The following is a 57,671-nucleotide window of genomic DNA, read 5'->3' on the forward strand; positions in this document are numbered from 1 at the left end:
TCCAGCAACTGCAGAGAAGGTTCTTTAGCACGCCTATTTTTAGTATACTGCCAACGCCAAATAAATTTAAGAGAAAAATGTTGACAAGATATTAGCTGGTTTTAGCTTAATCGATTATCTGATTATTTTTAAATAAGTACCTAATCCCTTTTCCAGCCATCTTCTCATTGGAATAACGAGGAATAACGTGTAGATGAGCATGAAAAATATGTTGACCACCGACATCTCCACAATTCCATCCGATATTGTACCCATCAGGTGAATAATTTTGGTCCACATACTGCTTTACCTTGATAAGCAAGTGATATGTAGCATTCCATTCTTCTTCCGATAAATCAAATACCGACTCCCTGTGTATATGCGGTACAATGATTCCGGCACCTCTTATTTCTTGATTTTCTAAAAGAGAGTAGGTACAGCTATCATTTTTAATTATTATTTCGTGTTTATCTCCATTGTTTGAGATATCGCAATATGGGCATTTTGTCATAATTAACACCTCATTTCTAAAACGATATTGTGCCATGTCGAATGTTCTTTTTCCCATTGATGCGGAGACCCTCCAGCTCCAGTAATCTTGTTTTCATCGCTATTCCACCACGATAGCCAGTAAGTGTCCCATTTTTGCCGATTACGCGATGGCACGGAACGGTAATGAGCACTGGATTTGCGCCAATGGCTGCACCAACTGCTCGAACCGCTGCAGGCTTCTGAATATGGTTGGCAATATCTGAATAGGACCAGGTATGCCCATATGGAATGCTGCAAAGAGCCTGCCATACGGCCTCTTGAAAAGGCGTTCCTTGAAATACGGTAGGAACCGTAAAGTTTTCAAGCGCTCCTTGCAAATATTGGGCTAGCTCAGCCTTATACGGAAGCAGCTTTTCATCATCATGGATCAAAGGGCTATGTGAAAACCGCGATGCAGCCCATTTCGCCAACTCTTCAAATGGCTGGTTTTGTGAACCGACAAAGCAAAGCCCTTCGTCGGTAGCAGCGACGTGCATATTCCAATCTTCATAACTAAACAGCGACCAGTATATGGCCCTGTTAATTGAATTCGTCATTTTGGAGGATCTCCTTTATTTTTGTTATGGCATCTTTGCTATGCTGCTGTCGATAGCTTTCGGGTGTATATCCGGTTTTCTGCTTGAACAGGGTAATAAAATATGGCGTATTGGACAAGCCGACACATTCGCCTGCTTCTGCAATGGATACAGGAGAAGATAGAAGCATCGCCTTAGCCTTTTCGATTCTTATTTGCTGGATATAGTCGACGGGAGTTTTGCCCGTTACTTTTTTGAAGGTTCGGTGCAAATGATACGGCGTGCCATGACAAATGGCTGCAAGCGCAGCCAGCGTTAGCTTTTCTTTGTAGTTTCGATCTATATATTCGGTCACCATCGCGATCCATTCTTCATCAGGCAATCGTTGCCCAGTCGGTTTACAGCGTTTGCAGGGACGAAATTGGGCAGCCAGCGCTTGCTCAGCGGTTCGGAAAAATCCAATATTCTCTCTATTGGGCGGTCTAGACTTGCAGGATGGACGGCAAAAGATGCCCGTCGTTTTGACCGCGTAATAAAATTGACCGTCATATGAAGGGTCATTGCCTACAATGGCTCGCCATTGTTCTTCAGATACAGGTGCGGGAAGGATTGGCTCGTCCTTATCGCGCAGACTGCGAGGAATCTGATCCAGATTCGCTTTCCATTCATTGGACATGCTCGTTCACCTCTAAGATTAGTATAACCGTGAGCGGGGGTATTTGTGTGTAATTTGGAATGGAATAGCAAGATAACGAAATGACAAGGAGATAGGGGGTCTTTTTTCGTTTGCACCCAGCCAAATCCATTGAGGTTTGCGGATAAATGAATTATAATTTTCGTTGTTGATAATAGTTCTCAATAATTAAAAATGCGGCATAAGATTCTACATAAAAAGGGGCTTATCACTTGACTGTCACGATCAATGAGGAAGAGCATATCCAGCTATGGAATGCTGCTGCTATCAAGGTTATTGACGTAAGGCACTTCACCATGATGCATGGCGAGGAATTGCGGTCGTACCTATTTCCGTCAAGTGTCTTCCTATATGCCATTCGCGGCGAGGCTCAGGTGCTGCTGGACGGGATCGAACATTCCGCGAAGCGATTCCATTTATGGCACGGTGGAAAAGGAACCTGTCTGGATATTTTTCCAACGGAAGCGGAGTTTGAATATTATTTGATCTTTTATAGAGCAACGATTCCATCGACTGGCAGGCGGGAAATCCTGCATCTCATGGAGCGGTATAATCCGTTTCAACTGCAATATAGTTTGGCTCCACTGCGTTCTGCTGTTTTATTTGACAAGGTGGATAATATGCTGAAAGAATGGCAGAGCTCGCGCACGTTAGAAAAATTTCATGTTAAAACGTTGTTTTATCAATTTGTTTATGAACTGCTATGGCAGCTGGAGCAGCAGCAAATTGGCATGAAAAGACCTAATCTCGCAGCCCAGGTCATTCGTTATATTCAGGAGCATTACAGGGAGCCTTTAACCCGGGAATCAATTGCGCAGATTTTTCACTACAGCGTCCCCTATGTATCCAGACAATTTAGACAGGAAACGGGCATAAGCATGATTGATTATGTGATAAAAGAGCGTATTAACAAAGCCATGGAATACCTGCGCAAAACAGATATGACCGTGCAAGAGGCTTCTGCCAGTGTAGGTTATGAAGATGTATCCTATTTCACGAGGATTTTCAAAAAATATACCGGAATGACTCCCAAGCAATTTAAGGATCAGGATAAAGCAAAGAAAGCAGGGTTCGATTATCCTATCATTAGGGTTGGATCGTCCCTATTCCCGCGCAGGCTGCAACGTTATATTGGTAGAGGATATGAGAATCATTATCGATATAAAAGAGAGGGAGATTTATCGATGTACAGAAACAAATCAGCTATGGGGGTCACTTTACTATTATGTCTTACGCTGCTACTTAGCGCTTGCTCAGGAGCAGGCAGCTCCAATAATGGATCAGTTGCGTCACCTGCACCAGCAGCAACGGCAGATGGAAACGCTCAAGTGCAGGCCTCAGCATCAAACGGTGGTGCAGCGAGCGCAGCGGAAATGGTGACTTATTCGGCAGTGAATGGCGAAGTTAAAATTCCCAAAAATCCGCAGCGTATCGTTATCATAGCTGGCGCCTTTGTTGGCCATTTGCTGGCACTCGGCATTAAGCCGGTTGGTGCGGGGGAAGAAGCTTTCAACAGCTATACGGAAGGAAAGCTGGATGGGGTCGAAAGTATAGGCGATGGCATCGCGTATGAAAAGATTTTGGAGCTGCAGCCGGACCTCATTATCGTATGGAATGACCCGGCTGTGCTCGAGAAGCTGAACCAGATTGCTCCGACTGTAGTTGTCGATTATGGCGTGCCTGTAAGGCAGCAGCTGCTGGAATTCGGGAAAATGACGGGCCGGGAGGATCAGGCTAATGCCTGGATTACGGCTTGGGATAAAAAGATAGCCGATTACAAACCGAAGGTGCAAGCGGCTGTGGGTGACAAAACCGTTGCTATCTTTGACTCTGGCAGTGCTAAAGAGTTTTATGCTTACGGCAATAAGCTGGGAAGAGGCGGCGAGATTATTTATGGGGAATTCCAGTTGAAGGCGCCGCCCATTATTCAGAAGGAAGCGATCGACAGCGGTACAGGCTGGGCGAAGCTGTCTTTGGAGCTGCTGCCCGAATATGCAGGAGATTATATTTTTATTAACGAGTGGACAGGCAAGGACAATCCAGAGGCTGTTTTTGAAGGCAGCATGTGGGAGCAACTGGACGCAGTCAAAAACAATCGCGTTTTCCGCGAAAAAGGCAGAGGCTTTATGTTCAGCGACCCTGTGTCTTTGGACGCGCAGTTGGAGTTTGTTGTGGAGAGTTTTATTGGGGAATAATGGGTGTTTGACGGGTAGAAACCAGAACCGTGCGTGTGCGGTTCTGGTTTTTTTAAAATATAGGAAAGTATATGATTTTTCCATCCTTTCTCTATATTTCTCGGAATGAAACGCGCCGCGCCGCCAGAGGACGGCGAAAGCCGTTTCACCTTGGCCCAGATTCTATATTATTTTTAAAATCGGTATGGAGTTGTGGCGCTATAACCTTTATAATTTGACGAGAATACTTTAATAAAGGAATAGGTGTTATTCATGAGCATATTAAATGTAGAGCGGCTGAGTCACGGTTTCGGAGACCGGGCAATTTTCAGCGATGTATCATTCCGCCTTCTAAAGGGCGAACATATCGGTCTAATAGGTGCCAACGGTGAAGGGAAGTCCACCTTCATGAACATCATCACAGGCAAGCTTCAGCCGGACGATGGTAAAGTGGAGTGGGCAAGACGCGTGCGGACGGGCTATCTGGATCAGCACGCTGTGCTGTCAAAGGGGCAGTCGATGCGCGATGTTTTGCGCGGTGCGTTCCAATATCTGTTTGATATGGAGCAGGAAATGAACGACATGTATGGCAGAATGGGTGACGTCTCTCCGGAGGAGCTGGAACAGCTGCTGGAGGATGTCGGAACCATTCAGGACACGCTAACGAATCAGGATTTTTATATGATCGACGCCAAAATCGATGAAACGGCTCGCGGGCTTGGACTTACGGACATCGGTTTGGACAAGGATGTTCATGATCTCAGCGGAGGTCAGCGTACCAAGGTGCTGCTTGCCAAATTGCTGCTAGAAAAACCGGATATCCTATTGCTTGACGAGCCTACCAACTATCTCGACGAGCAGCATATCGTATGGCTTACCCGATATTTACAGGAATACGAAAATGCCTTTATTTTAATCTCGCATGATATTCCGTTCTTGAACAGCGTAATCAACCTGATCTACCATATGGAAAATCAGTCGCTGTCGCGCTATGTTGGGGATTATGAGTATTTCCAGCAGGTGTACGAGGCGAAAAAGCAACAGCTTGAATCCGCCTTTAAGCGGCAGCAGCAGGAAATTTCGGAATTGAAGGACTTCGTTGCACGCAACAAGGCCAGCGTGGCTACGCGTAATATGGCGATGTCTCGCCAGAAGAAGCTGGATAAGATGGACGTTATCGAACTCGCTAGGGAAAAACCGAAGCCGCAGTTCAACTTCAAGCCGGCGCGCACTTCCGGCAAGGTGATTTTTGAAACGAAGGATCTCGTAATCGGCTACGATTCACCACTGTCGAAGCCTTTGAATTTAAGCATGGAGCGGGGACAAAAAATAGCGTTGGTCGGTTCAAACGGGATCGGTAAAACAACGCTGCTGCGCAGCATCCTCGGCCAAATACCGGCTATTACAGGTTCAGCAAGGCTGGGGGATCTGCTGGAAATCGGCTATTTCGAGCAGGAAATGAAGGAAACGAACAACAACACCTGTATTGAAGAGGTTTGGAGCGAGTTCCCATCCTTTACGCAGTTTGAAATTCGGGCGGCTCTTGCCAAATGCGGTCTGACAACGAAGCACATTGAGAGCAAAATCGTGGTGCTAAGCGGCGGAGAGAAAGCCAAAGTCCGCTTGTGCAAGCTGATCAACCATGAGACGAATTTGCTCGTGCTCGACGAGCCTACGAACCATCTCGACGTGGATGCCAAAGATGAGCTGCAGCGTGCGCTTAAAGCCTATAAGGGAAGCATTTTGCTGATTTCCCATGAACCCGAATTTTATCGCGATATTGTGACGGATACGTGGAACTGCGAAAATTGGACGACGAAAGTGTTTTAGATGGTAAAACAGAAAAACAGGAATACAGGGCTGCCTTCATAGAGGCGGCCTTTTTTGCGCTGTTTTGAAATTATACCTCAGGGAGCGTTATGATAGGATGGAATGGAAATAACAATCTAACCCATGTATCCGAGATTGAATTGAAGATATTGAAAGGAATGAGGGAGATGAAACATCCTTTTTATCTGAAAGCGGTATGGAATGGCGGGCGTAACAGTGAAGGACATATCGATGCCGGCGGATTAAAAACAATCATTTCGATCCCGCAGGAGATGGGTGGGCCAGGAACAGGTACGAATCCTGACGAAATGCTTCTGGGGGCAGCAGCGACCTGTTATTTGATTACACTGGCAGCGATGCTCGAGCGTTCGGCTATTACACCGCAGGAGCTGACTCTGGAGTCTGAAGCGATTGTAGATGTAACGAATAATGTGTTTACGTACGAACGGATAATACATAAACCGCGAATTGTGCTCAAAGCGGATGCATCAGAGGCTGAGCGGACGAAAGCCGAGCGTCTGGCACATCGGGCAGAAGAGTCCTGTATGATCTCCAGAGCTTTGGCAGGCAATGTCTCCATAGAGACGCAGCCTACTATTGTGATAACAGGGATTAATGAGGAGTAATGGGCTGAATATTAGACAGCCCTAGCTGTGGTCTGTGTAAGGATATTTTCTCGATAGCCCGCTGCTTCCGCATCTTTAACTTCAATTGCTTAAAAAGTTTTATTGAAAACTAAATATAAATGATATATAGTATGATCAGATCGCTGAATAGTTAGGATGAGTTAAAAATGTCATACTCAACAGCTCTATCACAAGGAATTGCCATATTGCTCTATATTCACAGCATTGCGGAGGAGAACTGCTCTAATTTTTTGTCCACTAAAGTGATTTCTGAGCAATTAAATATTCCGGTTCCGACAACGGTTAAGGTCATCAGGAATCTGAATAATGCTAGGCTGACGGTTGCAAAAGAAGGAGCGAAGGGAGGCATACTGCTGGCAAGGCCGCTAGCAGAAATTACGTTATTGGATGTTTTTCTAGCAGTCGAACCTGGCAAAGCGCTGTTCAAGCTCCATACCGATACCACACTTCAAGGAAAAGAAGTCGACGCAGTCAAACAAAAGATAGCCTTTAGTCTACAAACCGTTGAGATGTCTATGCACAATCATTTGAAAGAAGTGAGGTTAACCGACTTTTTGAACTAAACGACGGTTGCCTTCTCTTTTTTTGAGATAACTAGATATAATGAATATTTAATATATTACATTCCTCTCTTTTAATTTTAAACAACCGAAAGGGGCAATAACATGACTTTTGAAAATAGAGCAGTAAAAGCGAGCAATGGCGTTGAAATTCCGCAATTGGGGTTTGGGGTATACAAAATAACGAAAGAACGAGAATTTGAGATGGCGATCAGCGAGGCTATTCGAATCGGATATCGGCATTTTGATACCGCTAAAATTTATGGGAATGAGCAAGCTTTAGGAAGAGAGATTCAGAAAAGCGGGCTGCCTCGCGAGGCTTTTTTTATCACGTCTAAAGTGTGGAATACGGATCTTGGTTATGAAGCGACCATAAAGGCTTTTGAACAAACTTGCAAAAAGCTGAATGTAGCTTACCTGGATATGTATTTGATTCATTTTGCTGCACCAAATTATTTGGAAGCGTGGCGAGCAATGGAAGATCTGTACTCCGAAGGGAAAATCAAAGTGATTGGCGTTGCAAATTTTGAGATTCAGCATCTGGAGCATTTAATGAAGCATGCCACAATCCCGCCGATGATCAATCAGATTGAGACGCATCCCGAGTTTGCGCAAAATGACCTGCACCAATATCTTAATGAACATCAGATTTTGCATGAGGCATGGGGGCCGCTAGGGCAAGGGAATAAAGCGTTATTGGAGCATCCGGGGTTAAAAAAAATTGCGGCTTATCATCATAAAACAGTGGCGCAAGTCATTTTACGTTGGCACTTGGAGCGAGGCATTATCGTCATTCCAAAATCATCGAGCCCTAAAAGAATGAAAGAAAATAGCGAGATATTTGATTTTGAGCTTACTAGCGATGAATTGGAACAGATCAACCAGCTGAATAGAGGCAAAAGGTATTCGATTAATCCAACCGGTTATATGATTAATCCAATCTATAATAAATTAATGAAGATTTTAATTAAATAATGTAGTCGAATAACAGTATATGAGCGAAGTCTTTAAGAGACTTGCTGAAACTGCTATACTCAGGGCAGGTATGCAAGTCTCAGCCATCCAAGTTAATATAGAAGCCAGTGTCTATTTCTAAAGAGAACGTGCATCAATAAGCGATTACGGAAGGAGTATTTGTCATAGGATGAAGCAGCAAGAAGAGTACAAGCTTTGGAATCACCTACATATTGAACTGGCTGACATCCGTCTGCATGCTCTTTCTGAGGGAGAGTCCAGCATAGGTTACCGTTTGCCTGCAAGTGCTTTTATATTTCTATACAAAGGCAAAGCAACGATACGGATGGATGGAATTATTCATCCTGTTGAACATTTTCATTGTCTGCATGGCTGCAAGGGAATGCGGCTGGATATTGAAGCAGCGGAATATTTGGAATATTATATGGTGCTTTATCGTGGCGAGTTTCCGCTGCGCCGAAGGCATTTTCTGGACAAGGGAGGAATCCCGCCGTTTCAGCAAATATTTGCTTTTGCTCCCGCGCAGCCTATAGGGCTTTATCAGATTCTACAGCGGATGGAGGCTGCATGGAATCGATCGACGGAGAAAGAAAAATTTTTAGCGAAAACACTCTTCTTTCCATTTATTCTGGAAATGCTTCAGCAAAAGCAGCAGCTAGGAATGGACCTGCTTCCTACAGAGGTAGTTAAGCAAGTAGCTCAGTATATGCATGAGCATGTGGATGAGCCATTGACGCTGGAGCTGCTAGGGAAGAGGTTTGGCTACAATCCCCAATACCTGGCTCGTAGATTCAAGGAATTGACGATGCACAGTCCGATTGATTATCTAATAGGGCTTCGTATTGAAAAAGCGTGTCATATGCTGCAAAACACAGATGCTTCGATTGGTGACATAGCCCAAAGTGTAGGTTATGAGGATGTGTTTTATTTCAACCGCATTTTCAAAAAGATCGTTGGCCTTTCTCCCAGCCATTTCAAAAAAAAGCTGTCGGATAAGGAGGGTGTTCGGTTTAATCCATATAAAAAGTGGGGATTATCCATGTCAGAGTCCATCGCTCCATGCTATAGTGATAATGATAATTGTTATCACTATAAAGAAAAGGGAGAGTCTTATATGTACCGAACATCCAGAAAAAATATGATGGCAGCACTTCTTATCTGTATGGCCTTATTGATTACAGCTTGCGGAGGGGGAAATACGAATCTGCAGTCCCCATCGGAAACCGCCGCTGCTGGCTCTAATTCTTCAGCACTAACTCAGAAAGCGACGCCAATAACAGACACCAAGATCGTGAATACCGCCTTCGGCGAAGTGGAAGTTTCCAAAAAGCCTGAACGCATTGTGGCGATTCAATATTTGAGCAGTCTGCTAGCCGTGAAGGCTAATCCAATCGCCTCTACAACACGCATTATGGATAATCCGTATTTCAACGGTTTAACGGACAATATTGAGATTGTCGGTTCTTCCGGCAGTGATGTTTCCTTTGAAAAGCTGATTGAGCTTAATCCTGATCTGATTGTCGTCATGACCTCGGAGGAGGAAGAATATAAAAAGTACAGTAAAATTGCTCCAACGATTGCCATTCCCTATGGAAACTTCACATCCATTGAGGAGGAAGTTAAGTTCTTTGGAGATCTGCTTGGGCGGGACGAGGAGGCCTCTTCATGGATAGCCGATTATAATGCGCGAATCGCGGCTGCGAGTGCCAAGGTCCAAGCAGTGATACCCGCAGATGCAACCTTTAGTATCATGCAGGAGACAGACAAAACATTAAGTATTTATGGCAGTGAGTTTGGCCGTGGGGGAAAAGTTATTTATGAGAATCTAGGACGGGTATCGCCCCCAGCCTATGATGAAGCAGTTAAGGAAGATAAATACAAGGATATTTCAATGGAAGTATTGGAGCAATATGCCGGGGACTATATCATCCTGACTACGGAGAGGTCATTGGAGGAGCTTCGCGAGGATCCAATCTGGGGACGGCTGGAAGCAGTCAAAAATGGCAGACTTTATGCCTGGTCTAACATTCGCTCTTATTTTATTGACCCGCTGTCGATATTAATGCAGACAGAAGAATTGGCTGATTGGCTGACGAATGCACCACAGAACAAATGATCTAGAATATCGTATTAAAGCTTCTGCCCGTAGTCTGAGCAGGAGCTTTTTTATTTGAGCAGAAAATTAATATGATGTCCTCTAGGGAAGTGAACAGGTGTATAATAATGTAATTAAATAGTTTAGAGGAGTAATTATAATGAGGATTATTGCTGCAAATGATTCGCACTTCGAATATATTAGAAAACATGACCATCACATCTCAGAAAACTTAATCTTACCGAAAATTAGAGGGAATGAGATATACATTTTGCAGAATGAAGAATATCGTATCGTTGGGTGGATGCGGCACAGCTATTTTTGGGACAACACGCCTTTTTTGAATATGATTTGGATCGATGATACCTATCGAAGTAAAGGATTAGGGAAGAAAGCCGTTCTTTTTTGGGAGGATGAAATGAAGAAGCTCCGTTTTAACTTGGTTATGACCTCTACTTTAGCAAATGAAGAGGCTCAGCATTTTTATAGAAAATTAGGTTATCGAGATTCAGGGTGCTTAATACTTGAAGATGAGCCTCTGGAAATCATACTTACTAAGAGGCTTTCTAATTTATGAATCGGGTCTTAATACCTAGAAGGATAAACACGGGTATGATTATAAAGTCATGATCTAACTAATGATTAATTTTAGAAAAATAATCCTTAAAGATCATTTTCATTATTTTTCTAATGTATTCCAGATATATTTCCGAATATTTTTTTATCCTGTATTCAGGAATCCATATTAGAGAATAGGTAATCCACTTAGGGAGGAACTATCATTGTTAGTTAAAGATTATGAACAATTAATCGGTAAAATACTAACGAAAAGCATCCGCGATACAAAGGGAACGCTTTTAATCAGAAAGGGAACTATTCTTCTAAAAAGTCACACCGAGAGACTTGCTAAATTTAAGATCCAAATCGGGGAAGTCACAACTATCGATGCGAATGCTTCTGAGCTGAATCAGGAAATTTCTGATCATACACCGAAACAAAAGCCCTCCTTCCGAGATTCATATGAAAGGGCTAAGCAGCATTTTAACGATATGGATCAGTTCGTTCGTCAAAACGGAATTGTTCCTGTCGAGGAGCTTGAACGGGAAGTTCTTCCCTTTATAAAGGAAATAGCGAAGCGATATAATCTATTTCAGTTATTTTCCGAGCTTAAGGAACAGGACGATTACAGGTACAGGCAATGTATAGGAACGGCCGTTATTGCGACCTCCTTAGGTAAGCGGCTTGGTTTGAAAGAAAACGAATTGGATATGCTTACAACTGCGGCGAGTCTCTATGATATTGGACTGGTCAAGCTGCCAACTGCAATCGTTTCCAAACAGTCAAGGTTAGACACTCATGAATACGCGATTTTAAAGCAGCATACCATTCTCGGAAACGAGCTACTACTCCAATCGGGCGTTGAACCTCGGGTTGCTCTGGTCGCTCTTCAGCATCATGAACGAGAGGACGGCAGCGGTTATCCAAGTGCTCTGAAGGGGGATGAGCTGGATCGTTTTAGCAAAATTGTAGGTTTGACAGATTTTTATATGGCTATCATCTCAGAAAGACCTTATAGGGCTGCGCTGCAATTTTTTGAAGCCATCGAAGAAATTCATCAACAAATTATTTTAAATCGCTTTGATTCGGTAATTGGGCTCACGCTGCTGGATATGCTGCTCTCCACCCAAATCGGTTGTGAGGTTGTTTTATCGGACAACAGACGAGGAACTATTTTGCTGAACAACTATAACTACCCGACTCGACCATTTATAGCGCTTGAAAACCACGAGTTTATTGATCTTAGCAAGTTTGATGATATTAAAATCATTGAAATTGTCGGATAAGAGGATTGGCATATAAATTAAGTATTACGCGGGGGGCCAAGAAGGCTCCTTATTTTTTTATGGTTTGTATGTGTTAAAATAGATAGTATTTGAGCTCAATGAAAGGTTTGATTTAACTTGGAAATTAGAATCATAGAGAAGGAGCAAGCTTGGCAATTGCGTCATCAGGTCATGTGGCCGGATAAGGATTTTGATTTTATAAAGCTTAAAGAGGATGGCGAGGGCACTCACTATGGACTTTTTGAAGAGGAAGAACTGGTCTCAGTGGTGTCCATTTTTATTCATGGCGTTCAGGCTCAGTTTAGAAAATTTGCTACTCTATCCCGTCATCAAAATAAAGGCTATGGAAGCAAACTTCTGAATTACGCACTCAGTGAATCAGAGCGCCTAGGCGTTAAACGGATATATTGCAATGCAAGAATGGATAAAGCAACGTTTTATGAGAAATTCGGGCTTTCTAAAACGGACGCCACCTTCAGTAAAAGCGGCAAAGATTATATTGTGATGGAACGCCACATAAAAGGAGAAATGAATATGAGTCAAGACGAGCTTTTTATGAGAGAAGCAATTAAGCTTTCTAAGCTTGCGGTTGAGCACGGAAACGAACCTTTTGGAGCGATACTCGTTAAAGACGGGGAAATTGTATTTACAAATGAAAATCAAATTTATTCAGCAACCGACCCAACTTTCCATGCAGAGGCTGGGCTGCTGCGGCGATTTTGCGAAGAAACCCACATTACGGATTTGCATGAATACACCTTATATTCGAGCTGTGAGCCTTGTTATATGTGCAGCGGTGCGATGGTTTGGACAAATGTGGGGCGACTGGTTTATAGCGCGAGCAACATGGAGTTGTGCAGTATATTGGGCGAGCAGGGAAGTCCTTGCTCTCAAATTGTATTTGAAAATTCTCACCATAAGCCTGATATCACAGCTGGGATATTACGGGAGGAAAGTCTTAGTATATTGGATGCCTATTTTTCGCACAACACAAAGGGCTGAAACATTCCAGTAAGCTTCGATTGGAGAAACTAACTTCATCCATACGCCAACCCTGCCATTGCTGCCAAAAGAAATCCTACTCCCCCAAGGAGGCCTAACCTTGCAAACGATTATGATCGTCGAAGACGAGCCGGCTATTTCCCGCGTTTTGGCGGCGTATATACGAAAGGCAGGCTTTGCGAGCATTATTTTTGACCGAGGGAAAGAGGCGGTGGAGAAGCTGGCCGTGCTTCAGCCCGCGCTTATTTTGCTTGATGTCATGCTGCCGGAAATGGATGGCTGGGAGGTGCTGCAGGAAGTACGGCGGCGCAGCGTCTGTCCGGTCATTATGCTCACAGCTAAAGGGGAGATTGGTGACCGCCTGGCTGGGCTGAACAGCGGCGCAGATGATTACATCACCAAGCCGTTCGAGCCACAGGAGGTGGTAGCACGGATTCAAGCTGTATTGCGCAGAGGTACGCATGCATTAATTGCGGGAAATCAGATCCAGTACGGCAGTCTGAAAATCAATTTAAACGACAGAAGCGTTTATTTGAATGAAGTATGTCTATCGATAACGCCGAAAGACTTTGCACTGCTGCATTTTTTAATGGAGCATCCTAATCAAATTTTTAATCGGGAGCAAATGATCGAGCAGGTATGGGGAATTGGCTATGATGGGAGTGACCGGGCTGTGGATCATGCGATTAAACGCTTGCGACAGGCGCTGCTGCATTTGCCTCCAGAAGAAGGAGAAATTCGTACCTTGCGGAGAACGGGGTACCAGTTTTATACCAATCATGAAAATTAATCCCTTCTATTTTTTTGCCATACGCCTGACACATTCTACCTTTATTCTGTAGTAGCTAGATCCTCTAAGTGATCTACTCCAAGATGTAGCTAATGATAAGAAGTCAAAGAGCTGCGAGCATCCACGATTGCAAACGTTGAATAGATGACTATGGGGAAGCTTTATCAAATCGAGTGGAAGGTGGATGAAGGTTATGGCGGATGTAATTGAATATCAGGTAATTGTTTCTAAGGCGAGAACTTCGGATAATAAGCTGCTTGTTATTACAGCGGCTGAGAGTGGGGAAGGCATAACGATATTGCCACAGGTGTACGGAAATGAACATCAATTGTGGGAAAAAAGAAAGGTGCGCGCTGGAGATGACAATGCCTATGCGCTCGTTAACAAAGCGACGGGCAAGTGCATTGGAAGAAAGGACTCCACGCAGGGCTCAAAGATTTATCAGGCGCCCGTTACAGAAGCGGACGTCAATGGTCTCATGGTATGGCGTGACGACAATGTTGCGGGAACGCACAATGCGATTAACAGCTATGTGGATTGGGAGCAGAAGCTCAATATTCCTGGCAACGGCCCATTTAAAAGCGGCGACTCGCTTGTGACGTGGGAATGGTGCCACGGTCAGATCAATGAATTATGGGTTTTCGTACCCGATCGCAAGAAGATTACGGTCAAGAAAATGGAATTTCAAATGGACAGCTCAATTGTGATTAATAGTGTGCCGATCGTAGCAGCCAAACAGCTTGTGACCAACCATTCGAATATTCAGCAAACGCAGCAAGTTACATTGAAATTTTCCAAAAGCCATACGTATAATTTCAAATGGGAGAGAGGGCTCAAGGTATCGGAAACGCTTGAATTTAAAGCAGGGCTGCCGCTTGTAGGCGATACGGGTGTGAAAATCTCGGTAGAGGGCTCGCGCAGCTATTCGGAAACCAAGACACAAGACGAGTCCCAGGAGGTTTCGCTGCAGGTCCCAGTCGTTTTGCCAGCAGGTGCAACTATCGAGGTTTCCGCTATTTTATTGCAGGGCGTTATCGATGTGCCCTATACGGTGACGTTTGAAGTGGAGTACCCGAATGGGAAAACAACCGAAACGGCTTCAGGCAAATATACCGGCGTGAACACGTTTACCGTTAATACCGAGTATAAAACGATCGTATAGTTTATGTATTCCATGCCATCATAATATAAAGATGAACGATAGCAGGCAGAAGGAGGCGGTGGCCTCTTTTTGCCTGCTATCGTTTTTTTTGCTCCGTAAGGAAAGGGGTAGTTCCTGCATATAAATTAAGTTAAACTAACATTCAAAAGGAAATTGAGGTGAATGCTTATGTTCTATATAGTGGTGTTAACCTTAATTGGACTGCTCCTTTCAAGCTTGGTGCCCATGGGTGCGATTTTGATCTGGAGCATCACTTTTGCTATAGTGATTTTGAATTATCGCAAAACCCTTCACATCCACAAAAATTTGCAGGAAATTAGAAGCCATTTAGGTTTGATGGGCAAGGAAGAAGCAGAGGATTTTAAAATTGAGGCAGAACTGAATAAAGTCAATCAGTTAAGCGAGCAGCAAATCAAAGAAATTAATGAGGAAATTGAACAGCAATTTGCTGAGCAGCTTGAAAAACAGGATGAGAAGAAAGACGATACGCCAGACAAAAAGGATAAGTAATTTATTCATTGAGCGTCTTATGTTATAGTAAACTCCTATTCCATGTACATAGTTATAACTACAAAAATTTCTACTAACGAGGTGCACAATGGCAAGCTTAAAAATATTAAATCCGTCCGTTAACGACGACATATATGCTTTTCAAGCGGGTCCCGAGGACGAGGAGGCGGTACGTGAGCTGATTATGGAAACGGCTCGCTGGCTTAGCAGCATGGGCTCCACGCAGTGGGGCGGCCTGCTTCAAGGTGAGGATAGCCATAATCTTGCGGGAGCGATTGCGCGTGGCGAGGTTTTTGCGTTTCGCAAAGCAGGGGAAGAGGGGCTCGCGGGCTCGGTTATTTTACAGCAGCAGCCTAGCGAATGGGATCGTAAGCTTTGGGGTGATACGGAAGTGGGCAAGGGAAGCGCGATCTTTTTGCACCGGTTAGTCGTTAATCGTCAGTTTTCCGGCAAGGGACTTGGCAGCGAAATGATGGCTTGGGTTGAAGGGGGTATCCAGTATTCCGGCAAAGACCGGATCAAGCTGGATTGTATCGCAAACAATGAGAAGCTTAACCGCTTCTACAAGCAATGTGGTTATACGTACAAAGGCGAAGCGAGTGGCTGGAGCATTTATGAAAAGCTGCTTCCAGATGTAAAGGTTCATTGAACAACGGCTGTTTATTAATAGGTCAAAAGTAATTCTAATGGAGGCAGGCTAACGAGAAGGGATTCAGCAAAATCTGTCGAATATCTGTGAAATTATGCTAACTAAACGAAAAATAATTCTCGTCACCGGCCTGTTCCTCTGTCTGCTCATATCGATCCGTTTAATTTGGATTTATATGACCCTCCCTCCCGATCATCCTGCGATCGTGCAAGGGCAATTGGATTTGCGGGGGTATAACCTGGCAGACTCGGAGGCCATCAGGCTGGATGGCGAATGGGAATTTTATGCTCATCAATTACGAATACGCGGCCCAGAAAATGCGGAAGCAGCCAAAGGGCAGGCGTTCATTCAGGTGCCTGGAAACTGGAATACGGTGTTATCCCCGCAGGCGGATTCAGCGTATGGTTACGGAACGTATCGTCTGCGTATATTCATCGATTCAGTTAAAAGCCAAACGTACGGCATCCGCTTGAAGAACATTCCGTCGGCTTCCGCCGTGTATGTGGACGGAGAGCTTGTGGCTCAAGCAGGACAGCCAGCACCAGAGGAGGAAGGCTACATAGCACGCAACGTGCCTTATTCAGCGTCCTTCATATCCGACAAGCCAGTGATCGATATTGCTATTCAAGTCGCGAACTATGATTCATCGAGCTCGGGAGGCATTCTTGGCTTCATTTCATTTGGCACGGAGAAAGTGGTAAGCAAGGAAACGGCAGTTAGCCTCCATTTGCAAATAATAGTCGTTATTATTTATTTACTGCATACCGTGTATGCTTTTATTTTGTATTTTATTGGCTTGCGGCAGCGGGGCTTGCTGTTTTTCGCCGGCGCTATGTTCTTCTCTGCACTTTGGCTCCTAGTATCGGATGATATGCTGCTGATGGTCTGGCTGCCAATGAACAATGATTGGAGCTTAAAGATCCAGTTTCTTTCCTATATGGGTGCTGCAATATTTATGCTGGAATTTACGAAGCGCTTATTAACCGAATACCGGAATGTGCGAATTTTTCGCTGGTATACATCGCTCGGCATGTTGTTTGCGGTATATGTGCTGCTTGCGCCAGCCTCTTATGTATTAGCGGTAGCTGGCTTGCTCGGTATTTATATTTTGCTTCCCTTCCTCGTCAATCCGGTCATCACCTTGCGAACCGCGATGAGAAGCGATAAGGATGCGATTGCGCTGCTGCTCGGTGTGGCTGCGATGTCGAACAATATCATTTGGAGCGTTGCGAAGGATACAATTGGCGTAGAAAGCTCCTACTACCCAGTCGATCTGGTCGTCTCCTTTCTCGGGTTCGTAGCGTATTGGTTTAAGCAATACATTCATACCTTCGCCCAGTCGAAGCAGTTATCCGAGGAGCTGCAGCAGGCGGACAAGCAAAAGGATGATTTTCTGGCGAACACGTCCCATGAGCTGCGAAATCCGCTGCACGGCATGCTGAATATGACACAAATTGTGCTGGATAGAGACAAGCAGGCGCTCAGTGATCAAAGCGTGAAGCAATTGGAGCTTATTTTAACGGTCGGCCGCCGGATGTCATTTATGTTGAATGATCTGATAGACTTGACCCAACTGAAAGAACAGCGTATTCGGCTGAATCGAGGCAGCCAGCAGGTACAGAGCGTCGCTGCTGGCGTAATCGACATGCTCCATTATATGGTGGAAGGCAAGCCTATTCGCCTCGCGAGTACGATTCCAGATGTATTTCCCCATGTCCTTGCGGATGAAAATCGTCTCATTCAAATTTTGTTTAACCTGCTGCATAATGCGATTAAATTTACGAGCGAAGGACATATTGCGATTCATGCCGTTCAGCAGGGGGGAATGGCGTACATAAGCATTGCCGATACAGGCATGGGAATGGATGAGGAGACGCAGCGCACGATTTTTGAACCGTATGAGCAGGGAGATTCGGGCATGACCGCTGCACCTGGCGGCGGAATTGGGCTTGGACTTAGCATTTGCAAGCATTTGGTCGAGCTGCATGGCGGAACGCTTGAGGTCCGTTCGCAGCCGGGGCAGGGCTCGATGTTTACTTTTACGCTGCCGCTGGCAGAAATGGGTGCTGCCGTAGAAGTGAGTAGCGACCATGACCATGAGCTGCTGCCGTCTGTTCCAGCTGCAGAAATGCTCGTTGCCGCTGCCGATGTCACAAACACAGCCTATCTAGGGGAGCAATCGCTAGAGCACACTGGCGATAGGCATCTACCTCTACCACCCCAAGCGAAAGATCGTCCAGCTATATTAGTGGTAGATGACGATACGGTTAATTTGCAGGTGCTCGAAAATATGCTTGGCGTGCGAGATTTTGACATTGTGTCGCTCACAAGCGGCAAGGAAGCACTAGCTCTGCTGGATTCGAGAAAGTGGGATTTGGTTATTACCGATATTATGATGCCTCATATGTCGGGATATGAGCTCACGCGCCTCATTCGCGAGCGTTATGCGCTCTCGGAGCTGCCGATTCTTCAGCTAACCGCACGCAATCGGGCGGAGGATATTGCCGCAGGCTTCCAGTCGGGAGCGAATGATTATGTGACGAAGCCGTCCAATGCGCTAGAGCTGAAATCGCGGGTGCTGGCTTTGATCCATGTGAATCGATCGATGAATGAGCGGCTTCGTATGGAAGCGGCCTGGCTGCAGGCGCAAATCCAGCCCCATTTTTTACTGAATTCGTTGAATGCGATTGCGGCTCTGAGTGTAATTGATTTGGACAAAATGCATGTGCTGCTCTTGGAGTTCAGCAACTACTTGCGGTCGAGCTTTGATTTTAGAAATTCAGAGCAGCTGATTCCTCTGGAGCGGGAGCTGGATTTTGTCCGTTCCTATTTATATATTGAGCAGCAGCGCTTCGGCAATAAATTGCAGCTACATTGGCAGGTGGAGGCCAGTCTGAAAAGTATGCTTCCGCCGTTGACGATCCAGCCATTAGTCGAAAATGCGGTGAGGCATGGCGTGATGAAGCGTGCTGCGGGCGGAAGTATTTCAGTGCAAGTGTTCGAACGCGATGATCAGGTGGAGGTTGCGATAATAGACGACGGTGTCGGCATGGATGCGGAGGTATTGGATAAGCTATTGGATAGAAGTTCCAGCGAGCAGCAGGGAATTGGGCTGCTAAACGTGGATCGGCGATTGAAGCAAATGTATGGACAAGGCTTGTTTATTCAAAGTGTATCTGGCCAAGGTACAACTGTGTCATTTAAGGTGATGAAGTAAGCAGGAGGGTTACAGCGGAATGGAGAGGAGAGGTTTGCCATTGTCTTTATCCACTGAGTATTTGCACTATGAGCCGTTTATTAAATCGCTGCCGCTGAAGTCTCGATATGAGCCTGCTGATTTGCTCGTTCCGGATTTGTTGATCGACCGAGAAGGGGAGGTTGAAATGTTCTATGCTCCTCACAACGAATACCGGAACAGCTCGGCGAGCCTTTTAATTGTCGGCATCACGCCCGGCTGGACCCAGATGGAGCTGGCCTACCGGACGGCAAAGCTCGCTTTGGAGCAAAATAAACCGGCGGACGAGGTGTGCAAAGCTGCCAAAATCGCCGCCCGATTTTCCGGTGCGATGCGCCGCAACCTGATGCAAATGCTGGACAGCCTGAAGCTGCCGGAGTATTTTGGCCTTCCAGACAGCGAGGCTTTGTTTGCTGAAAATAATCCGCTCCTGCATACGACTTCGCTGCTCAAATATCCGGTATTTGTAGCTGGGAAAAACTACACGGGGCATAAGCCCCCGCTTGCTGGCAATGCTTTCCTGCATAATTATGCGCTGAAATTTATTAAGGCTGAGCTAAAGCTGTTGCATAAGCCGCTTATTATTCCTTTGGGCAAAACCGTGGAAACGATGCTTAAAGAGCTTGTTGGCAGCAAGGAACTGGGGAATACGCTAGAGGACAAGCACTGCTTGTGGGGATTTCCCCATCCTTCCGGAGCCAATGGCCACCGACACAAGCAGTTCGCTGATGCGAGAGAGCAGATGGAGGCGAAGGTCGCCGCTTTTGCTGCTGAACGAAGTGGGCTGGCTTAGGTGTATTCAAAACAAATGACGGCCTTGCGCAGCTCTTTATCATAGAACAAAAATACATTATCCGCGCCATAAGCCTGAAAATAATATCCGGTTAAGGAGCCGATATAATCAAAGACTTCCCCGTTTGCTTTTTTGGGGACATGAAATAGATTGGTGTTTTCAAACTTGCGGAGCTCTTTTATCGATTCATTATATTTTTGCATAAATTCTTGGGCTTCATCGGACATAAAGGCGATATCGTCCCATATGCCATTAATTTCGGGATAGCTTAGTCCCCACCCATCCGCTTGCTTCTTGTTAAAATCCGCTAACAGTTCCTCAGCAGAGGCGAATTGTTCGCTAAATCGGGAGTAAGGGTAAATCTTCTGATTGTTTTGGTAATATTGCTTGCGGATATGATAATCCAAATCATTTTGCGCATAGGCAGCCTTCAAATCCTCATCGATTTCACTGTCTGCTGAATGCTCCTGCTGATGCAAGGTGAAGTAATTCCAGTCTGCCTCAAATTTATATTTCCCATCTATTACATCAAAACCTAGCATATCTTCTTTCGTGAAAAGGGTATGGTAGTTTTTCGTGCTGTCACCCACACAGCCATCATAAATTTCCTTGGCTGATATAATATGCAGCCACTCATCAAGCTCGGGATCGATGCATTTTAAATGAATCGAGCAAAGGGGCAAAAAGTGCTGGCGATGCTTTTCAATATCGTCATAGAAAACATCCTCATAAGCGGGAAACGGCTTAATAAAGGCTTCAGGAATGTTCATCCGGCAGTGTACCTCCGACCTGTTGGTTAATTTGTGGTTATGAAATGGATTCTACTCTTATAGTAAACGATCAGAGCTGAAAGCAAAACAGGCCGCCTAAAAGATTCACATAAATGTCCTAGTCTGTTGACTTTGTGAATCTAATTAGGATATCATCTAATTAGATAATTATTAAATTAGATATGAGCTAAATAAGACGCGTCTGACATTCGGTCTGGAGGTGGAAGTAGATGCAATTGGACAAAGTAGTCGCTTACCATAAAGCGCTTGCAGATCCAACCAGGATCAAACTATTAATTTTGCTATCGGAAGGAGAGCTTAATGGCCAGGTTTTAGCCGAAAAGCTAGGTGTCTCTCCAGCTACGATAACCCATCATGCTGCAAAGCTGCGTGAAGCAAGCTTGATTAATGAGCGAAGAGATAAAAATACGATCTTCTTTTCTTTAAATCACTACTTCATCAAAAGTAGTGCCACTGCTGCTGCGGAGTTAATTTACAAAAACACAAAAGTAAAAGGAGGTGGGGATATTTTGGAGGATGACAAAAACAAGCGGCTTCAGCAGTCTGTCGTTAAAAACTTTTTCACATTAGACAATAAATTAAAGCACGTACCCGCGCAGCTTAAGAAAAAGCTGATCGTATTGGAGCACCTAGTGTCTCGACTTGAGACCGGGCGCAAATACAGCGAAAAGGAAATCAATGCATTCATTAAAAGTTATCATGAAGATTTCGCCACCATACGCAGGGAATTTATCATGCACCAATTCATGTTCAGAGAAAACGAAATTTACGAATTGAACCCGCCTGAGATGTGGGCGAAATGGGAAAATCTAGCGTGAGAATATGCTCTATTTTAAGCTAAAGAAGGTGTAGAAGCTGATTCACTTAAAGTTAGTATCTGATCCGCTCTCGACAGAAAGTATAAACATTCAAAAGGCGATTATGAATTCACAGCCTCTGTTTAATCTCTTAGTCCTTGGTAAACGACTCCAAACGGACGAAGAGATTAGGGAAGAAAACAAGAAAAATCTCGAACATGGCGAAAAAATGTTTCACTTGATTGAAAATAACGAATGCGTTGGAATTATGACGTATCTTCCGCAAAATCCTAATGATCATCATCCGTGGATTGGACTGCTTATTATTCATAAGGAGCATGAAAGGGCAGGAATCGGAACGCTTGCATTGAAATTGTTAGAAGAAGAATGGGTAGAACAGTGCATAGACAAAGTCAGACTTTGTGTTCAGCTTGGCAACCATAACGGGGCTTCATTTTGGAATAAGAATGGGTTTCATAAAATCAGCGATGGTTTGGACAATCACAATAATCAAATTGATATCTACGAAAAAATTTATAGAAATGAGGAGGAGTGTGTGATGCCACAAGTGGTTCGCTTAAAGGTACATCCGTTATCCGAAATCGCTCATCTTAAGGTTCATGGCCGGACGACTGGCCAACTTGATCCGTTAACGTTATTTTGGACGGGAAGCTCGGTGGAATTAAATGCGCAAGGATCTGAGCTTTGGGTTGAAGTCGAGGTGAATTACGACCAGTATGAGCCTTGGATCAGCATCCTGATTAACGGTGTGCCGGTCAGCAGACAAATGTTAACGGCGGGCAGGTACTGGATTTGTATTTTTAGAGGCATGACTAAGGCCGCCATTAAAAATGTTCGTATCGTAAAGGATGTACAGGCGATGAGCGCGGATTCGGGCTGCCTCCTGCAGATTCACGCTGTGAAGTTTGACGGTGAATTTACACCGATTGCAGCCAAACCCTATCGCATCGAATTTATAGGCGACAGCATTACTTCTGGAGAAGGGACCATTGGAGCGAAAGCGGAGACGGACTGGATTCCGATGTGGTTTAGCGCCATTGACAATTATACGGCGATGACAGCGGAAGCGCTGAATGCTGACTACCGTGTCCTTTCACAAAGCGGATGGGGCGTACTTACGAGCTGGGATAACAACCCGCATGCCAATCTTCCTGATTATTACGAACAGGTTTGCGGTCTTCTTACCGGGGAGAACAATAAAGCTTTAGGCGCGCACGAAAAAAATGATTTTGACTCGTGGCAGCCGGATGTCGTCGTCGTGAATTTGGGAACGAATGATGACGGCGCTTTTCATTCTCCGGAATGGGTAGATACAGCTACTGGCAAAGCTTACAAACAGCGGTTAAAGGCTGATGGCACGTATGTCGAGGAGGATTTAGCGGCAATTGAGGAGGCAGCGGTGAGCTTTCTAATCAAAATTAGAAAATATAACCCAAATGCCCCTATCATATGGGCCTACGGCATGCTGGGTCAACCGATGATGCCGGCTATCTACCGTGCTGTAAATGCTTATCGGATGCAAACAGGGGATAAGCAGGTATCCATTTTTCAGCTTCCCAATACGACGGATGACACATTAGGCGCAAGACAGCATCCCGGCAGATTAGCCCATGCGAAAGCAGCCAGTGAGCTGGCGGGTTATATCAAAGAAGTTTTGCGTTCCTCTAAGCCTTAGTCGGGCGAAACATTGCTACAACCATTACCACAAGCAGCGGAACGAACAGCACCAGCCCCGTCCATATCGGATGAATTTCTGTGACAATGCGAGCCCACTGGGTGTTGCTGTCATAAGTGACGAGCCCCATCAGAAAACCCGCCAGTGCCAGCGGCATAATGATGACATTGTTGTCCTTTATGCCGCAAAGCTTGGCCATAAAGAGGCTGAGCACATAGAGGGAAAGCGTAGCTTTCATATAAGAGCCGAGAATGAGCGACATGCCGATAACGGACTCAATGCGTTGGATTATTTCCTGAAATTCAATAAGCCGGGCTACGGAAAATAGCATATAGGGCCCCGCCCCTGCAACCGGACCGAATACCATTAATGCACACACCGTCACAGCGCAGAGTACTAGCAAGCTGGCTGCGAAGGAGATGGACATCGTCGTCATCAGCTTCTTGTTCAGCTTGTGCCCTGCGGCGAAGGGCAGCAGCATGCCGAATAAAAATACTTCGGAGAACGGGAAGCCAAACGTATAATAAGCTCCAGCCGCTACAGGCGTCAGTCCTTTAGGCAGCAGCGGAAGCAGCTGCTCAGGACGGTATTCAGGGATCGCAAACAGCAGTACGATGAAAATGAAAAAGGATGTTAATAGCATAATCAGAGTGAACATTCGTGCAATCACTTCTATTCCTGCGCGGGCCGTCACAGCAGAAATGATAAAAATAAGGGAAGTAAAGGCGTACATCGGTGTTTCCCTCATCATCGCCCCAATCATGAACTGGCCTACGCCTACAACAATAGCTGCCTGCATTTGCAATAAATACGAGATAGTCAGCAGCCCTAACAGCACCGTCAGTACGTTGCCAATCATCTTGCGGCTGTAATCAATGTAATCCTGGCCGGGAAATCGGCGATTTAAATACAGCAGCATCATTAGGATGCCAAACCCGATCGCTCCAGACAGCAGCAGGGAAAGCCAAGCGGCGGCACCTGCTTTTCCAATCAGCGGGCCAGGCACAAAAATAATCGAGGAGCCGGTCAAGAATACGAATAAAAGCACGCCCATTTGAAAAGCACTGACCTTTTGTTTATTCAAGCTGATTCTGCTCCTTTCCTCGCCCAACCTAGCCTTTCACCCCCAGCATGCTGCTAATCTGTTTGGCAGGCCCGCCCAATAGCTGCTCAACGACGTCGAAATAATCGAACCAGTCTTTGTTCAAGACATAATCTATACTCATATACAGGCATGCCGCTGTAATAAATGAATAGAGCCAAACTGCGGGGCCTTTCATCTTCCCGCGTAGAGTGAGGCTGTCATACAGCAGCATGCCCCCGAATAAAACTGTAGCAATCAGTGCCCGCTCCCACATCAACATCATCCTTCCCGCCTTGCTACGATGCAGGTTTGCTGTTCATCGTCCCGCCCGTAACGAGTTTAAACTCTACCTTCACATCAATCGGCAGCTCCGCAAAGCGCTCATCCCAGTCCGGCTGAAGCTTGTGCCACGCCCCCGGGCTCTGGCGGTAAATCTGGTTGCCGATGCCGATAACCTCCAGCTTATTTTTTTGCAAAAATTTTAACGTCGCTGAAGTTTGTCTCAATAGAGCAGCGCTAAATTTTTCGAGGAAGGCTTGCTCATCCTTTTTGGAAACAATAGCTGTGCATTTTAGCTCTGTAATGGCTAGCTCCCCTTTAATTCGGTAGCTGACTATGGGATTTCCATCCTTCATTGTTACTTTGCTTGCTGTACGCAGAGCCAGCACTTCCGCTGTTTCTTTCTCGCCCTTCATGCCTTCGCAAGGAATCTCCAGCACACCAGAATGGTATTCATTTCGTAAAGCGAGCAGCCCCTCTACTTTATCGGGAGGCATTACCTTTTTCAGTTTTCCGTTCTTGATTAAGGCAAGCCCCGCTGTGGACAACGTCTGCTCCGGATTAGAATTTCTGTAAACATAGGAGATTACCGTGTCTGGATGCGCGCTTTCCTGTTGAAGAAGCAAATCGAGCAGGGAGGTGTCCATTGTTTTCGCCGCATTGAGATAGGAGAACTCTTCTGTTCGAAGAATTTGCTGCGCTGTCGTCTGCTCAATGAGCGGCTGCTTCTCGAGCAGCTTGTGAGCGGGTCCTTTGGATATAAGCAGCTTGACGCTGCTGCGCGGTTCATGGTCACGATAAAAAATATCGAGTGTTTTTCCGAGATCCTGATTTCTCGCCAGCTTCTCACCGACGATAATGACTCGCGTATGGCTCCATTGGGCTTTACGGCCCAAATGGATCGGAATATCGCGTATCGCCTCCATTACGGTATCATCTTGCGTATGAATGCTTACGCTGGACGTTTGCGTGGTTGCGGATTTGCCGGTTTCTACGGAGGCGGGGCGATAAATTTGGGTGAGCATTTCGATTTTTCCGTCCTTCGTTTCGTCGAGGGCAACGCCCATCACAAAACCGCGCTCGGTCAGCTCGTATTTGCTCCAGCAGCCCGTTAGCAGCATGAAACTCATGAATAGAGAGGCAATCAGTAAAATGCCGGTTTGTTTTTTCATGCAGATCCCATCTCTTTGATTTTTTGAGCTTCTTAATGCTTATGCAAATTTTGCGGCTTGCGCAGCAGCTTTTTGAGCGAGATTCTCATAATGACATCTCGAAGCTCGACCAGCCGAAAAGGAGCGAGCGGAGCCATATAAGGCTGACCAAGCGACCTAAGCTTGCACAGATGCAGCAAAATGAACAAGAAGCAAATCATCATGCCGAAGCCCCCGAGCAGCGCAGCGCAAAGCATGAGCGGAAACCGCAAAATACGGAGCGCAATCGCGATGCCATATTGCGGAATAGAGAAGGAGGCGATACCCGTCAGCGCCACCACGATAACCATAATCGGTGATGCAATTCCTGCACTAATCGCGGCATCTCCAATGACAAGGGCTCCAACGATGCTCACAGCGGAGCCGACAGTCCGGGGCAAGCGAACGCCTGCCTCACGCATAAGCTCAAAAAAGAACTCCATCAGCAGCGCTTCGAAAAAGGCTGGCAGCGGCAGACCCTCGCGTGCATTCAATACTGCTAATAGAAGCACGGTAGGAATCAGCTCAGGATGAAAGGTAGATAGCGCAATATAAATGCTTGGCAGCGATAAGGCGATAATAAAAGCGAGAATGCGCAGCCAGCGAATCATCGTAGAGATGATCGTCCGTTGGTAATAATCCTCGCTCGATTGGAAAAACTCGGTGAACAACCCGGGACAAAGCAGCATGCCGCCTGTTCCCTGCACCAGCACGACGATTTTTCCCTTTAGCAAACCGGCTACAGCCATATCGGTTCTTTCTGTATAACGATGCTGAGGAAAGGGGGAGTAGCTGGAATCTTCAATAAGCTGCTCAATATAGGACGTTTCCAAAACATCTACCGTCTTAATGAGCTCCATTCGCTTCTTAAACTCGGCGAGCATCTCAGTATCCACTTTGCCTTCCAAATATCCGAAGGCGACGGTTGTGTTGGTATCGCCGCCACCGCTCATTAGCTCAATTTTGAATTTTGGCGTCTTCAGCCGCAGCCGCAGCAGTCCTAAATTTTTCTGCAAGTTTTCAACGGTGCTTTCCCGCGGCCCTTGCACGACCGATTCATTGACGGGCTCATTGACCTGTCTTGTCTCAACGGACTGGGCTTTAAAGCTGAGTGCCTGATTCCAGCCGTCGAATAAAATCAGCAGCTGTCCGCTGGAAATACCGTCTATAACAGCATCTAAATCGTTTACGAGCTGTACTTTTTTACCGGAAGGGCCATGATTCTCGAAAAAAAAGCGGACGTCCTCAATGCCAGCTTCCATTCCAGGTCCGACCTCATGCGTTACAAGATCCTGCAGCGATATTTTCATATAGTTAATGGTATCGTCTTGAATAAGCGAGCTGTAATAGATCGAGCATGCTTTATGCAACATATCGGGACCGTAATGCCAATGCATAAAGATGATATCGGAGCTGCGGTCAAAGACAGATTCCAGATAACGAAGATTATCCTCCAGTATGGAGGTGAGCGGATGCTTCCCATCGCCACTGCCTGATTGACCACTTTGTGGTACGGTTGGCATCGTTTCCTGGGTGCTTGTCCCCGTATGGCTATTCTCGGTTGTCATGTGCGTTCACCTAGTTTCCATGTCCTGGTTTCTTACATTTACCAGTATGGCTTGTCGCCTGGAAAACTATACGACATAAAAAGACAACGCCCGCAGGGGAGTTGTCTTGATTTTTAAATTATTGCTGCGCGAGCAGCGGGGCAATGTGATGACGGAAAACATCTGCGGGAGGCTTGCCTCTTTTTAGCCTGTCATTGGTGACGACTGCGACGATATTGAGGCTGGGGATGACGGTAATCGTCTGTCCGCCGAAGCCTAAAGCATAATAAAAATCGAAAGCAGAAGGCGAAGCGGATTCCGAACTTGCTGCAAAAGAATCGACCCACCAATGCCAGCCGTACTGGCCAGGGCGAGGAGATTCAGCGGCTATTGCAGGATAGACGGAGCGCTCTATTAAAGTTTGGGGGATAAGCTGCTGCCCATTCCATGTACCTTGCTGCAAATACAGCTGGCCCAGCTTCAGCATATCGGCTGGAAGCAGCCGCAGTCCAAAGCCGCCTGTATGAATGCCCTGCGGATCATGCTCCCATTCATATTGGGAAATGCCTAGCGGCTGGAACAGGTAGCGTTCGGCAAATGCAGCAGTGGTCATCTCGCTTGCTTGTACGAGAATGGCAGACAGCATTTGTGAGATGCCGGAGTTGTATTCCATGCGCGAGCCAGGCTCATCCGATAACGGCTGCTCCAAGGCAAATTGAATCCAGTTTGACGTTTGCGTCATGCGGGGGAAGGAGTTTTGTCCGCCGAACTCCGTCCAGTTGAAGCCGGCAGACATCGTCAATAGATGCTCCAGCGTAATCGTTTGTTTTCGCGGGTCAGAATCTTCGGCAAGCTGGGGGAAAAATAAAGCGGCTGGCGTCGATGCCTCTGGCAGCAGCTGCTTGTCCATCGCGATACAAATCAGGGCAGAAACGACGCTTTTTGTACAGGAATTAACTTTTGCAATTTCTTCTCTCGTACGATCATTTCGGTAATGCTCGATAATAAGCTTGCCATTATAAGACACCAGGCAGCTCCTTAAGTCCAGCGGCTCAATAGCCGGGAGCAGTGATGACAGGTTCATCTGTATTTCCCTACTTTCCTCATCCATCTCGTTCTTTCGATTATAGGGGGTTAGCGGAAAAGAAACAAATGGAAGGATGAGCGATTAGGTACGGGCTCTCTGATTCCCACTTTGTAATTTAAGGCTGACTGCTGAATGCATAACGAATTTAGCCATGAAGCTGCTTGACTACTGTTCATATTGTTCATCGATATATGATTAAAATTAATATGTTGAACTGATATATACTTTATGTTAATATAAACTTGCGTAAAGAGATTTGCAAAGAAGGTGGGGAATTTTTTGAACAGCCAAGATGTGATTTTAGGAATTTTAATGGATGAAAATTGTTCGGGCTACGAAATCAAGCACAAATTTGAAACGCTGTTTTCGTATTTTTACAATGCCAGCTATGGGACGATTTATCCGACGCTCGGCAAGATGGAGAAGCAGGGATTAATTACGAAGGAGAGCATATTGCAGGATGGCAAGCCAAATAAAAATGTGTATACGATTGCGGAAGCGGGCCGGGAACAGTTTATGCTGTATTTAAAAAGCGATATCCAGGCTGTGGAAACGAAATCCGATTTTATGGTGAGGCTCGTTTTTGGAAAATGGGCAGATCAGGAGCAAGTGATTCAATGGCTGGAGAAAACGATCGCCAAACAGGAGGAAGAGATTGCACAATTAACGGCTGATTATGCAAATTGGAAACCCAACATGAATGCCACCCAAGAGCTGTGTATCACAATCGGTATTGCCAATCAGGAGAGCTCCCATCGAATTTTAGTAGAAGGATTGCAAAAGCTGAAAGCTCAATTATAAGGAGAAGGGGGTTCAACATGAACAAGGAAAAAACAGGGCTGATCGTATTGGCAATGGCACTCGGCCTGCTAATGTCGTCTCTCGACAACACGATTACCTCTGCGGCACTGAGCCATATTATTAAAGACATTGGCGGATTTGAGCAGGTCAGCTGGGTATTTACCGCCTATATGCTCGCTTCAACGAGCATGATGCTCGTTTTTGGCAAAATGTCCGATTTATTTGGCCGCAAACTATTTTATCTCATTGGCATATCGATATTCCTCCTTGGTTCAGCCTTATGCGGCATGGCGCAGGATATTACCCAACTAATCGTGTTCCGTGCTATTCAAGGAATTGGTGCGGGAGCGCTGCTGCCGATCAGCTTTACGATCATTTACACGGTATTTGCCGATCCGAAGCAAGCTTCCAAAATGGCCGGCGTTTTTGCAGGTATCTTCGGCTTGTCTTCAGTTGCAGGACCGCAAATCGGGACGCTGTTATCAGAGGCGTGGGGCTGGAGATGGTGCTTTTACGTCAATGTTCCGATTGGGATCTTGTCCTTCCTTGTATTGCTCTTTGCCCTCAAGGAATCCCGTTCGGAGCGAAAGCCAAAAATCGATTATTTAGGTACGGCTTTCCTCATTATTTGCACCATCTCCTTGATGCTCGCTTTGGAGTGGGGTGGGAAGGACTACGCCTGGACGTCTTGGCAAATTTTATCGCTGTTTGCGGTGTCGATTATCGTGGGCATGCTGTTTATATCCGTTGAGCTGCGGGCAGAGGAGCCGATATTGCCATTAGTTTTGTTCAAAAATCGGATGGTCGTCGGGCTATGTCTCGCCTGTCTCTGTCAGGGAGCGATTATGTTTTCGGCCATTGCTTATTTGCCGATTTTCTCAACTGCCGTATTAGGGCAGGAAAACTCCAACGCTTTGTTGACTCCGATGATGGTTTCGTTAATATCCGGAGCGGTTTTGTTTGGCTTTTTGCAATCCAAATTTGCTTATCGAACGCTTATTGCTTTCACAATGACAGCGGGAGTTATCGTCAGCTACTTGCTCAGTACGGTTAGCCATGATGCTTCCAAGTGGTATATGATTGGTCTTATGATACTGCTTGGGCTCGGAGCTATCGGCCCTTTGATGAGCATGTCACAGACAGCTATGGCGGCAAGCGTGGAACGCAAATACATCGGTATTAGCTCGTCCATCGTTGGTTTCTGGCGCAGCATTGGCGGCGTTCTCGGCGCATCAATCATGGCGACCATAGTCAACAATAACTTGAAGACGCTGCTGTCGGATGGAGCGGCTGAGCACCATATTCCACAGGATCAGATTGCGACGCTGGCGAATCCAGAGCAACTTGTGCGAGGGGCCGGCAATGTTCCGCAAGATATTGTTGCTTTCGTGCGTGATTCTTTGGGAACCGCGATAAACCATGGATTTATGCTAAGTATTGTCTTCGCTGTTCTTGGCATTGTGGCGGCCTTCGTTGCAGGCCCAGGCAGGCAAAGCATTCCTAATGCACAATCCGCTGCCAAGCAGGCTTCATGAGCAGGTTAACTAAGCTGTATAGTTCCAGAGCCTGAAGGTAAGGTGGTCGCATGAGGTTTAAGGTCCAATATGATGGTTTGGGAACAACAAGAACGACGAGCGTTGGGCTCGCCGTTCACCTGGAGGTATTGAATTGCTGCCGGGGATTTTGAAGCAATAGCAGCTTAAAGGATTTATAGCGAGCTCAATAAATAAAACAAGCCTTTGCATTCCATTTGGAACGCGAAGGCTTGTTTTATTTCAAGAGAAGTACTGCCAAGTGTTATCTTAGTACATTGCGAATATCGCAGCAAAAATAAAGCCACCTACGCCAAGCACCGTCAGAAACAGTGGAGGAGCGGATAAAATAATGCCTGCAATCGCCATGCCTTTGCCGCTGGAGGAACGTTTGGAGGCCAAACCGAATATAAATCCGAGCAGGCTGAAAATGAAAATGAGAATAGCAGAAATTATGACGCTTGCCATTCCAGCTGTATCACTGGCATAGGGATTTAGTGCCGTTCCGATAAAACTAAACAAGCCTCCAACGCACAGCAATACGCTGATAATGCCAAAAATAAGCGATATAATCGCTAAGGCCAGCCTATTTTTTGGCTGATTCTTGTTCGCTGCTGGTGCAGCCTGTGGTGCGGGTTGCCCAGCAGCAGGAGGAGCGGCTTGACGTGCTGCTGCAGTTGCTTGTCCGGCAGCAACTCGCGGATTGGCAACTGGCCGCCCTGTTTGGGCACTGGTAGGTCGCGCAGCCGAGGGTTGCCCAGGTCTATAGGTCGTCGTTCCTGGTCTTCTAGGCGGTGTTTGCAAGAATAGGACTCCCATCTATAGTTATATAGTCTCTCTATACCTTTCAACATTCGTCAAAGTTTTCCAAAATCCTTTTTTGGGATAATTATTTTTTATTTATATTATTTTATATTAGCTTGCTACTAAACTAGACTGCCATTAAACAAGAATAGATTTAGTAAACGCCATGATTATGGGAGACAAAGAGCAAATGAATTAGCGTAATCTAACATAGAAGGTTAGAAGAAATTTCCAAAAATCTCAAAAAAAGCTTCACAAATGATAGACTCTCGTAGTAATATGAAATCAGCTCCAAGGGTTTGCAAATATTTCCTTATTAGGTGGGTGATAGGTTTAAACTTGACTGCCAGCAAAAAAAGGTAAACGGTCCGTCGCAATCGTCTCTCATCCCAGATAACAGCTTTGGCATCCGCCTGAATGAACAATCAACAGGAATTCGCTCGCGCTTATAACCTAGTATTCATATTGGAGGAGTGTATTTTTATGAAAAAGAAAGTAGCTTCTATTGTTGCAGGTATGCTCGTATTTGGTTCATTCGCTTCGATTGTCGCAGCGGAAGAAAATAACGATTCAAGTGATTTTTTCGCTGATTCCTCGCAAATTTTCATTACGGCGCCTGATTGGGTAGCTCCTTTAGCTGTATCGCCTGAGGAAAAGGTATGGGGCTATTTGGAAAGTGTAAGAGACCAATTAAATGTTGGCGAAGAGGGCAATATTCGTGATCATTTCCGTATTGTAGAACAGCAGACCAATAGTTCAACGGGAACGATCCATTTTAGGCTGAGCCAATATGCATCAGGCATTCCTGTATATGGTGCCGATCAAACGCTTCATGTTGACAGTGAGGGGCAAGTGACTTCACTGCTTGGAAGCGTTGTTGAAAATGTGCAGGACAAGCTTCCGCAAACGATCGCTCCGGTCATTCCGATTAGCGAAGCAGATGCGATTGCCGCTGCCGAGGCTGATGTATCGCAGGAGTATGGAACGCTTGGCGAGCCGCAAACGACTCCTAAAGCAGAATTATATTATTTTGTGCAGGATGGCGAACCGGTGCTGTCTTATATTACAGAAGTGAACGTGCTGGAGCCTGAGCCGCTGCGGGTTAGATATTTTATCGCGGCAGAGACAGGCAGCGTATTGTTTAAATATAATATTTTACATGAAATAACAGGTTCGGGAACAGGTGTGAACGGCGATAGCAAAACGTTTGAAACGAGGCTCGTGGGTTCCTCTTATCAGCTGTACGATGCAACGCGCGGGGGTGGCATTGCAACCTACAATGCAAATAATGGAATCTCGCTACCGGGGACGCTCTTCTCCCGATCAACGAACATTTGGACGGATGGGGCTGCTGTTGACGCTCATGCTTATGCAGCAAAAACCTATGATTATTATTGGCAGAAATTTGGCCGCAACAGCTTGAACAACAATGGTCTTCAGCTCCGTTCCACCGTACATTATTATACGAACTATAACAATGCCTTCTGGAATGGCGTACAAATGGTGTACGGCGATGGCGATGGCGTAACCTTTAAGCCGTTGTCTGGCGATTTGGATGTAGTTGGTCATGAGTTCACGCATGGCGTAACCGAATATACGGCTAATTTGGAGTATTACGGCGAGTCGGGAGCTATTAACGAATCGATCTCCGATATTATCGGCAATTCCATTGAAGGGGATAACTGGCTGATCGGGGATGATGTATACACGCCAAACATTTCAGGCGATGCGATTCGCTCGCTTGCTGATCCGACTTTGTATAATCAGCCCGCACATTACAGCAACCGCTATACGGGTTCCGCTGACAATGCCGGCGTGCATATCAATAGCGGCATTAACAATAAGGCGTTTTATTTGCTTGCACAAGGCGGAACGTTCAGTGGGGTGAGTGTTACGGGTATCGGCAGGGAGCAAGCGGTACAAATTTACTACAATGCGCTGGTGTACTATTTGTCGACCTTCTCTAATTTCTCCGCTACGCGTGCAGCAGTCATCCAATCGGCAACAGAGCTGTACGGCGCAACTTCTACGCAAGTAGCATCGGTTAAACAAGCTTATAATGCGGTAGGCGTATATTAATAGAATAGAAGTACAATGAAATAGAATAGGAAAGAAAGGCCAATCAGAAACTTCTGGTTGGTCCTTTTTATGGAAAAAATTTATAAGCTACATCATGAAAAGCTGCGCATTATCTTCTTGGCTGCTCTTGCCTATAACCAACTATCGCGCTATGCTTGTATTAGTATTTATTACATAAGTTAAGGATCGATAAAAATGAAAATCGGATTTTTGGATTCGGGCATTGGAGGTCTAACCGTCATGGCAACGGCGATTCAAATGCTTCCTGCCCAGGATTATCTTTTTATGGCTGATAATTTGCACGTCCCCTATGGAACGAAGTCGAAGGAAGAAGTCAGAGCCTATATTTTGGAGGCCGTTGAGACGATGGTTGGCGAGGGGATGGATGCGCTGGTTGTAGCTTGCAATACGGCCACTAGTATTGCTGTTGCCGAGCTGCGAACGATGTACTCTTTTCCTATTGTCGGTATGGAGCCGGCAGTCAAACCAGCCGTTGAGATGAACCGCAAGACAGGGAAGAGGGTGCTGGTGTTCGCGACACCGTTGACGCTTCAGCAGCCAAAATATTATGCCCTTGTCTCACGTGTGGACGATGAGGGGATAGTAGATTCCTTGCCCCTTCCAGAGCTCGTCCATTATTGTGAGGAGCTGCAGTTTGACAAAAGCATTATGAGCGACTATTTCCGCTCCAAGCTTGCTGACTATGATTTGGACCGTTATGGCATGATTGTGCTGGGTTGTACCCATTATCCTTTCTACAAAGGGCTGCTCCGCGAAATATTGCCGCCGCACATTCAAATTATAGATGGCAATGTGGGAACGGTAAAACGTCTTATGGCGCTGCTAAGCCGTGTTGGCATGGTAGGCGGCGTACGAAGCGGCAGCGTTCGCTTTATGTGTACCGGCAATGATGCTGCTTACATTGAGAAAATCCGTACCGCATTCGAATTGATTAGCGAGAGCAGCGTACAGAATGAAGAAATTATGAAAGAATAATGATGGAATAATAAATGAAACAGTCTAAAGCTGATGCCTTCTGCAAGGGGGCGGCTTTAGGCTGTTTGCTTTTTCCTCGTGTAATGCTTGGGAGAGAAAGTACTCATTTGAGCTTCGTAATCCAGAAGCCAAGCACGACGACGGCGAGCCCGGCGATCGTTTTCCAATTGGGCATTTCCCGCAAAAACATCATGCCAATGATGACACAGACCAAAATTTCAATGCCTTTCGACAAGGTGAGGGCGAAGGTCAAATTGCCAAACCCTTTATACATAAATTTGACGCCGAAGCCAATCATGACATTTGCAGCAAAAATGACGGGCAGCAGCTTGAACTGGTACCAAATCGTGGCCCAGAATACGGGATCAATATGCTTGCTTTGATAAGCGAATACGGCATTCACCGCGAATAATCCTCCAAGCAGTAGGGCGACAGCATAAACGAGCAGCATGCGTTTGCGGCTCCTTTCATTCATTAATTCCGTTGCGATTATATGTTGCCCAAGGGAAAGATTTTTAAAAGGAGGCAATTAAAAAAAGCACAAAAGCAGCCCTAAACGAATCAGCCCTGTCGTTTCCCAAGAGGAAAGAGACAGGGCTTCATCGAACGGATGACAGCTTAGCACATCCCGCTGAAATAATGCAAGGAATAGTTTGAAAATCGGGCATTGAAACATCCCACAGGATATGGTACCTTGGGCAGTATGAGAACGATGAGAGTACCAGAAGCCAATGAAATGAAGCTCACAACGGTGCTTCACGCGCTGAGCGACCCTGTGCGGCTTAAAATTGTTTTATGTTTGGCTCGGACAGGAGAGAAAAACTGTTCTTCTTTCGAGGTCGAGCATCTGTCCAAATCGACGTTGTCGCATCATGTCAAAATACTGCGCGAAGGAGGAATCATTCAGCCGCGAATTGAAGGCAAGCAGCATTATTATTCGATTCGTCGGGATAATCTGGACTTATGTTTTCCAGGGCTGCTGGATTCTATTCTGGCAACGGACGAGCAGTATATTTGAGAGAATTTGAGGGGGGAGCATACAAAAAAAGCGGCCGCTTGGCCGCTTTTTTGTATGTTCATTAACGTTTCTCGGATACCGGAACCGCATTGTAATATTCATCGAGCGTAATTTCGCGCTCGTTCAGCTCTTTAGCCAGCTCCTTGCCGACGTAGCGGATGTGCCAAGGCTCATATTTGTAGCCGGTCAAGCTGTCTTTCCCTTCGGGATAACGAATAATGTAGCCATACTCCCAGGCATGATCAGCGAGCCAGCCTGCTTCAGGCGTACCCGCAAAACAATCCTCCGCAGCACATTTGCCATCCGCTCCCGTAACATCAATTGCAAGGCCGGTCTGATGCTCACTCGTGCCTGGAACAGCGCTGTACATGCGAGCGGCTTCTTCGCCATCTTTTTTCACATAATTGTCGAACAGCGTTTTCTGGCGATCATAAGAACGGTAGCCGGAAACGCCAGCGAGTTGAATGCCATCACCAGATGCTCCGGCGAATAATTGCTCCAAAGCGTCAGCCGCTTCCTTGCGCAGCATGCGCTTGTCGATTTTCTCAGTGAAGGTGAACGCTACATCGGGATATACCAAATCCTGCGGCTCGTAGCCTTCTGGCAAGCTGTATTGCTTATTTACGAGCACGACGGCTGCCGTAGGGTTCGCTACGACAAGCAAATCGTCAACCGTACCTGACGTTTCCTGCACGGCGGTATCCCCCGCTTCCCCAGCAGCATCGGTATTCGTATTGCTTGCTGGCGATTGGCTCGCTATAGGCGATACGGTTTCCTGCGCGCCAGTGCAGCCAAAGGCAAACAGCAGCAGCAGAACCATCAAAGCTTGTCCTGTCCTTTTCATCCTCATGTTTAAAAACGCCTCCTCATGTGATCCCTATGACGAATTATAACGGGTACTTGTTTCGAAAAATGCAGAAAATGTATCGAAATTGTAACATTTTTATCCGTAAAAGCATGAGCGTGTTTCAGTCAAGCTGAAACACCGTTCGTACCCTATGGTAAAATGGAAGCATTAATGTACGCATTATGTGCAAGAGGGGTGCCGGATGAATATAAACAGGATAGCAGGGCTTCGCCTGCAAAATCAAGGGATCGCATCAACTGAAAGCAATTGGTCGCCTAAACAGGTAGTAGGGCAGCTCGGTGCAGTGCAGGCTCAGGATTATATGCAGGCCATGTGGGCGATTGGACTGCGCTCGCCTGGGGCGACATTGTCCAAGGTGGAGCAGAGCATTAAGGACCGCGAGATGGTACTGACCTGGACGCAGCGCGGAACGATTCATTTTGTGCCAACAGAGGATGTATTATGGCGGTTGTCCCTTGCTGCCCCGCGTTTGCTTCAGCAGTCGAGACGGCGGAGGGAGCAGCTGGAGTTAGATGATGCAACGCTTGCGCGCAGCGAAAGCTTGATTCGCAATAGGCTGCAAGGGGGAGTACAGGTTTCGCGCGGAGAACTGCTAGAGCAATTGGAGCGGGCGGGCATACGCACGGACAACCAGCGGGGTTATCACATTTTATGGCATAGCGCCTATAAAGGGCTGATTTGCTTTGGACCGATAAGCGGCAAGCAGCAAACGTTCGTTTTGCTTGATGAATGGGTACCAGATGCGCAGCAATTGACGCGTGAACATGCGCTTGCCAAGCTCGCTTTGCGCTATTTTACCGCTCATGGCCCTGCTACCGTTCATGATTTTGCCTGGTGGTCAGGGATGACGCTTGGCGATGCAAGGGAAGGACTGGAAGCCATAAAAGGCCAGCTGGATAGGGAGCGAATCGACGGCAGCGACTATTGGATGGTAAAGCAGACAGATGGTGCTTGGACAGAGCAGGGGGAAAAGAGGCCTTCGAAGGAGGAGAAGCAGGAAGACAAAGCTTCTGCCGTTTATTTGCTGCCGGGCTTTGATGAATATATTTTAGGTTACAAGGAACGCAGCGCCGTGTTGAAGCCTGAAATTGCTCAGCGGATTGTTCCTGGCAATAATGGCGTTTTTCTGCCGATGGTTGTGGTTAATGGACAAGTCGTAGGCACTTGGAAACGAACCGTTAAGAAGAAGGGAGTCGATGTCGTCATTCATCCCTTCGAGCCTCTTGATGAATTTAAGGAGGGCATTGAACAGCGTGCAGAAGCTTATGCGAAATTCATGGAGCTGCCGCTGGGGAGGCTGGCGTTTGAGCAGGTGGTTAAGTAAGGTGCAAAAAAATTACGTCTTCAAAGCGAGCGAGAGCTTTCAATAATTCGCGGCAAATCATAGCTTGATGCACATCATCCCTACATTTTTTCTAAAATGGAATTATCCAATCCAATTGTGTGTAGTTCCATTGTGCTTTTTGATGAAAACGGATGGATTAAAAAAATAAAAGAATTCACTTTATTCCACTTTGCATAAAAGTGAAAATCTGATACGATATATATTATAGTCTATAGATTTAGTAAGGATTAAAGGGAGGCACTTTTTTCATGGACAAATTGATGCTTGATTCCATAGATGCAATGACACATCTGGATCAACTCGAGGCTGAGGCGATTTATATTATTCGAGAAGTAGCGGCGGAAAGTGAAAATCCCGTGATGCTGTACTCGATCGGTAAGGATAGCTCCGTGATGCTGCATTTGGCGCTGAAAGCATTTTATCCGGAGAAGCCGCCGTTTCCTTTCATGCATATTGATACAACGTGGAAATTCAAAGAGATGATTGAATTCCGCGACCGCAAGGCGAAAGAATTCGGAATCAACATGCTTGTTCACTCCAATCAGGAAGGGATTGAGCAAGGGATCAACCCCTTCGATCATGGCTCCGCCTATACTGATATTATGAAAACCCAAGCCCTGAAGCAGGGCCTAGACAAATACGGATTTACAGCTGCTTTTGGCGGTGGAAGACGTGATGAGGAAAAGTCACGTGCGAAGGAGCGGATTTTCTCATTCCGTAATAAAAATCATGCCTGGGATCCGAAAAACCAGCGGCCGGAAATGTGGAAGCTTTTCAACACAAGAATTAATAAGGGTGAAAGCATCCGCGTATTCCCGATTTCCAACTGGACAGAAAAAGATATTTGGCAATACATTCGCAGAGAGAACATTGATATTGTTCCGCTCTATTTAGCGAAAGAAAGGCCTGTCGTTAATCGCGATGGACAGATCATCATGGCGGATGATGAGCGGATGAAGCTCGAGCCGGGTGAGAAGATTGAAATGATGAAGATGAGATTTCGCACATTAGGCTGCTATCCGCTGACTGGCGGCGCCCAGTCAGATGCGGACACGCTGGATGCTATTATTGAAGAAACACTTGGTGCGGTATCATCCGAACGGACAACAAGGGTGATCGACCAGGAAGAAGCGGGAAGCATGGAAAGACGTAAACGGGAGGGCTATTTCTAAGATGAAGAGTCTGCTTAAATTTATTACTTGTGGCAGTGTGGATGACGGCAAATCCACATTGATTGGACATATGCTTTATGAGGCTAAGCTTTTGTTCGCCGACCAGGAGAGAGCATTGGAGCTGGACAGCAGGCTGGGCAGCCGCGGCGGCAAAATTGACTACTCCTTGCTTCTTGACGGGCTGATAGCCGAACGTGAGCAAGGGATTACGATTGATGTCGCTTATCGGTATTTTACGACGGATCACCGTTCGTTCATAGTAGCGGACACGCCGGGGCACGAAGAATATACACGCAACATGGCCGTAGGCGCATCTTTTGCGGATCTTGCCATTATTCTGGTGGACGCAACGAAAGGGATTATTACTCAAACGAAGCGCCATACCCGGATTTGCGCCCTCATGGGGATTAAGCATCTGGTGTTGGCGGTAAACAAAATGGATTTGGTGGATTTTGATACGAAGATTTTTGATGAAATCAAAGAAGACTTCTCTCGCATCTCCGCTGAATTCCAGTTTGAAAGCATTCAGGTGATCCCTGTTTCTGCAACAGAAGGGGATAACATTACGAAGAAATCGCCGAATACGCCTTGGTACAAGGGTCTTCCTTTGCTACCCTATTTGGAGGGTGTTGATGTTCATTCGAATGATGACGTGAAGCCGTTTATGATGCCCATTCAGCGGGTATGCAGGCCAGACCACACATTCCGCGGATTCCAAGGTCAGATTGAAGCCGGCAGCATCGCAGTTGGCGATGAACTGACAACTCTGCCTAGCCGTGAGAAGGCGAAGGTTAAACGAATCTTTGTAACAGACCAAGACAGAAATTCGGCTCATGCCGGACAACCTGTCACAATTCAATTAGATCGGGAAGTCGACGTTTCACGAGGTTGTGTATTTACGAAGGACAATCAGCTCCAAGAGGCCGACAGCTTTAGCGCCACGATTCTTTGGATGGATGATTCTGTCCTGACGCCGGGAAAAAATGCTCTGGTGAAGGTAGGTACAAAGGTTCTTCCTGGTACTGTGACGGCGATTAATTACAAAATTGATATTAATACAGGCAATACAGTTACAGCCGATCATGTGGTTAAGAATGAAGTGGCTAAATGTGAAATTTCATTATCGGATGGTATTGTTTTTGATGCGTTTGAAAAAAATAAAAGCATCGGTGGATTTATTCTCATCGATCGTGTAACGAATATGACATCCGCTTGCGGCGTCATTGACGAAGCTCTTCAAAGCTCTGATAGTGCGGGCCAGATCGATACGGAAATCACAAGAGATGTTCGTGCCCAGCAAAAAGGACAGCAGCCATTAACGCTTTGGCTTCCTGGATCAGTTTCGGGCAACTTGGCTCTTGCGAAGGGAATCGAGAAACGGTTGGTAGCGAGAGGCTATCATACGATGCTAATCGATAACAGCTTAGGAGAATCTGTGCGGCAAATCGCGGGTTATGCGACATTGCTAAATGATGCGGGACTTATTGCATTGGTACTGGCCGGTTCTGCGAACGACAACGATCAAGCCATTGCGCAAGAAATAATCGGCCAAGCCTTTTTGCCAATCGATGTTGCTGTAAACAGCTCTTCGATCGAGGAAGCGGCCAATGATGCCGTAAAACGTGTTGTGAAGGCTCTCATTCAAGTATAGTTTCTTGTTGAATTCGGTCAGGATATCAAGAGAAGCCTAGAACGGTTAATATAAAACCGTACTCGAGAAGCCGCCCTCCAACTAATTGGAGGGCGGCTTCTCCTGCTTATGTATATAAGATGTTATAGGATTCTCATGTAGAGGTAGTATGTGATGAGTAGTATAGTATGATAGGCCAGCAGCTTCAAGGATTTAAGTGTAGCCAAACTAATACAGTTTTCATAAAAAAAGGTCAAGCCAAGGGACTATTAGCCCGTAGCTTGACCTTTCTCAATAATTAAGTAAAAAAACAAATTATTTCAAACGCAGCATCATCGTCCACAAATCGGCGCTTTCGTAGCCAAGGCGCCACGCTGCAACACCTGCGAGATCATATTTTTTCGCCATATTGATGCGGGCTTGCACGGTTGAAGCGGTCTCTGCCCAGAATACGTAGGTGAAACCATCTTTTACATACGTGTATTTCGTTTGACCGGATGCTACATCCGGCGTAGCTACAGCGTTCGTATCTTTAATGAGCTGCGGCACTTCCTTCATATAAATCGCACGATTACTGATGAGGGCACCCGAGTTGTCCAGCTTCCACTCGCGAACGTAGAAAGGAATGCCGAGCATCAGCTTTTTGCGGGGAATGCCGTAATCCAGAAACTGTTTAACTCCCTCTTCAGCCCAAGCCAAGCTGGATACGGAGCCCGCTTCCGGGCCTGTGCTCCAGTGCTCGTCATAAGCCATAATAATAATCGTATCGACAATGCCTGACAGTGCAGTGTGGTCATACGCCGTTGCCTGATTCCAGCTGGCGCTGCCGCGCGGCAGGTCGATCGATACTTTCATGCCTTTGGCATGAACAGCTTTCGTGAGTGCTTTAACAAAAGCGGTATAGCTTGCCCGGTCTGCTCCAGCTACCTCTTCAAAATCAATATTGAGTCCATAGACGCGAAGGGCCGCAAGCTTGGTGACAAGGCTGTTAATGAAAGCAGACTGAGCTGCCGAATTGGCAAGAAAGGCACTCGTCATCTTTTTATCAAACTGGTTGTGCAGGAGCGGCATGACGAGAATGCCCTGCGCCTTCAAGGTACTGGCCGTCGCCGCATCGGACATATCGTTCAGCTTGCCACTCGCATCGCCTAGCTCGAACCAAGTCGGTGAATCAATATCGAGCCCTTGTGTCCCCGCAACATGCCCCAAAATCGTCTGGCTGTTCGAAGAGCCATTCCAGCCCATATAAATCAGCTTTGTGACATTGCTCCATAATACTCGTCCATCCGCGTTACGAACGGTGGCGTTCGCGTAGCTTTTGGCGAGTGTGACGGCGGATTCTTTGGTGTGTACGCTTTTAATGATTTTATCGTTTTGATAAACGGATAAATAAGGCTTGTTGGTCCACCAGACGACGTTATTGTATACGACATCGGCGCCTGCATATTTTTTGGCAAAGGGTATCGCGGCTTCCATACTAATAAAAGCTTTTACGGTTTTGCCGCTTTGCTGTACTTCATAGCTGCGTACATTTGAGAAAACGACCTTGCCTTTCGCAGTATTGGTTACTTCACTGCCCTCTTGCTTAGCTGCTGCTTGAACAGCGTCATAGAGGTAAGCGTATGTTTTGGTGCCGGAAATTTGCCCGCCATCCTTCGTGATCGTGTACACGGCTTTGCCTGCACGCTGCTCTTTCTTTTGCGCCGCCGTCACATTGTCCCATACCCACTCATTCGTGGAACGTTTAATAATATGGGCATTGCCCCAATTGGCAGCTTCCTTCTTAGCGGCTGCAAGAGTAGCAAAGCCCCAGCTGTTTTTCGTATTTTCGCCCTGATAGAGCTGGAATTTGGCATAAGATTCGTACACCCAGCCCGGCTGCTGCAAATCTCGAATATGTACTTGACCTAGCTGCTTCGCTGCGGCCTGTGCTTGCTCGTAGGTGCGATATTCCCATTTGGGATTGGAGGCGCCGCCTTGATATACCTTATACCTCGGGAAATTGTCCCATACCCACACCCGGCCCGCTATTTGCTCGACATGGCTGTAGGCAAAGCTCTGGGCATAGGCAATCGCCTGCTTCTCGGTTGCAAACTCCTTGAGCGACGCATCGTTCTGATACACCCGGTACTTCGTCGCGGAGCTCGCGGCCATGCTGCTTCCCGCAGCAAAAGCCTGGCTCAGCATAAGCAGCACCAGCAAAGCGGTCAGCTTTCTCATTTTGAATTTCATAATCGTTCTATCACTCTCCTCTAGTTTCTCTACTCTATTAGACGCAACGGGAGGCTGGAGGTTGCGAAGACAGCTGCCTTATTCCATCAGGTAAAAAAATGAAATAAATATGGGTGGATAAAAAAGGTGGAAAACAATAACAATAAGGACAGCAAAGCAGGAGGTGGCAGTTATGAAGCGGCTGTATGCGAAGGAAAAGCTCGACGAGGAAGAGGTGGAGCTGGAGGAGCTGGAGAGGAGTCTCTCCGAGGTATGGCAGGTCAATCGTTATTTGGGCGGCAATCCGGTGCTGTTCAAGCATCTGGAGCGGCTGCTCAGACAGACGGCTATCGCGCGGCGGGCACAGGAGCTGGAGCTGAAATTTGGGCAAGGGGCGGGGCTAGAGCAAAGAGCAGTACTGGAGCAAAGAAAAGGACTAGAGCAAGGAGCAGCGCAGAATTCGCAAGGAAAACAGAGGGGATGGACCGGGTCAGGGCCTGGTTCTGTGCAAGGCGATAGGGTGAAAATCAAGCTGCTCGATGTGGCGACAGGGCTGGCGGATATTCCGATGGCTTTAGAGAAATGGTGCAGCAAGCGCGGTATGGCAGTCGAAATTGTCGGCGTCGATATCCATCCTAAAATGGTGGAGCTTGCGGCGAAACGCACCGCTCATCAAAAGGCCATTCAGGTACTGCAAGCGGATGGTACGGCTTTGCCATTCGAGGATAACAGCTTTGACATCGTGTTTAGCAATTTGGCGCTGCATCATTTGGATGACGGGGAAGCGAGCCGCATGCTGGGGGAAATCGACCGGGTAGCACGGGTCGGCTGGGTCGTAACCGATTTGGAGCGGCACCAGCTGGCGCTGCTGTCCGCACGGATGCTCGCGAAGTTCATCTGGCGCAGCCCGGTGACGAAGCATGATGGGCCAATGTCCGTCCAGCGCTCCTATACCGCGAAAGAAGCGAAGGAACTGCTGGCACAGGCCGGTGTTCCCGCTGTTGTGCATCGGCATTTTCCATTTCGCTTGGCGCTTGTATGCCATGCATGACGTTATCATTGTCGGTGCGGGGCCAGCCGGCAGCGTACTGGCAGCCCTGCTAGCTGCCTCGGGTGTAAAGGTGCTGCTGCTGGAGCGAGAATCGCTCCCGCGGCGCAAACCCTGCGGCGAGTCGCTGAATCCAGGCGCAGTCGCCGCGCTTATGCGCGTGCTGCCCGCTGGCAAATTTGCAGCGATCCGCAGCAGCATGGAGCATTCGCTCATTCATGGCTGGCGGCTGACAAGCGGGAAGGCGGAGCTGCTGGCAGCTTTTCCCGCAGGCCAATTCGGAATGGCCTGCGCCCGCGAAAAGCTGGATTATGCGCTTGCGCTGCATGCTTGCGAGGCCGGTGCGCAGGTCATTGAACAAATGCGGGTGCAGCGCCTTATTTGGGAGAAGGGCCGAGTGGCTGGCGTCGTCGCATATTCCTCAGCGGGGACCGCAGCGGAATTTCGGGCGCGCCTCGTCATTGGCGCGGATGGTATTCGCTCGGCAGTGGCTCGCTGCGCGGGGCTGAGCAGCTTCGGCCCGCTGCGCAAAACAGCGTTCACAGCGCGGGTAAGCGGTGTGCGGGAGTTGCAGCCGCGCGTCGAGCTGTTCACCGGGCGCGGCATCGTTGTTGGGCTGGCGCCGATTGGCGGCGGCGAAGCCAATTTGACGCTGGCGCAGCTGTCAGGGAGCGGGAGTGCGGGAGCTTTAGCCGCAGATTTGAAAGAAAGCGGAGCAGTTAAGGAAGTAGCTGGTCATATGGATACGGATAGAGATACAGATACGGAAATTGCGATGCTTGAAGCCGCATCGTTCAAAGTCAATGCAAGGGGAAAAGCTCCTGATTCTGCTGAAGCGGGTAACAGGGCTGCTTCTGTTGCGAGCAAGGAGAGGCGCAGCGCTTGGCTTCTGGGAAAAGCAGGAGAGCTGCCTGAGCTTGCCGAGCGCTTGCAGGGGGCGGCTTGCACAGGCGAGGTGCTCGCTTGTGGGCCGTTTGACCGCCGGGTGCGGGCAACGCAGCAAGGAGGGCTGCTGCTCATAGGCGATGCCGCAGGTTATTACGATCCGCTGACAGGCCAAGGCATTTACCGCGCGCTTAGCAGTGCTGAGCTTGCTGCGCCGCTGCTGCTGCAAGCGCTGGAGAGCGGCAGCGATGCGCCGCTCGTTCATTATGCAGCGATTCAGCAAAGCCGCTTCGCTCCAGCTATTCGGCTGCAGAAGCTGATCGAATGGACGAGCAGGCATGAGCTGCTGTGGCACTCCGCTTTGCGCGGACTTGGCTCGCTGCCAGCCGCCCGCAGCCGCCTTGTAGCAGTGATTGGCGATTGCTTGTAAAGATAGGGTTGCTTGTAAATTGATGTACATACAAGGAGGACTGAAATACATGCATACCTACAACGAGGTAACGATGCGCTGTGAGCCGTTGACCGCGTTCCACTATGCACGGAAAATCGAAAATTGGCCGCAACTGCTTCCACATTATCGCCAGATCCAGTTCCGCTATGGCGGCAGCGAGCGGGGTGGGCTCGTCAAAATGGCTGCCGTTCGGCCGTTCAAACGGTTTCAGTGGCCGGTATGGTGGGAAAGTGAAATGGTTATCAGCGAGGAGGAACTGATGGTTGGCTACCGCCATGTGCGCGGTGTGACAAAAGGCATGGAGGTGGAATGGCGCATTGTACCGGCTGGCGAGAAGGTTTCCGTATCGATCGTGCATCGCTGGAATGCTCCTCCATGGAGCCGCAGGCTTTTCGCCAGTTTTATCGGCAATTGGTTCGTTTATGCCATTGCGGAGAGAACGCTGCAAGGCTTGAAGCAGCAGGCCGAGCTCGAAGCCGCGCTGGATGCCAAGAAACAAGCCATACAAGAAGAACACCCTGATTCCCAGCAATGGACAGATCTGCAATGGGAGGCACTAAGAGAGCAGGTAGCTGAGCAGTTTGCAAACGAAGCAGCAGAGCAAGCCATTTTTCAACAAAGAGAGGCAGGTGGGCGCAATGGCTAATGCGATTAAAGCGGTCATAACGGGAATAGGCTGTGTAACGCCGATTGGCGCAGGCGTGGAGCAGCTATGGGAAGGTCTAGTACGGGGGAAAAGCGCAGTGAGGGAAATTGAGCGTTTTGTACCGGAAGGGCTGCGCAGCCGAATAGCTGCACAAATTCCAGATTTTCAGGCGGAGCATTATATGGATAAAAAGCGTGCGCATCGCATGGACCGCTATTCGCAGCTTGCCGTTGCCAGCGGCGCTCTGGCGCTGCGCGACGCTGGTCTGAATCCCGCCGATCTCGATGCGGATCGGGCGGGCGTATTTATGGGCAGCGCGCTGGGCGGTATTGCCTACGCGGAAGAGCAGTGCAGCCGCTACCATAATGGCGGCTTCCGGGCCGTATCGCCGACGCTCGGATTTTCCGTCTTCGGCGGCGCAGCCTCGTGCAATCTTGCCATGGAATTTGGCATGACAGGCTTAAATGAGACGAACGCGATGTCCTGCGCGTCCGGTGCCGTCGCCATTGGCCGGGCGCTGCAAGCGATCCGGCGCGGCGAAGCGGACGTCATTATGGCGGGCGGTTCGGAAGCCCCGCTTGCACCGCTCTCCTTCGGCGCCTTCGACATGCTGCGGGCGATGTCTACTCGCAATGAATCTCCGGATATGGCAAGCCGGCCATTCGACCGCAATCGCGACGGCTTCGTCATGGGCGAGGGCAGCGCCGTGCTCGTCATTGAAGCCGAGCATCATGCAAGGGCGCGAGGCGCGAAAATATATGGCGAGCTAGCAGGCTTCGGGCTGACTAACGATGCGCATCATATGAGCGCACCGCTGCCTTGCGGCACGCAGGCAGCACGGGCCTTGCGCCAGGCGCTGACGAGCGCGGATATGGCGCCGGAGGACATTAACTATGTCAATGCCCACGGCTCTTCGACGCTGCTCAATGATGTGACGGAATCGCGGGTCATACGCCAAGTGTTTGGCAATCATCCGGTAGCCGTCAGCGGCACGAAAGGCTTGTACGGTCATCCGCTTGGAGCGTCAGGCGCTATTGAGGCGGCCATTACGCTGCTAGCACTGCGCAATGGCTGGCTGCCGCCAACTACGAATTTGGACGAGCCCGACCCAGAGGCGCAGCTAGATTTGGTCGTCAAAAATCCGCGTGCGGTGAAGTCCGCTGCTGCGGTGTCCAACTCCTACGGCTTTGGCGGAGTCAACGCCGTGCTTGCTTTTCGCCAGTATTAAAATGTACCGGGCATTGACTTATGGCTAGGGCATACCTATTATTGAAAATAGAGTTGACCGTACAAGCGGAAACATCCTTTTACAAGGGATGTTTCCGCTTTTTTGCGTATGTCGATCTAGGATAAAAAAAGATTTCTATATAAGGAGGCCATTATTATGAATGCACAAGCTGCTCTTGCCTATGTAGACACGTTGCGGGAGGAATTGATCGCACTGCGCAGAGATTTTCACAAGCATCCCGAGGTATTATTCGAGGTGGACCGAACAGCAGAAAAGGTAGCGGATTATTTATCGGAATGGGGCTTGCAGGTTCAACGGCATGTCGGAAAGCATTTTGGCAAAGGCGTTGTAGGTATTCTCACCAGCGATAAGCCGGGACCGACGATCGTACTGCGAGCAGATATGGACGCCTTGGCGATCACGGAGGAAAATACGTTTGCCTATCGTTCAACAAGCGAAGGGGCTATGCATGCCTGTGGGCATGATGCCCATATGACGATGCTGCTCGGAGCAGCTAAAACGCTCAGTCGGCACAGAGACATATGGTCCGGAACGATTAAGTTTGTGTTTCAGCCTGCGGAGGAAAGTGCGCTTCCTAGCCCAATAGATGGGCGGATGATAAGCGGAGGCCGAGATATGATCGAGGCTGGGGTGCTGGACGGCGTTGACCTTTGCTTTGCGCTGCATGTGTGGCCCGAGCTGCCTACAGGCGTTGTTGGCATACATCGCAAGGAGGCGATGGCGGCATCCTCGCATTTCCATATCGCTTTTCAAGGATTGAACGGTCATCATAGTACGCCGCATTTGGCTGTAGATGCGCTGTCGATGGCGGTGCAATTCGTTTCTGATGTTAAATTTGCGCTTGCAGTGGAAACGGACCCATGGGAGACGAAGGTGTTCGCATTCGGTACGTTGCACGCTGGTACTGCGATTAATGCCATTGCGGGGGAAAGCAAGCTGAGCGGGACGTATCGCGTTTTTCACCCAGATCTGACTGCACAAATACATCAGTTGCTGGAAAAGAGAGCAGATGCCGTAGCCAGTACATATGGCGGCACCTATACGTCGCAATATCGGCTAGGAACGCCGCTGCTTAATGATGCAGAAGCCGTTCAACTGACTGTTCGGGCTGGGCGAATCGCCTTGGGTGACGATAAGGTTGTTATTTTGGACAAGCCTAGCCTTGCTGGGGAGGATTTTGCGCTGTATGTACACGAGGTGCCGGGAGCATTCGCGTTTATTGGCATAGCCAACCCGACAGCCAAAACGGTGTATCCGGTGCATCATCCCTTATTCGATATAGATGAAGAGGTGCTGACGGAAGGGGCAAAGCTGTTCGTGCAATGGGTGCAGCAGGCGGGGGAGGAGTATGTGAGCCAATAAGGCTTTCATACCCCCTTTCCAAAACCTAGCCCATGCGTTATAATAAATCGTAAAGTTTACGAATAAACAAAAGGAGACGACAAGAATGGCTAAAAAATCAAAAGTAGTTAGGGAAAGAAAAAGACAGGAGACGGTTGCGCGTTATGCCGAGCTTCGCAGGCAGCTCAAGGACAACAAGGATTATATCGGACTGAGCAAGCTTCCGCGCGACGCATCGCCAACCCGGCTGCATCACCGCTGCGAGCTGACGGGCAGGCCGCATGGCTACTTGCGTAAATTTAAAGTGTCGCGTATCGCATTTCGCGAGCTTGCCTACAAAGGGCAAATTCCCGGCATCAAGAAAGCAAGCTGGTAACGTAGGTAAGCCAATATAAAAGGAAATGAAAATTTGTTCGAAAGGGGGGAGGGCATGGACCCATTTACGACCCGCAGGCTGGAAAAAATACTGGACGGCTACATTAGCCGTAAAATCCCCCCGAATGTGCGTTCAGCTGTTCGTTTAACCTATGAGTGGGAGGGTAATCGGCTTACTTTGACCGAGGAGCTTCCGGATTTTGAAAATCGGATATGGACAGGAGCACCTATCGTCCAGTTCCAATGGAAGCAAAGCCAGTGGCATGTGTATGCCACTGACGGCAATGACGGCTGGAGGCCAGCATCCGCGATTGCACCGCATCCTCATTTCGAGCAGCAGCTGGAGCAGGTTGAAATCGATCAGGAGGGCATCTTCTGGATTTCTTAAACGTAAGGCCACCATTTAGCGCAATGGCCCCGACCGCTATGTCGGGCTTTTCGCGTGTAACATGAAACGAAGGAGCTTCCCAATTTGAGCAAAAATCAGGGCAATCACCGCCTGCCAAGAGCCAAGGGAACGGATATGGCTAGCTTTTACAGCCCGAAGGATTGTGCGAAAAAGGTGAAACGCATCGTGCTGCCGCCGATGAATCGGCAAATCGTAGAAGAGTTCTTCACGATTATGGGCATGAAGGAGAAGTTTGAGGAGCATGATGTGCCGATTCCGAACAAAGTTGTCATGTACGGGCCGCCAGGCACGGGCAAAACTTTGACTGCTTTCTACATCGCGCAGCGGCTGGATGTTCCGCTTATTTTGGTCAGGCTCGATGCGATTATCCACAGCCATCTAGGAGAGACGGCGAGCAATGTCCGCAAAATATTCGATTACGCCAAAGCGACGCCCTGCGTCTTATTTCTCGATGAGTTCGATGCGATAGCGAGGACGCGTGAAAACAATGATGAAGTGAAGGAAATGGCTCGCGTCGTTAATACGCTGCTGCAATGCTTGGACGAGTTTGATTGCGAAAGTGTTTTTATTGCGGCAACCAATTTGGAGGAGGAGCTGGACAATGCGATATGGCGGCGCTTCGATACGAAAATGCATTACGGCATGCCGGATGATCGCAGCAGGTACGAATATATATCGTTGTTAATTGGAGACTTTGAACAGCAGGAGCCTATTTATGATACGGCCGCCAGTCTGCTTGCTGGGTGCAGCTTTGCGGATATGGAGCAAATCGTGCTTAAGGCAAAGCGTAAAGCGATTATTGAGGGCAGCTCGCTGCTCCAGTCTCATATACAAGAGGCCTTGACCGAATATAAGCCGAAAATCATCGCGGTGTAACGTAAGCTTTTTTGAGTAATGATAAGGGCAGACTCGGCGTATGCCAAATGTATCGAGGAAGGTGAGAAAGCATGTCGCAGAAGACAATTCTAGACTGCGAAGCGGAAAAGGTAATAAGCATGCATACCGCACAGCGCTGGCAGCAGCGTGAGCGGGAGCTGCACAGCTGGCTGGAGCGTGAAAAAATAACGAAGCGGTCAAAGCAAACGCTGCTGCTGGGGCATGTCGCGATCGATGCGGAGCTGCTTCCTGCGCTCACGCTGCTCAAAGAGCAGGGCATACCGACGGAGTTTTCATGCGCTGGCGTTAGTGCGCTGGATGAGCCGGAGGATCATTCTTTGTACGCATATATTACATTTCCGGCTTGTGAGCAGACGGAGTGTTTCATTCAGCTGGCGATGCAGCGGATGAAGCATCGTCTGCTCGTAACGTTCGAGCCGGCTCGGAACCGCTATGACCTGTCCTCTTTTTATATTGGACATAACCGGTCTTTTTGCCTGCTGATGCTGCGCTGTGCCCAAGCTGTCGCTGTAGCTAATAAGCAGCAGCGGGCAAATGGCTAGCAAGGAGAGAACTCCATTGCAGTCTAACGTATGGTCTACGAAAGCAAGCCTGTAAATCCAAACACCCCGCCAGCAATTTCCTGACGAGGTGTTTGATGTTCATGCCACTATTACAAGCTTTATTTCCACTTTTGCTCAATAAACTCGTCGCGGCCTGATTGTGCGCGATCCTCTTTGTAATGCTTCGGATTTTTCTTGTGGAAATTTTGATGATACTCCTCCGCCACATAAAACGTATCCGCCGCCCGAATTTCCGTTACGATCGGTTTGTCGAAGCGTCCGCTGCTCTCCAGTTCCTGCTTGGAAGCGAGCGCCAAAGCCTGCTGCTCTTCATTATGATAAAAAATCGCCGTGCGATACTGGCTGCCGCGATCTTGAAATTGTCCGCCTTCATCTGTCGGATCAATTTGCGGCCAATATAACTCAAGCAGACGCTCATAAGGAAACAGCTGCGGATCGAAGGCAATTTGCACAACCTCGGCATGTCCTGTTTCGCCTGTTTTCACCTGCTCATAAGTCGGATTCTCCTGATGACCGCCCATATAGCCAGAAATAATACTATGAATGCCTGGCAGCTCCTCGAAAGGGGTAACCATACACCAAAAACAGCCGCCCGCGAATGTTGCATATTGCATAACATACTCCTCCTTAACGCTTATAAAAACTTGATAGGCTAAACTTTAGCCTGTCTGCATTAAAAATTCAATTGTGATCAGCCTTTGCAAAAGGCAATGGCGTTCATGTTCAAGGGAGCGTCAGAGCCTGCAGCCCATCTCCAGAAACGACCTTGATGCCATGCTGGCGGAGCAGCGCTGATGTCACGCCATTTCCAGCTTTCTTTTCACCCGAAAATTGTCCATTGTAAATCATTGTACTGCCGCAGGAGGGACTGTTCTCTTTAAGCACAACTACTGTGGCTTCTAATTCAAGCGCTTGGTGAAGCGTTTCATATGCACCTTTTATATAGAGGTCCGTCACGTCCGTACCTGATTTGTCGATGACAGAGGCTGTGCCAGCTAACACATTCTCCCCATTTCCGCCTACAATTTCTGCTGATTCCCGAGGGGTGGAGAAGCCCCCAAGCAGCTCTGGACATACCGCTATCGCTTGCTTATCATCCAGCAGCTTGCGAACGGTTTCGTCTAAACAATCCGTCCCGTTATATCTCACCTTCATGCCTCCGAGGCAGGAGCTTACGAGGATCATGGGAACGCCGCCTTTCTGTTTTGCATAGTTTAAAATCTCTAAATTTGAGCATAGCACAGCATGTATGTGCTGTAAATGAACGATGGCTTGGCTTATTATTGTCACATTTTCCGGGCTTCAATAGCTCGATCGGGCTATTACCATTCATAGCTTCTTAAGGTACGATGAGGCAGGTAATCTTGTATCATTTGAAAATATGGAGGTAAGCTTACATTGCCTATGCGAAAAATCATCCCCTTATTTCTTCTCATTAGCTTGCTGCTGCTCGCGGCAGCCTGTTCGAACGGGTCAAGCACGAACGGAGAACAAGCCAAGCCGCCCGAGAAGGAGCTGACCTTCCTTTTTAACTTTGCGAGCCAAACGATAGACCCCCATCTGGATTATACCCCGCTCCGAGCAGGTGTCGTGGAAACGCTGGTCAAGCTGGGCGAAGACCTCCAAATCCAGCCTTGGCTGGCGGAGGAGTGGAGCACCTCGGATGGGCAGCGTTGGACGTTTAAAATCCGGGAGCAGGTTACGTTCCAAAATGGCAAGGCGCTCGATGCGGATGCCGTTAAGCTATCGCTAGAACGGGCGATAGAGCAAAATCCGGGCGTGAAGCAGGTTTTGAAAATCAAGCAAATGGAAGCGAGCGGACAAAGCCTGCACATTACGACGGAGCAGCCGTTTCCCCAGTTTCCGTCAGAGCTAGTACATCCGAATACAGCGATTATTGACGTATCTGCACCAGATCCGGATAAAAAGCCAATCGGAACCGGTCCGTTTCAAGTGGCCGCGTTCACTTCGGGCAGCTCGCTAAATCTGGATCGCTACGAGGAATATTGGGACGGTGCAGCAAAGCTCAGCCATGCGACCTTCAGCTTTAATGAAGATGCCAATGCCCGCTTGTCAGCGCTTATGGCTGGGGATGCAGATATTGTGTACCGGCCGCCAGTAGAAAGCATCGAAACGATGAAAAGCGACGCCAGCCTGCATTTGGATTCAGTCGTCAGTTTGCGGACGCATGAGCTTATTTTCAATACGAACCATGCGGATTTTCAAAACAGCTACGTTCGCAAAGCTTTCGATGCGCTCGTCAATCGCGATGAACTCAAGGACGCCATTATGGGCGGCCAAGCGACGGTCGCCAGCGGTCCTTTTTTGCCACAATTTCCGTTCGTGCCCGCCTATGACCCGAAGGAAAGCGGAGTGGACGCTGCTCGCAAATGGTTTAAGCAAGCAGGCTATGAGGTCGAGCAGGGCAAGGTGACCAAGCGGGGCCAGCCGCTTTCCCTCAAGCTGGTAACGTACGCTTCCCGTGCGGAATTTCCTTTGTTGGCCCAAGTGCTGCAATCGCAAGCGAGAGAGCTTGGCATTACCATTACGATCGCACAAGTCGATAAATATGAGGATTATTTGCTCGAGAAGGACGATTGGGATTTGGGCACCTACAGTCCGTTAATTGCGCCGCGCGGGGATGCGAGTTATTTTCTAAATGTAGCCTTTAAGCCGGAGGGCTCGCTGAATTTCGGTAAAATCAACGACCAAGATCTGAGCGCTTGGATTGAGGAACTGGATCAAACGGTGGGCGTGAATGAGCGCAATGCTTTAATCAAACAGGCGCTTACCCGTATTGATGAAGAAACGTACTATTCCTACCTTGTACATCCGAATACGCTCGTTGTGTACCGGGATAAGGTGAAAAACTGGGTAACGAGTAAAAGCGAATATTATATGCTGACGAACCAATTGGATGTGGAAGGGAAATGAGCATCGTTTGGAAAAGGGGTGTAGAGCTTGTCCTGTTTATTTTGCTGCTCTCCTTCGTCAGCTTCTTGTTCGTCAAGCTTGCTCCGGGAGATGCCGTTAAGCAAATGCTTCGCTCAGATGACGTTGCCATCACAAGCTCAGAAATCAAGCAACAGAGGGAAGAGCTGGGACTAAACGAGCCAGTATTGGTTCAGTATGGCAACTGGCTTGCCGGGCTGGCACAACTCGATTTGGGAAAGTCGTACATGACGAATCGGCCCGTAAGCGAGGAACTGCTTCGTAAAATGCCAGTAACGCTGCTGCTTGCCGGGAGCTCGCTGCTCATTTTATTGCTCATTGCGGTGCCGCTGGGCGCTTTGTCGGCCCTTTATCCCAACCGATTCATTGACCGCGCAAGCCGTCTCCTTGCTGTAATGGGTACTTCTATCCCTAGCTTTTGGCTAGGGCTTCTTTTAATAGAAGGGCTATCCGTAAGGTCGGGCTTATTGCCGTCAATGGGAACGGGGACGCCCTGGCATCTTGTGCTGCCTTCGCTGACGCTCGGTCTGACGATGTCAGCCGTTTATGTCCGCTTGATTCGTTCCAGTCTTATGGACAGCTTAACGCAGGATTTTATAAGGGGAGCACGGTCGCGCGGCATTGGCAGCAGAAAAATTTTGCTCCGCCATGCTTTTCGCCATGCGCTTACGCCTGTTGTGACGATGTTCGGTGTCAGCATAGGCAGCTTGCTTGGCGGCACGGTTGTCATTGAGGTGCTGTTTGCTTATCCGGGCATGGGCAAATTCATTGTGGATGCCATTCAGAGCAGAGATTATCCGGTCATTCAAGGTTATATGGTCGTGATGGGAATTGCCGTAACGCTTATTCATTTGCTGGTAGATTTGGCGAATCATGCTCTAAACCCGGAAATGCGTTTGAAAGGGGAGAGCCGATGAAAAAGGTAAGCCTTGCAGGATATATGGCCCTGCTGTTCTTTACTGTGCTTGTTTTCTCGGTGTTCCTCGTTCCGCATGATCCGTATGCAGTGAATCTTCATGACCGCTTGCTGCCGCCGAGCGCACAGTATTGGCTCGGAACAGATGGACTGGGCAGAGATCTGTTTTCGCGCCTGCTCATTGGAGGGCGGAATACGATAGGCGCGAGTCTGATCGTGCTTGTGGCAGCGCTGAGTATCGGTATTCCTGTTGGTCTGCTGTCGGGATATGCGGGCGGCTTCGTGGATCGCCTATTTATGCGGGTGTCGGATTCCTTCCTCGCCTTCCCGGATTTCATGATTGCCATTGTGTTAAGCGGCCTGCTAGGGCCGGATATATTCAATCTAATCATTGCCATTGCGGCGGTCAAATGGATCGCTTACTCGCGCATCGTGCGCAATAGTGTTAGGTCTGAAAAACATAAGGATTATATAGCGATTGCCCGCTTGAACGGACTAAGCCCGCTCCATATCGTGATCAAGCATTTGCTGCCACAAACGTTCAGTAACGTCTTCGTGATCGCTTCGCTGGATGTGGGCAAAGTCATTTTGATGATTGCGTCTTTTTCCTACATTGGACTTGGCGTTCAGCCGCCATCACCAGAATGGGGAGCGATGCTGAATGAAGGCCGCGCCTATTTTCACCAGGCCCCTTATTTAATGCTAGCACCGGGACTTGCCATTATGCTCGTTGTCCTATTGTCCAATGCGTGGGGTGACCGGATACGTGATCGGCTGGATGTGAAACGTAGCAGAGAGTAAAGGAGAACAAGCAATGAGCATATTGAAAATAACAGGACTTAGCTTATACGCAGGGCAGCAGCAGCTAGTTCATGACCTTCATCTATCTATTGAAAAGCAGCAATGGCTTGCTTTAATTGGTGAAAGCGGCAGCGGAAAAACGCTGACCGGCCTCGCGATTGGCGGCTTGCTGCCTCATGCTGTGCGCGTGACGAAAGGGCAGATTTTGTTCGAGGGGCAATCTCTTTCAGAGCTTCCAGCCCAACAACTAAGCAGCTTGCGGGGCAAGGAGATTGCTTATATTTTTCAAGACTATGCGGGCATGTTCAGTCCCTTTATTCGACTCGGGAAGCAGCTGGATGAGACGCTGCAAGCGCATAGCCGCTTAGGCCGCAAGGAGCGGAAAGTGCAAATATTGTCCAGCTTAGGCGAGGTGCGTCTGCCGGCAGAGCGCGTATATAACAGCTATCCCTTTGAGCTGAGTGGCGGACAATTGCAGCGGGTCTCCATCGCAGCCGCGCTGCTGCTTAAGCCAAAGCTGCTTATTGCCGATGAACCAACGACTGCGCTGGATTATGCAACGGGAGAGGAAATACTCCGTTTGCTCATGGAGATGAAGGAACGAATCGGCTGCGCTATTCTGTTTATTACACATGACTTAAAGCATGTCAGGCGTTATGCGGATGAAGTGGCTGTTATGCGCGAGGGCTGTATGCTGGAATCGGGTAATGTGCGGGCAGTGCTGGAAGCGCCAACCCATCCCTATACGAAGCAGCTTCTTGCGGCTGAGCCCAGCTCATGGTCATCACCAACCGTAAAGTCTGAACGAGAACTGATGCTACAGTTACAGCCAGTAGACGCCCAGCAAACGATGCGGGAGCAGGGGGGGAGTCTAGAGGCCAGCAGAGCGAATAGCTTGCTCGTCGCCCAAAATCTAGTCAAAACATACCCGAAAGGCAAAGGCATGAAGGTGCTGGATCAAGTATCTTTTACGCTGAAAGCAGGGGAATGTTTAGGGCTGGTCGGTGAGAGCGGCAGTGGTAAAAGCACATTGGCTAGATGCTTGATGCTTATGGAGCCGCTTGACCAAGGCCTGCTCCTATTCCAGCAAATGCCGCTGCATAACCGGAAAGCTGCTGCGAGGTCGTTCATAAGCGGACGTATTCAAGCGGTATTTCAAAATCCGGCAGCCAGTTTAAATCCGAGGCAGATGATTGTGGATTCGTTAATGGAGCCGCTCGATATATTCAAGGACAAAGCACCTGCATTTTTAGGTGATAGCCGATATAAACGGGATGAAGCGGCTGCTCTGTTGCTTGATAGGGTTGGACTTCCAGCTAGCGTCATGCGGCAATATCCCCATGAGCTGAGCGGAGGCCAGAAGCAGCGGGTATGCATAGCCAGGGCGATCAGCATTGCGCCTGACTTTATTATTTTGGATGAGCCGACCGCCAGCCTGGATATGATTATCCAAGCCCAGATTTTAAAGCTACTGCAGAGGTTGCAGCAGCAGCTTGGTTTTGCCTGCTTGTTTATTTCGCATGATTTGGCAGCCGTACAGCTTATGTGCAGCCGTATTATGGTGCTGGAGCATGGGAAAATCACAATCGAAGATGAACGATTTCCTGCTTCATTAATTCGATAAAGCGTTGTGCTGCTTTGGTCAAATAACGGTCTTTTAGCCAGATGAGCCCAGTGGCAAAATGCAGTTCACTGTCTGAAATGGCAAACGATTGAATGTCATAGCCTTGATGCAGCTCAAGAACGGACTGCGGCACAATGGTTGCTCCATCCCCGTAGGCTACCCACTTCAACAATAGGGAAATATCGGAGCATTCTCCGATCACATTGGCTTGCAAGCCGCGTTCGGTAAATTGCTGAATAATGCTTTTATATAGTCCAAGCCCTTCCGCACTAGGTAAAATAAGTGGATAACGCTGAATATCATGGTAGGAGCATTTGTCTGCGGGATGCAGGACATTGCTCGCGGTCAGGAAATAAAAGGGCTCCGAAGGAAGCTCCAGCACTTCGAATTCAACTAGCTCCAGCGGAAGCCGCACGATTCCAAGCTCAATGGAACGTTCCTTGAGCAGCCGGACAATTTGGGCCGATTCATTTTGCTGGATTTTATAAGTGATGAGCGGATAGGCTTCCTTAAACATGTGCAGCAGCTGTGGTAAAACGACGGATGACAGCGTATTAATACCCAGCATTAATTTGCCCCGC

Annotated in this window: 54 protein-coding genes and 1 pseudogene (1 of these 55 running past the window's edge); 39 read left to right on the forward strand and 16 right to left on the reverse strand. The window is 47.9% G+C overall.

Features of this window, described 5'->3' with window-relative positions; all coding sequences use genetic code 11:
- Positions 1-106: 106 nt before the first annotated feature.
- Genes AC6B99_RS29510 through AC6B99_RS29520 form a run of 3 tightly spaced genes read right to left on the reverse strand, consistent with a single transcriptional unit; the run spans position 107 to position 1,722 of the window.
- A complete protein-coding gene (locus AC6B99_RS29510; protein WP_327204885.1) occupies positions 107-547 on the reverse strand; it encodes an HIT family protein in 441 nt (146 codons plus the stop codon).
- Complete coding sequence (locus AC6B99_RS29515) at positions 507-1,067, reverse strand: methylated-DNA--[protein]-cysteine S-methyltransferase (RefSeq protein WP_494859770.1); 561 nt, start codon at positions 1,065-1,067, stop codon at positions 507-509. Before AC6B99_RS29515 ends, AC6B99_RS29510 begins: the two co-directional genes overlap by 41 nt.
- Complete coding sequence (locus AC6B99_RS29520) at positions 1,051-1,722, reverse strand: bifunctional transcriptional activator/DNA repair enzyme AdaA (RefSeq protein ID WP_496664871.1); 672 nt, start codon at positions 1,720-1,722, stop codon at positions 1,051-1,053. Before AC6B99_RS29520 ends, AC6B99_RS29515 begins: the two co-directional genes overlap by 17 nt.
- A gap of 230 nt (positions 1,723-1,952) precedes the next feature.
- On the opposite strand from AC6B99_RS29520, the gene AC6B99_RS29525 reads away from it, so the two are divergent.
- From AC6B99_RS29525 to AC6B99_RS29595, 15 genes are all read left to right on the forward strand, one after another.
- Positions 1,953-3,935 (forward strand): ABC transporter substrate-binding protein, encoded by a 1,983-nt coding sequence (locus AC6B99_RS29525; protein ID WP_496664872.1) that lies wholly within the window; start codon positions 1,953-1,955, stop codon positions 3,933-3,935.
- Positions 3,936-4,187: 252 nt separating this feature from the next.
- Positions 4,188-5,744 carry an ABC-F family ATP-binding cassette domain-containing protein gene (locus AC6B99_RS29530; RefSeq protein WP_496664873.1) on the forward strand — a complete coding sequence of 519 codons (1,557 nt, stop codon included), beginning with the start codon at positions 4,188-4,190 and terminating at the stop codon, positions 5,742-5,744.
- 167 nt (positions 5,745-5,911) lie between these two features.
- Entirely contained in the window at positions 5,912-6,370 is a 459-nt protein-coding gene (locus tag AC6B99_RS29535) for an OsmC family protein (RefSeq protein WP_496664874.1), read from the forward strand.
- Between the two features lie 167 nt (positions 6,371-6,537).
- The gene (locus tag AC6B99_RS29540; protein WP_056028266.1) at positions 6,538-6,954 is read left to right on the forward strand and encodes an RrF2 family transcriptional regulator; all 417 of its coding nucleotides are present in this window, start codon (positions 6,538-6,540) and stop codon (positions 6,952-6,954) included.
- A gap of 102 nt (positions 6,955-7,056) precedes the next feature.
- Positions 7,057-7,926 carry an aldo/keto reductase gene (locus tag AC6B99_RS29545; protein ID WP_496664875.1) on the forward strand — a complete coding sequence of 290 codons (870 nt, stop codon included), beginning with the start codon at positions 7,057-7,059 and terminating at the stop codon, positions 7,924-7,926.
- A 169-nt stretch (positions 7,927-8,095) separates the two neighbouring features.
- Positions 8,096-10,042, forward strand: a complete 1,947-nt coding sequence (locus tag AC6B99_RS29550; RefSeq protein ID WP_496664876.1) for an AraC family transcriptional regulator — start codon at positions 8,096-8,098, stop codon at positions 10,040-10,042.
- Positions 10,043-10,181: 139 nt separating this feature from the next.
- The gene (locus tag AC6B99_RS29555; RefSeq protein WP_056028259.1) at positions 10,182-10,598 is read left to right on the forward strand and encodes a GNAT family N-acetyltransferase; all 417 of its coding nucleotides are present in this window, start codon (positions 10,182-10,184) and stop codon (positions 10,596-10,598) included.
- Positions 10,599-10,803: 205 nt separating this feature from the next.
- Positions 10,804-11,865, forward strand: a complete 1,062-nt coding sequence (locus AC6B99_RS29560; RefSeq protein WP_494859780.1) for an HD domain-containing phosphohydrolase — start codon at positions 10,804-10,806, stop codon at positions 11,863-11,865.
- A gap of 117 nt (positions 11,866-11,982) precedes the next feature.
- Entirely contained in the window at positions 11,983-12,867 is an 885-nt protein-coding gene (locus AC6B99_RS29565) for a GNAT family N-acetyltransferase (RefSeq protein WP_496664877.1), read from the forward strand.
- Positions 12,868-12,967: 100 nt separating this feature from the next.
- Positions 12,968-13,657 carry a response regulator transcription factor gene (locus AC6B99_RS29570; RefSeq protein ID WP_056028255.1) on the forward strand — a complete coding sequence of 230 codons (690 nt, stop codon included), beginning with the start codon at positions 12,968-12,970 and terminating at the stop codon, positions 13,655-13,657.
- 193 nt (positions 13,658-13,850) lie between these two features.
- The gene (locus AC6B99_RS29575) at positions 13,851-14,819 is read left to right on the forward strand and encodes an ETX/MTX2 family pore-forming toxin (RefSeq protein WP_494859782.1); all 969 of its coding nucleotides are present in this window, start codon (positions 13,851-13,853) and stop codon (positions 14,817-14,819) included.
- A 168-nt stretch (positions 14,820-14,987) separates the two neighbouring features.
- Positions 14,988-15,329 (forward strand): hypothetical protein, encoded by a 342-nt coding sequence (locus AC6B99_RS29580; RefSeq protein WP_155972687.1) that lies wholly within the window; start codon positions 14,988-14,990, stop codon positions 15,327-15,329.
- Positions 15,330-15,417: 88 nt separating this feature from the next.
- Entirely contained in the window at positions 15,418-15,978 is a 561-nt protein-coding gene (locus tag AC6B99_RS29585) for a GNAT family N-acetyltransferase (protein WP_056028247.1), read from the forward strand.
- 94 nt (positions 15,979-16,072) lie between these two features.
- Positions 16,073-19,195 carry a hybrid sensor histidine kinase/response regulator gene (locus AC6B99_RS29590; RefSeq protein ID WP_496664878.1) on the forward strand — a complete coding sequence of 1,041 codons (3,123 nt, stop codon included), beginning with the start codon at positions 16,073-16,075 and terminating at the stop codon, positions 19,193-19,195.
- A 40-nt stretch (positions 19,196-19,235) separates the two neighbouring features.
- Complete coding sequence (locus AC6B99_RS29595) at positions 19,236-20,006, forward strand: uracil-DNA glycosylase family protein (protein ID WP_494859786.1); 771 nt, start codon at positions 19,236-19,238, stop codon at positions 20,004-20,006.
- On the opposite strand, the gene AC6B99_RS29600 is transcribed toward AC6B99_RS29595, so the two are convergent.
- Positions 20,003-20,776 (reverse strand): siderophore biosynthesis protein, encoded by a 774-nt coding sequence (locus AC6B99_RS29600; RefSeq protein WP_494859788.1) that lies wholly within the window; start codon positions 20,774-20,776, stop codon positions 20,003-20,005. The genes AC6B99_RS29595 and AC6B99_RS29600 overlap by 4 nt on opposite strands.
- A gap of 230 nt (positions 20,777-21,006) precedes the next feature.
- On the opposite strand from AC6B99_RS29600, the gene AC6B99_RS29605 reads away from it, so the two are divergent.
- The 3 genes and pseudogenes from AC6B99_RS29605 to AC6B99_RS29615 all read left to right on the forward strand — a co-directional run bounded on the left by AC6B99_RS29605 (position 21,007) and on the right by AC6B99_RS29615 (position 23,290).
- Positions 21,007-21,615, forward strand: a complete 609-nt coding sequence (locus tag AC6B99_RS29605) for a metalloregulator ArsR/SmtB family transcription factor (RefSeq protein WP_494859790.1) — start codon at positions 21,007-21,009, stop codon at positions 21,613-21,615.
- Positions 21,616-21,718: 103 nt separating this feature from the next.
- Positions 21,719-22,057 (forward strand): annotated as a pseudogene (locus tag AC6B99_RS29610) (GNAT family N-acetyltransferase); the annotation flags it as partial.
- Positions 22,058-22,153: 96 nt separating this feature from the next.
- Positions 22,154-23,290, forward strand: a complete 1,137-nt coding sequence (locus AC6B99_RS29615) for an SGNH/GDSL hydrolase family protein (RefSeq protein WP_496664907.1) — start codon at positions 22,154-22,156, stop codon at positions 23,288-23,290.
- Here AC6B99_RS29615 and AC6B99_RS29620 read toward each other — a convergent pair.
- From AC6B99_RS29620 to AC6B99_RS29640, 5 genes are all read right to left on the reverse strand, one after another.
- Positions 23,280-24,374, reverse strand: coding sequence for a GerAB/ArcD/ProY family transporter (locus tag AC6B99_RS29620; RefSeq protein ID WP_056032591.1), 1,095 nt, complete (start codon positions 24,372-24,374; stop codon positions 23,280-23,282). The genes AC6B99_RS29615 and AC6B99_RS29620 overlap by 11 nt on opposite strands.
- 28 nt (positions 24,375-24,402) lie before the next feature.
- The gene (locus AC6B99_RS29625) at positions 24,403-24,657 is read right to left on the reverse strand and encodes a hypothetical protein (RefSeq protein ID WP_155972681.1); all 255 of its coding nucleotides are present in this window, start codon (positions 24,655-24,657) and stop codon (positions 24,403-24,405) included.
- A 13-nt stretch (positions 24,658-24,670) separates the two neighbouring features.
- Positions 24,671-25,825, reverse strand: coding sequence for a Ger(x)C family spore germination protein (locus AC6B99_RS29630; protein ID WP_496664879.1), 1,155 nt, complete (start codon positions 25,823-25,825; stop codon positions 24,671-24,673).
- A gap of 32 nt (positions 25,826-25,857) precedes the next feature.
- Positions 25,858-27,411, reverse strand: coding sequence for a spore germination protein (locus AC6B99_RS29635; RefSeq protein ID WP_496664880.1), 1,554 nt, complete (start codon positions 27,409-27,411; stop codon positions 25,858-25,860).
- 118 nt (positions 27,412-27,529) lie between these two features.
- On the reverse strand, positions 27,530-28,474 hold the full coding sequence (locus tag AC6B99_RS29640; protein ID WP_496664881.1) for a serine hydrolase domain-containing protein: 945 nt from the start codon (positions 28,472-28,474) through the stop codon (positions 27,530-27,532).
- Between the two features lie 282 nt (positions 28,475-28,756).
- On the opposite strand from AC6B99_RS29640, the gene AC6B99_RS29645 reads away from it, so the two are divergent.
- Both AC6B99_RS29645 and AC6B99_RS29650 read left to right on the forward strand, forming a co-directional pair.
- A complete protein-coding gene (locus AC6B99_RS29645; RefSeq protein WP_496664882.1) occupies positions 28,757-29,278 on the forward strand; it encodes a PadR family transcriptional regulator in 522 nt (173 codons plus the stop codon).
- 17 nt (positions 29,279-29,295) lie between these two features.
- Positions 29,296-30,813, forward strand: a complete 1,518-nt coding sequence (locus AC6B99_RS29650; RefSeq protein ID WP_496664883.1) for a DHA2 family efflux MFS transporter permease subunit — start codon at positions 29,296-29,298, stop codon at positions 30,811-30,813.
- A 267-nt stretch (positions 30,814-31,080) separates the two neighbouring features.
- Here the strand turns inward: AC6B99_RS29650 and AC6B99_RS29655 are convergent, their stop codons facing one another.
- Complete coding sequence (locus AC6B99_RS29655; RefSeq protein WP_056028220.1) at positions 31,081-31,614, reverse strand: Asp23/Gls24 family envelope stress response protein; 534 nt, start codon at positions 31,612-31,614, stop codon at positions 31,081-31,083.
- Positions 31,615-32,097: 483 nt separating this feature from the next.
- Between AC6B99_RS29655 and AC6B99_RS29660 the strand changes: the two genes are divergently transcribed.
- Together AC6B99_RS29660 and murI are read left to right on the forward strand one after the other, a co-directional pair.
- Positions 32,098-33,693, forward strand: a complete 1,596-nt coding sequence (locus AC6B99_RS29660; protein WP_056028217.1) for a M4 family metallopeptidase — start codon at positions 32,098-32,100, stop codon at positions 33,691-33,693.
- A gap of 195 nt (positions 33,694-33,888) precedes the next feature.
- The gene (gene murI / locus AC6B99_RS29665) at positions 33,889-34,689 is read left to right on the forward strand and encodes a glutamate racemase (RefSeq protein WP_056028214.1); all 801 of its coding nucleotides are present in this window, start codon (positions 33,889-33,891) and stop codon (positions 34,687-34,689) included.
- 103 nt (positions 34,690-34,792) lie between these two features.
- Here the strand turns inward: murI and AC6B99_RS29670 are convergent, their stop codons facing one another.
- Complete coding sequence (locus tag AC6B99_RS29670; protein WP_056028211.1) at positions 34,793-35,140, reverse strand: hypothetical protein; 348 nt, start codon at positions 35,138-35,140, stop codon at positions 34,793-34,795.
- A gap of 252 nt (positions 35,141-35,392) precedes the next feature.
- On the opposite strand from AC6B99_RS29670, the gene AC6B99_RS29675 reads away from it, so the two are divergent.
- Positions 35,393-35,707: an ArsR/SmtB family transcription factor gene (locus AC6B99_RS29675; protein WP_056032582.1), complete on the forward strand. Its 315-nt coding sequence runs from the start codon at positions 35,393-35,395 to the stop codon at positions 35,705-35,707.
- A 61-nt stretch (positions 35,708-35,768) separates the two neighbouring features.
- Here AC6B99_RS29675 and AC6B99_RS29680 read toward each other — a convergent pair whose 3' ends face one another.
- The gene (locus AC6B99_RS29680; protein WP_056028195.1) at positions 35,769-36,557 is read right to left on the reverse strand and encodes a M15 family metallopeptidase; all 789 of its coding nucleotides are present in this window, start codon (positions 36,555-36,557) and stop codon (positions 35,769-35,771) included.
- A gap of 199 nt (positions 36,558-36,756) precedes the next feature.
- Here AC6B99_RS29680 and AC6B99_RS29685 point away from each other — a divergent pair, with 199 nt between their 5' ends.
- From AC6B99_RS29685 to AC6B99_RS29695, 3 genes are all read left to right on the forward strand, one after another.
- On the forward strand, positions 36,757-37,899 hold the full coding sequence (locus AC6B99_RS29685) for a winged helix DNA-binding domain-containing protein (protein ID WP_496664884.1): 1,143 nt from the start codon (positions 36,757-36,759) through the stop codon (positions 37,897-37,899).
- Positions 37,900-38,168: 269 nt separating this feature from the next.
- Positions 38,169-39,092 carry a sulfate adenylyltransferase subunit CysD gene (gene cysD / locus AC6B99_RS29690; RefSeq protein ID WP_268795390.1) on the forward strand — a complete coding sequence of 308 codons (924 nt, stop codon included), beginning with the start codon at positions 38,169-38,171 and terminating at the stop codon, positions 39,090-39,092.
- Between the two features lies 1 nt (position 39,093).
- A complete protein-coding gene (locus tag AC6B99_RS29695; RefSeq protein WP_494859807.1) occupies positions 39,094-40,743 on the forward strand; it encodes a GTP-binding protein in 1,650 nt (549 codons plus the stop codon).
- 294 nt (positions 40,744-41,037) lie between these two features.
- Here AC6B99_RS29695 and AC6B99_RS29700 read toward each other — a convergent pair whose 3' ends face one another.
- Positions 41,038-42,954, reverse strand: a complete 1,917-nt coding sequence (locus AC6B99_RS29700) for a glycosyl hydrolase family 18 protein (protein WP_496664885.1) — start codon at positions 42,952-42,954, stop codon at positions 41,038-41,040.
- 172 nt (positions 42,955-43,126) lie between these two features.
- Between AC6B99_RS29700 and AC6B99_RS29705 the strand changes: the two genes are divergently transcribed.
- The 9 genes from AC6B99_RS29705 to AC6B99_RS29745 all read left to right on the forward strand — a co-directional run bounded on the left by AC6B99_RS29705 (position 43,127) and on the right by AC6B99_RS29745 (position 50,776).
- Complete coding sequence (locus tag AC6B99_RS29705; RefSeq protein ID WP_496664886.1) at positions 43,127-43,984, forward strand: methyltransferase domain-containing protein; 858 nt, start codon at positions 43,127-43,129, stop codon at positions 43,982-43,984.
- Positions 43,977-45,296 (forward strand): FAD-dependent monooxygenase, encoded by a 1,320-nt coding sequence (locus AC6B99_RS29710; protein WP_494879091.1) that lies wholly within the window; start codon positions 43,977-43,979, stop codon positions 45,294-45,296. The genes AC6B99_RS29705 and AC6B99_RS29710 overlap by 8 nt, the downstream gene beginning before the upstream one ends.
- Before the next feature lie 49 nt (positions 45,297-45,345).
- Positions 45,346-45,963: an SRPBCC family protein gene (locus tag AC6B99_RS29715; protein WP_496664887.1), complete on the forward strand. Its 618-nt coding sequence runs from the start codon at positions 45,346-45,348 to the stop codon at positions 45,961-45,963.
- Positions 45,956-47,191 carry a beta-ketoacyl-[acyl-carrier-protein] synthase family protein gene (locus AC6B99_RS29720; RefSeq protein WP_056028179.1) on the forward strand — a complete coding sequence of 412 codons (1,236 nt, stop codon included), beginning with the start codon at positions 45,956-45,958 and terminating at the stop codon, positions 47,189-47,191. Before AC6B99_RS29715 ends, AC6B99_RS29720 begins: the two co-directional genes overlap by 8 nt.
- 156 nt (positions 47,192-47,347) lie before the next feature.
- Complete coding sequence (locus tag AC6B99_RS29725) at positions 47,348-48,574, forward strand: amidohydrolase (RefSeq protein WP_494859817.1); 1,227 nt, start codon at positions 47,348-47,350, stop codon at positions 48,572-48,574.
- Positions 48,575-48,659: 85 nt separating this feature from the next.
- Positions 48,660-48,929, forward strand: coding sequence for a 30S ribosomal protein S14 (gene rpsN / locus AC6B99_RS29730; protein ID WP_494859818.1), 270 nt, complete (start codon positions 48,660-48,662; stop codon positions 48,927-48,929).
- Positions 48,930-48,983: 54 nt separating this feature from the next.
- Positions 48,984-49,316, forward strand: coding sequence for a DUF3024 domain-containing protein (locus tag AC6B99_RS29735; RefSeq protein WP_496664888.1), 333 nt, complete (start codon positions 48,984-48,986; stop codon positions 49,314-49,316).
- Between the two features lie 84 nt (positions 49,317-49,400).
- Positions 49,401-50,213, forward strand: a complete 813-nt coding sequence (locus AC6B99_RS29740) for an AAA family ATPase (RefSeq protein WP_056028166.1) — start codon at positions 49,401-49,403, stop codon at positions 50,211-50,213.
- Between the two features lie 71 nt (positions 50,214-50,284).
- A complete protein-coding gene (locus AC6B99_RS29745; protein ID WP_056028163.1) occupies positions 50,285-50,776 on the forward strand; it encodes a hypothetical protein in 492 nt (163 codons plus the stop codon).
- A gap of 119 nt (positions 50,777-50,895) precedes the next feature.
- Here AC6B99_RS29745 and msrA read toward each other — a convergent pair whose 3' ends face one another.
- Positions 50,896-51,411: a peptide-methionine (S)-S-oxide reductase MsrA gene (gene msrA / locus AC6B99_RS29750; protein WP_056028160.1), complete on the reverse strand. Its 516-nt coding sequence runs from the start codon at positions 51,409-51,411 to the stop codon at positions 50,896-50,898.
- Between the two features lie 109 nt (positions 51,412-51,520).
- Positions 51,521-51,982 (reverse strand): 2-thiouracil desulfurase family protein, encoded by a 462-nt coding sequence (locus AC6B99_RS29755; RefSeq protein WP_496664889.1) that lies wholly within the window; start codon positions 51,980-51,982, stop codon positions 51,521-51,523.
- 219 nt (positions 51,983-52,201) lie between these two features.
- On the opposite strand from AC6B99_RS29755, the gene nikA reads away from it, so the two are divergent.
- From nikA to nikE, 4 genes are read left to right on the forward strand one after another with little or no spacing between them, the layout of a single operon-like run.
- Positions 52,202-53,731 (forward strand): nickel ABC transporter substrate-binding protein, encoded by a 1,530-nt coding sequence (gene nikA / locus AC6B99_RS29760; RefSeq protein ID WP_496664908.1) that lies wholly within the window; start codon positions 52,202-52,204, stop codon positions 53,729-53,731.
- Positions 53,728-54,666: a nickel ABC transporter permease gene (gene nikB / locus AC6B99_RS29765; protein WP_494859828.1), complete on the forward strand. Its 939-nt coding sequence runs from the start codon at positions 53,728-53,730 to the stop codon at positions 54,664-54,666. Before nikA ends, nikB begins: the two co-directional genes overlap by 4 nt.
- Positions 54,663-55,466 carry a nickel transporter permease gene (gene nikC, locus AC6B99_RS29770; protein ID WP_496664890.1) on the forward strand — a complete coding sequence of 268 codons (804 nt, stop codon included), beginning with the start codon at positions 54,663-54,665 and terminating at the stop codon, positions 55,464-55,466. Before nikB ends, nikC begins: the two co-directional genes overlap by 4 nt.
- A gap of 13 nt (positions 55,467-55,479) precedes the next feature.
- Entirely contained in the window at positions 55,480-57,090 is a 1,611-nt protein-coding gene (gene nikE / locus AC6B99_RS29775; protein WP_494879099.1) for a nickel ABC transporter ATP-binding protein NikE, read from the forward strand.
- On the opposite strand, the gene AC6B99_RS29780 is transcribed toward nikE, so the two are convergent.
- A protein-coding gene (locus AC6B99_RS29780) for a LysR family transcriptional regulator (protein ID WP_496664891.1) crosses the window boundary here: on the reverse strand, positions 57,047-57,671 show its 3' portion. 266 nt of this gene lie beyond the right edge of the window; the window shows 625 of its 891 coding nt (coding positions 267-891); the start codon falls outside the window, past its right edge; it ends in the stop codon at positions 57,047-57,049. The two genes, nikE and AC6B99_RS29780, sit on opposite strands and share 44 nt — an antisense overlap.

This window comes from Paenibacillus liaoningensis, from assembly GCF_059609455.1.

Bases quoted from the DNA above. Each gene is read 5' to 3' on its own strand.
- AC6B99_RS29510 (WP_327204885.1), bottom strand. From the start codon at position 547: ATGGGAAAAAGAACATTCGACATGGCACAATATCGTTTTAGAAATGAG.
- AC6B99_RS29515 (WP_494859770.1), bottom strand. From the start codon at position 1,067: ATGACGAATTCAATTAACAGGGCCATATACTGGTCGCTGTTTAGTTAT.
- AC6B99_RS29520 (WP_496664871.1), bottom strand. From the start codon at position 1,722: ATGTCCAATGAATGGAAAGCGAATCTGGATCAGATTCCTCGCAGTCTG.
- AC6B99_RS29530 (WP_496664873.1), top strand. From the start codon at position 4,188: ATGAGCATATTAAATGTAGAGCGGCTGAGTCACGGTTTCGGAGACCGG.
- AC6B99_RS29535 (WP_496664874.1), top strand. From the start codon at position 5,912: ATGAAACATCCTTTTTATCTGAAAGCGGTATGGAATGGCGGGCGTAAC.
- AC6B99_RS29540 (WP_056028266.1), top strand. From the start codon at position 6,538: ATGTCATACTCAACAGCTCTATCACAAGGAATTGCCATATTGCTCTAT.
- AC6B99_RS29545 (WP_496664875.1), top strand. From the start codon at position 7,057: ATGACTTTTGAAAATAGAGCAGTAAAAGCGAGCAATGGCGTTGAAATT.
- AC6B99_RS29550 (WP_496664876.1), top strand. From the start codon at position 8,096: ATGAAGCAGCAAGAAGAGTACAAGCTTTGGAATCACCTACATATTGAA.
- AC6B99_RS29555 (WP_056028259.1), top strand. From the start codon at position 10,182: ATGAGGATTATTGCTGCAAATGATTCGCACTTCGAATATATTAGAAAA.
- AC6B99_RS29575 (WP_494859782.1), top strand. From the start codon at position 13,851: ATGGCGGATGTAATTGAATATCAGGTAATTGTTTCTAAGGCGAGAACT.
- AC6B99_RS29580 (WP_155972687.1), top strand. From the start codon at position 14,988: ATGTTCTATATAGTGGTGTTAACCTTAATTGGACTGCTCCTTTCAAGC.
- AC6B99_RS29585 (WP_056028247.1), top strand. From the start codon at position 15,418: ATGGCAAGCTTAAAAATATTAAATCCGTCCGTTAACGACGACATATAT.
- AC6B99_RS29590 (WP_496664878.1), top strand. From the start codon at position 16,073: ATGCTAACTAAACGAAAAATAATTCTCGTCACCGGCCTGTTCCTCTGT.
- AC6B99_RS29600 (WP_494859788.1), bottom strand. From the start codon at position 20,776: ATGAACATTCCTGAAGCCTTTATTAAGCCGTTTCCCGCTTATGAGGAT.
- AC6B99_RS29605 (WP_494859790.1), top strand. From the start codon at position 21,007: ATGCAATTGGACAAAGTAGTCGCTTACCATAAAGCGCTTGCAGATCCA.
- AC6B99_RS29615 (WP_496664907.1), top strand. From the start codon at position 22,154: ATGCCACAAGTGGTTCGCTTAAAGGTACATCCGTTATCCGAAATCGCT.
- AC6B99_RS29625 (WP_155972681.1), bottom strand. From the start codon at position 24,657: ATGATGTTGATGTGGGAGCGGGCACTGATTGCTACAGTTTTATTCGGG.
- AC6B99_RS29630 (WP_496664879.1), bottom strand. From the start codon at position 25,825: ATGAAAAAACAAACCGGCATTTTACTGATTGCCTCTCTATTCATGAGT.
- AC6B99_RS29635 (WP_496664880.1), bottom strand. From the start codon at position 27,411: ATGACAACCGAGAATAGCCATACGGGGACAAGCACCCAGGAAACGATG.
- AC6B99_RS29640 (WP_496664881.1), bottom strand. From the start codon at position 28,474: ATGAACCTGTCATCACTGCTCCCGGCTATTGAGCCGCTGGACTTAAGG.
- AC6B99_RS29650 (WP_496664883.1), top strand. From the start codon at position 29,296: ATGAACAAGGAAAAAACAGGGCTGATCGTATTGGCAATGGCACTCGGC.
- AC6B99_RS29660 (WP_056028217.1), top strand. From the start codon at position 32,098: ATGAAAAAGAAAGTAGCTTCTATTGTTGCAGGTATGCTCGTATTTGGT.
- murI (WP_056028214.1), top strand. From the start codon at position 33,889: ATGAAAATCGGATTTTTGGATTCGGGCATTGGAGGTCTAACCGTCATG.
- AC6B99_RS29670 (WP_056028211.1), bottom strand. From the start codon at position 35,140: ATGCTGCTCGTTTATGCTGTCGCCCTACTGCTTGGAGGATTATTCGCG.
- AC6B99_RS29675 (WP_056032582.1), top strand. From the start codon at position 35,393: ATGAGAACGATGAGAGTACCAGAAGCCAATGAAATGAAGCTCACAACG.
- AC6B99_RS29680 (WP_056028195.1), bottom strand. From the start codon at position 36,557: ATGAGGATGAAAAGGACAGGACAAGCTTTGATGGTTCTGCTGCTGCTG.
- AC6B99_RS29685 (WP_496664884.1), top strand. From the start codon at position 36,757: ATGAATATAAACAGGATAGCAGGGCTTCGCCTGCAAAATCAAGGGATC.
- cysD (WP_268795390.1), top strand. From the start codon at position 38,169: ATGGACAAATTGATGCTTGATTCCATAGATGCAATGACACATCTGGAT.
- AC6B99_RS29695 (WP_494859807.1), top strand. From the start codon at position 39,094: ATGAAGAGTCTGCTTAAATTTATTACTTGTGGCAGTGTGGATGACGGC.
- AC6B99_RS29700 (WP_496664885.1), bottom strand. From the start codon at position 42,954: ATGAAATTCAAAATGAGAAAGCTGACCGCTTTGCTGGTGCTGCTTATG.
- AC6B99_RS29705 (WP_496664886.1), top strand. From the start codon at position 43,127: ATGAAGCGGCTGTATGCGAAGGAAAAGCTCGACGAGGAAGAGGTGGAG.
- AC6B99_RS29710 (WP_494879091.1), top strand. From the start codon at position 43,977: ATGCATGACGTTATCATTGTCGGTGCGGGGCCAGCCGGCAGCGTACTG.
- AC6B99_RS29715 (WP_496664887.1), top strand. From the start codon at position 45,346: ATGCATACCTACAACGAGGTAACGATGCGCTGTGAGCCGTTGACCGCG.
- AC6B99_RS29720 (WP_056028179.1), top strand. From the start codon at position 45,956: ATGGCTAATGCGATTAAAGCGGTCATAACGGGAATAGGCTGTGTAACG.
- AC6B99_RS29725 (WP_494859817.1), top strand. From the start codon at position 47,348: ATGAATGCACAAGCTGCTCTTGCCTATGTAGACACGTTGCGGGAGGAA.
- rpsN (WP_494859818.1), top strand. From the start codon at position 48,660: ATGGCTAAAAAATCAAAAGTAGTTAGGGAAAGAAAAAGACAGGAGACG.
- AC6B99_RS29735 (WP_496664888.1), top strand. From the start codon at position 48,984: ATGGACCCATTTACGACCCGCAGGCTGGAAAAAATACTGGACGGCTAC.
- AC6B99_RS29745 (WP_056028163.1), top strand. From the start codon at position 50,285: ATGTCGCAGAAGACAATTCTAGACTGCGAAGCGGAAAAGGTAATAAGC.
- msrA (WP_056028160.1), bottom strand. From the start codon at position 51,411: ATGCAATATGCAACATTCGCGGGCGGCTGTTTTTGGTGTATGGTTACC.
- AC6B99_RS29755 (WP_496664889.1), bottom strand. From the start codon at position 51,982: ATGATCCTCGTAAGCTCCTGCCTCGGAGGCATGAAGGTGAGATATAAC.
- nikA (WP_496664908.1), top strand. From the start codon at position 52,202: ATGCGAAAAATCATCCCCTTATTTCTTCTCATTAGCTTGCTGCTGCTC.
- nikB (WP_494859828.1), top strand. From the start codon at position 53,728: ATGAGCATCGTTTGGAAAAGGGGTGTAGAGCTTGTCCTGTTTATTTTG.
- nikC (WP_496664890.1), top strand. From the start codon at position 54,663: ATGAAAAAGGTAAGCCTTGCAGGATATATGGCCCTGCTGTTCTTTACT.
- nikE (WP_494879099.1), top strand. From the start codon at position 55,480: ATGAGCATATTGAAAATAACAGGACTTAGCTTATACGCAGGGCAGCAG.